This is a genomic window from Actinomadura roseirufa (assembly GCF_900659635.1).
Classification (GTDB): domain Bacteria; phylum Actinomycetota; class Actinomycetes; order Streptosporangiales; family Streptosporangiaceae; genus Spirillospora; species Spirillospora roseirufa.
Genome location: NZ_CAACVB010000046.1, coordinates 1 through 40,724 on the forward strand (window position 1 = coordinate 1; position 40,724 = coordinate 40,724).

Annotated in this window: 39 protein-coding genes, 2 tRNA genes and 3 pseudogenes; 22 read left to right on the top strand and 22 right to left on the bottom strand. The window is 70.0% G+C overall.

Going from position 1 to position 40,724, the window contains the following annotated elements; translation table 11 throughout:
• Positions 1–1,416 (top strand): annotated as a pseudogene (locus tag E1291_RS12960) (hypothetical protein); the annotation flags it as partial.
• 61 nt (positions 1,417–1,477) lie between these two features.
• Here E1291_RS12960 and E1291_RS12965 read toward each other — a convergent pair.
• On the bottom strand, positions 1,478–3,508 hold the full coding sequence (locus E1291_RS12965) for a phosphocholine-specific phospholipase C (RefSeq protein ID WP_131738022.1): 2,031 nt from the start codon (positions 3,506–3,508) through the stop codon (positions 1,478–1,480).
• Between the two features lie 236 nt (positions 3,509–3,744).
• Here E1291_RS12965 and E1291_RS12970 point away from each other — a divergent pair, with 236 nt between their 5' ends.
• On the top strand, positions 3,745–4,863 hold the full coding sequence (locus tag E1291_RS12970; protein ID WP_131738023.1) for a hypothetical protein: 1,119 nt from the start codon (positions 3,745–3,747) through the stop codon (positions 4,861–4,863).
• A 64-nt stretch (positions 4,864–4,927) separates the two neighbouring features.
• Here the strand turns inward: E1291_RS12970 and E1291_RS12975 are convergent, their stop codons facing one another.
• Positions 4,928–5,224: a hypothetical protein gene (locus E1291_RS12975; RefSeq protein WP_131738024.1), complete on the bottom strand. Its 297-nt coding sequence runs from the start codon at positions 5,222–5,224 to the stop codon at positions 4,928–4,930.
• 248 nt (positions 5,225–5,472) lie between these two features.
• Between E1291_RS12975 and E1291_RS12980 the strand changes: the two genes are divergently transcribed.
• Both E1291_RS12980 and E1291_RS12985 read left to right on the top strand, forming a co-directional pair.
• Complete coding sequence (locus E1291_RS12980) at positions 5,473–6,732, top strand: alpha/beta hydrolase family protein (protein WP_207400710.1); 1,260 nt, start codon at positions 5,473–5,475, stop codon at positions 6,730–6,732.
• Between the two features lie 115 nt (positions 6,733–6,847).
• Positions 6,848–7,717, top strand: a complete 870-nt coding sequence (locus E1291_RS12985) for a class II glutamine amidotransferase (protein ID WP_131738025.1) — start codon at positions 6,848–6,850, stop codon at positions 7,715–7,717.
• A gap of 4 nt (positions 7,718–7,721) precedes the next feature.
• Here E1291_RS12985 and E1291_RS12990 read toward each other — a convergent pair whose 3' ends face one another.
• The 3 genes from E1291_RS12990 to E1291_RS13000 form a co-directional block, all read right to left on the bottom strand.
• Positions 7,722–8,348, bottom strand: coding sequence for a hypothetical protein (locus E1291_RS12990; protein WP_131738026.1), 627 nt, complete (start codon positions 8,346–8,348; stop codon positions 7,722–7,724).
• A gap of 90 nt (positions 8,349–8,438) precedes the next feature.
• Positions 8,439–9,224, bottom strand: coding sequence for a S1 RNA-binding domain-containing protein (locus E1291_RS12995; RefSeq protein ID WP_131738027.1), 786 nt, complete (start codon positions 9,222–9,224; stop codon positions 8,439–8,441).
• A gap of 57 nt (positions 9,225–9,281) precedes the next feature.
• Positions 9,282–9,782: a GNAT family N-acetyltransferase gene (locus E1291_RS13000; protein ID WP_131738028.1), complete on the bottom strand. Its 501-nt coding sequence runs from the start codon at positions 9,780–9,782 to the stop codon at positions 9,282–9,284.
• A 408-nt stretch (positions 9,783–10,190) separates the two neighbouring features.
• On the opposite strand from E1291_RS13000, the gene E1291_RS13005 reads away from it, so the two are divergent.
• The 6 genes from E1291_RS13005 to E1291_RS13030 all read left to right on the top strand — a co-directional run bounded on the left by E1291_RS13005 (position 10,191) and on the right by E1291_RS13030 (position 16,980).
• The gene (locus E1291_RS13005; RefSeq protein WP_165495093.1) at positions 10,191–11,480 is read left to right on the top strand and encodes an MFS transporter; all 1,290 of its coding nucleotides are present in this window, start codon (positions 10,191–10,193) and stop codon (positions 11,478–11,480) included.
• A gap of 56 nt (positions 11,481–11,536) precedes the next feature.
• Positions 11,537–12,112 (top strand): DUF4254 domain-containing protein, encoded by a 576-nt coding sequence (locus E1291_RS13010; protein WP_131738030.1) that lies wholly within the window; start codon positions 11,537–11,539, stop codon positions 12,110–12,112.
• A 32-nt stretch (positions 12,113–12,144) separates the two neighbouring features.
• Complete coding sequence (locus tag E1291_RS13015) at positions 12,145–12,993, top strand: sugar phosphate isomerase/epimerase family protein (protein WP_131738031.1); 849 nt, start codon at positions 12,145–12,147, stop codon at positions 12,991–12,993.
• A gap of 93 nt (positions 12,994–13,086) precedes the next feature.
• The gene (locus E1291_RS13020; protein WP_131738032.1) at positions 13,087–14,214 is read left to right on the top strand and encodes a glycosyltransferase family 9 protein; all 1,128 of its coding nucleotides are present in this window, start codon (positions 13,087–13,089) and stop codon (positions 14,212–14,214) included.
• 28 nt (positions 14,215–14,242) lie between these two features.
• The gene (locus E1291_RS13025; RefSeq protein ID WP_131738033.1) at positions 14,243–15,493 is read left to right on the top strand and encodes a DegT/DnrJ/EryC1/StrS family aminotransferase; all 1,251 of its coding nucleotides are present in this window, start codon (positions 14,243–14,245) and stop codon (positions 15,491–15,493) included.
• On the top strand, positions 15,490–16,980 hold the full coding sequence (locus tag E1291_RS13030; protein ID WP_131738034.1) for an FAD-binding protein: 1,491 nt from the start codon (positions 15,490–15,492) through the stop codon (positions 16,978–16,980). Before E1291_RS13025 ends, E1291_RS13030 begins: the two co-directional genes overlap by 4 nt.
• Positions 16,981–17,021: 41 nt before the next feature.
• Here the strand turns inward: E1291_RS13030 and E1291_RS13035 are convergent, their stop codons facing one another.
• Positions 17,022–17,984: a methyltransferase gene (locus tag E1291_RS13035; RefSeq protein WP_131738035.1), complete on the bottom strand. Its 963-nt coding sequence runs from the start codon at positions 17,982–17,984 to the stop codon at positions 17,022–17,024.
• A gap of 178 nt (positions 17,985–18,162) precedes the next feature.
• Here E1291_RS13035 and E1291_RS13040 point away from each other — a divergent pair, with 178 nt between their 5' ends.
• Genes E1291_RS13040 through E1291_RS13065 form a run of 6 tightly spaced genes read left to right on the top strand, consistent with a single transcriptional unit; the run spans position 18,163 to position 23,358 of the window.
• Positions 18,163–19,296: a Gfo/Idh/MocA family protein gene (locus E1291_RS13040; RefSeq protein WP_131738036.1), complete on the top strand. Its 1,134-nt coding sequence runs from the start codon at positions 18,163–18,165 to the stop codon at positions 19,294–19,296.
• Positions 19,293–20,030, top strand: coding sequence for a creatininase family protein (locus tag E1291_RS13045; protein ID WP_131738037.1), 738 nt, complete (start codon positions 19,293–19,295; stop codon positions 20,028–20,030). The genes E1291_RS13040 and E1291_RS13045 overlap by 4 nt, the downstream gene beginning before the upstream one ends.
• Positions 20,031–21,377 carry a PLP-dependent aminotransferase family protein gene (locus E1291_RS13050; protein ID WP_131738038.1) on the top strand — a complete coding sequence of 449 codons (1,347 nt, stop codon included), beginning with the start codon at positions 20,031–20,033 and terminating at the stop codon, positions 21,375–21,377.
• Positions 21,361–22,362 (top strand): GNAT family N-acetyltransferase, encoded by a 1,002-nt coding sequence (locus E1291_RS13055; RefSeq protein ID WP_131738039.1) that lies wholly within the window; start codon positions 21,361–21,363, stop codon positions 22,360–22,362. Before E1291_RS13050 ends, E1291_RS13055 begins: the two co-directional genes overlap by 17 nt.
• A 38-nt stretch (positions 22,363–22,400) precedes the next feature.
• Positions 22,401–22,817, top strand: coding sequence for a VOC family protein (locus tag E1291_RS13060; protein WP_131738040.1), 417 nt, complete (start codon positions 22,401–22,403; stop codon positions 22,815–22,817).
• A 4-nt stretch (positions 22,818–22,821) separates the two neighbouring features.
• Entirely contained in the window at positions 22,822–23,358 is a 537-nt protein-coding gene (locus E1291_RS13065) for an LOG family protein (RefSeq protein ID WP_131738041.1), read from the top strand.
• Between the two features lie 62 nt (positions 23,359–23,420).
• On the opposite strand, the gene E1291_RS13070 is transcribed toward E1291_RS13065, so the two are convergent.
• The 3 genes from E1291_RS13070 to E1291_RS13080 form a co-directional block, all read right to left on the bottom strand.
• Complete coding sequence (locus tag E1291_RS13070) at positions 23,421–24,065, bottom strand: helix-turn-helix transcriptional regulator (RefSeq protein ID WP_242614118.1); 645 nt, start codon at positions 24,063–24,065, stop codon at positions 23,421–23,423.
• Between the two features lie 1,389 nt (positions 24,066–25,454).
• On the bottom strand, positions 25,455–25,835 hold the full coding sequence (locus E1291_RS13075) for a VOC family protein (protein WP_131738042.1): 381 nt from the start codon (positions 25,833–25,835) through the stop codon (positions 25,455–25,457).
• 271 nt (positions 25,836–26,106) lie between these two features.
• Positions 26,107–26,421: a hypothetical protein gene (locus E1291_RS13080; protein ID WP_242614119.1), complete on the bottom strand. Its 315-nt coding sequence runs from the start codon at positions 26,419–26,421 to the stop codon at positions 26,107–26,109.
• A 629-nt stretch (positions 26,422–27,050) separates the two neighbouring features.
• Between E1291_RS13080 and E1291_RS13085 the strand changes: the two genes are divergently transcribed.
• A complete protein-coding gene (locus E1291_RS13085; RefSeq protein ID WP_131738044.1) occupies positions 27,051–27,698 on the top strand; it encodes a hypothetical protein in 648 nt (215 codons plus the stop codon).
• A gap of 125 nt (positions 27,699–27,823) precedes the next feature.
• Here the strand turns inward: E1291_RS13085 and E1291_RS13090 are convergent, their stop codons facing one another.
• The 4 genes and pseudogenes from E1291_RS13090 to E1291_RS13100 all read right to left on the bottom strand — a co-directional run.
• Positions 27,824–29,032, bottom strand: coding sequence for an McrC family protein (locus tag E1291_RS13090; protein WP_131738045.1), 1,209 nt, complete (start codon positions 29,030–29,032; stop codon positions 27,824–27,826).
• Complete coding sequence (locus tag E1291_RS13095; RefSeq protein ID WP_242614120.1) at positions 29,029–30,408, bottom strand: McrB family protein; 1,380 nt, start codon at positions 30,406–30,408, stop codon at positions 29,029–29,031. Before E1291_RS13095 ends, E1291_RS13090 begins: the two co-directional genes overlap by 4 nt.
• A gap of 96 nt (positions 30,409–30,504) precedes the next feature.
• Positions 30,505–30,852: pseudogene (locus E1291_RS45080) on the bottom strand (DUF4357 domain-containing protein); the annotation flags it as partial.
• Between the two features lie 119 nt (positions 30,853–30,971).
• Positions 30,972–31,151: pseudogene (locus E1291_RS13100) on the bottom strand (transposase); the annotation flags it as partial.
• Positions 31,152–31,241: 90 nt separating this feature from the next.
• Here E1291_RS13100 and E1291_RS13105 point away from each other — a divergent pair.
• Positions 31,242–31,553 (top strand): hypothetical protein, encoded by a 312-nt coding sequence (locus E1291_RS13105; RefSeq protein WP_131738047.1) that lies wholly within the window; start codon positions 31,242–31,244, stop codon positions 31,551–31,553.
• A gap of 359 nt (positions 31,554–31,912) precedes the next feature.
• Here E1291_RS13105 and E1291_RS13110 read toward each other — a convergent pair whose 3' ends face one another.
• The 3 genes from E1291_RS13110 to E1291_RS13120 all read right to left on the bottom strand — a co-directional run bounded on the left by E1291_RS13110 (position 31,913) and on the right by E1291_RS13120 (position 33,442).
• Positions 31,913–32,506 carry an ASCH domain-containing protein gene (locus E1291_RS13110; protein ID WP_131738048.1) on the bottom strand — a complete coding sequence of 198 codons (594 nt, stop codon included), beginning with the start codon at positions 32,504–32,506 and terminating at the stop codon, positions 31,913–31,915.
• 283 nt (positions 32,507–32,789) lie between these two features.
• Positions 32,790–32,882: transfer RNA gene (locus E1291_RS13115), tRNA-Ser, on the bottom strand.
• 128 nt (positions 32,883–33,010) lie between these two features.
• Positions 33,011–33,442, bottom strand: coding sequence for a hypothetical protein (locus tag E1291_RS13120; protein ID WP_131738049.1), 432 nt, complete (start codon positions 33,440–33,442; stop codon positions 33,011–33,013).
• Positions 33,443–33,637: 195 nt separating this feature from the next.
• On the opposite strand from E1291_RS13120, the gene E1291_RS13125 reads away from it, so the two are divergent.
• A tRNA-Arg gene (locus E1291_RS13125) sits at positions 33,638–33,710 on the top strand.
• Positions 33,711–33,889: 179 nt separating this feature from the next.
• Here the strand turns inward: E1291_RS13125 and E1291_RS13130 are convergent.
• From E1291_RS13130 to E1291_RS13150, 5 genes are all read right to left on the bottom strand, one after another.
• Positions 33,890–34,849, bottom strand: a complete 960-nt coding sequence (locus E1291_RS13130; RefSeq protein ID WP_278045255.1) for an SAM-dependent methyltransferase — start codon at positions 34,847–34,849, stop codon at positions 33,890–33,892.
• A 55-nt stretch (positions 34,850–34,904) separates the two neighbouring features.
• On the bottom strand, positions 34,905–35,360 hold the full coding sequence (locus tag E1291_RS13135; protein WP_131738051.1) for a VOC family protein: 456 nt from the start codon (positions 35,358–35,360) through the stop codon (positions 34,905–34,907).
• Positions 35,361–35,490: 130 nt separating this feature from the next.
• Positions 35,491–35,745 carry an SAM-dependent methyltransferase gene (locus E1291_RS13140; RefSeq protein ID WP_131738059.1) on the bottom strand — a complete coding sequence of 85 codons (255 nt, stop codon included), beginning with the start codon at positions 35,743–35,745 and terminating at the stop codon, positions 35,491–35,493.
• Positions 35,745–36,092 (bottom strand): hypothetical protein, encoded by a 348-nt coding sequence (locus tag E1291_RS13145; protein WP_131738052.1) that lies wholly within the window; start codon positions 36,090–36,092, stop codon positions 35,745–35,747. Before E1291_RS13145 ends, E1291_RS13140 begins: the two co-directional genes overlap by 1 nt.
• Positions 36,092–36,310, bottom strand: a complete 219-nt coding sequence (locus tag E1291_RS13150) for a hypothetical protein (protein WP_131738053.1) — start codon at positions 36,308–36,310, stop codon at positions 36,092–36,094. The genes E1291_RS13145 and E1291_RS13150 overlap by 1 nt, the downstream gene beginning before the upstream one ends.
• A 438-nt stretch (positions 36,311–36,748) precedes the next feature.
• Here E1291_RS13150 and E1291_RS13155 point away from each other — a divergent pair, with 438 nt between their 5' ends.
• Together E1291_RS13155 and E1291_RS13160 are read left to right on the top strand one after the other, a co-directional pair.
• On the top strand, positions 36,749–38,218 hold the full coding sequence (locus E1291_RS13155) for an XRE family transcriptional regulator (protein ID WP_242614121.1): 1,470 nt from the start codon (positions 36,749–36,751) through the stop codon (positions 38,216–38,218).
• On the top strand, positions 38,215–38,781 hold the full coding sequence (locus E1291_RS13160) for a flavoprotein (protein ID WP_131738054.1): 567 nt from the start codon (positions 38,215–38,217) through the stop codon (positions 38,779–38,781). The genes E1291_RS13155 and E1291_RS13160 overlap by 4 nt, the downstream gene beginning before the upstream one ends.
• 621 nt (positions 38,782–39,402) lie before the next feature.
• Here the strand turns inward: E1291_RS13160 and E1291_RS13165 are convergent.
• Positions 39,403–39,777, bottom strand: coding sequence for a hypothetical protein (locus E1291_RS13165; RefSeq protein ID WP_131738055.1), 375 nt, complete (start codon positions 39,775–39,777; stop codon positions 39,403–39,405).
• A gap of 529 nt (positions 39,778–40,306) precedes the next feature.
• Between E1291_RS13165 and E1291_RS41940 the strand changes: the two genes are divergently transcribed.
• On the top strand, positions 40,307–40,570 hold the full coding sequence (locus tag E1291_RS41940) for a GNAT family N-acetyltransferase (protein ID WP_278045256.1): 264 nt from the start codon (positions 40,307–40,309) through the stop codon (positions 40,568–40,570).
• Positions 40,571–40,724 lie beyond the last annotated feature (154 nt).

Sequence of the window (40,724 nt, forward strand, 5' to 3'; positions counted from 1 at the left end):
TTCGCCAACATCCGGCTGCGCAACCAGCTCCTGGACGACGTGGAGGGCGGCTTCACCCGCGACTTCACCCAGGACGGCGCCGCTCCCGGGGACGGGGCCGATCCGACGCCCGTGGCCGTCCTCGCCGCCCGCGACCCGGGCGCCCCGGCGGCCTCGCCCAGCGGTCCCGCCCGGACCCTCCGCGCCTCGGCGGAAGCGGATGCGCCGAACCCGGAGGAACCGCCCGCCGACGAGGCCCAGGAGGGCGGTGAGGGGGAGGCCAGGCCCGCCTGGGGCTCGCCGGAGGACGCCGGTGACTCCGAGGAGCCCCTGGGAGACGGCGGGTACGGAGAAGGCGGGCACGGGGGCGTGGAGCCGCCGGCCTCGGGCATCCGGCCGCCGGGACGGGGCGGACGGCACCTGAGCGAGGAGGGCGCTCCCGCGCCGGGCGGCACGGGCCCCTCGCGGAGGGCCGCCGGGCGCGCCGACGGCCGGAGAGGGCCGCTCTCCGGCGCGCTGTGGAAGACCCTGCACCGCAGGGACGGGGACGCGCACGCCACGGCCGACGAACGGGAGCTCGACCGGCACCGCATCGGCTGTGCGGAGTGCCGCGAACGCGGCCGGGTGCGCGCCGCGGCCCTGCTGAGGACGGCGCCCGCGCCGGTGCTGCCCGCCGCGCTCCGCCACCGGGTCATGCACACGGCCACGGATCCGGAACTGGCCGGATATCGCGCCGACATCGCCGCGCGGGGCGGCACGCTCACGCCGGAGGGCCTGCCGAGCCAGCCGGACGTCCCGTCCCCCTTCACGCGCCGGTGGCTGCTCACGGGCGGCGGCATGGCGGGCGCGCTGGTCGTCGCGCTGGTGGCCGTCCTCGTGATGGGCCCCGGCCTCGGCGGCAACTCGCTGTCGTGGCCGCCGTTCCGCACGCATCCGCAGCCGTCGGTCACCCGCCAGTCCCCGGGCGCCAGTCCGGGGCACGGCGGCCACGGGGGCTCGGCGGGGTCCGGACCGGGCGCTCCGGGGCACCCGGGCGGGCCGGTCGTCCGGCCCCAGAAGGACGAGCGGGGCGCCAAGTCCCCTTCGCCGTCGCATCCGTCGCAGCAGCAGACGCCGCAGCCCTCCACGTCGCCTTCCCCGGAGGACCCCGGCGTCCTCACCGTGAACCCGGGGCGGATCGAGCTGCGCACCTCCAGGAGCGCTCAGATCCGGCTCTCCGCCGGGGGCGGCCCCGTCACCTGGACCGCGGCGTCCTCGTCGAGCCGCCTCGTCCTGTCGCGGATGCAGGGCGGCATCGCCAAGGGCGCCACGGACCAGGTGACGGTCACGCTGCGGACCGTCCTGATCGGCCTTCCCGGAGAGGGGATACTGACCTTCAGCGACGCTCAGGGCACCGCACACAGCGTCACGGTGGTGTGGAGCGCCACGATCCTCTAGCGCCGGTGACCGGACCCGGGCCCCGGGTCCGGTCACCGTCAGGTCGTGCGGAGGGGCGCGCTCAGCGCTTGTTGACCGCGGGGTCGGTCGTGCTGGGACGCCCGGTCTCGACGTGGCCCGCCACGCGGCGGACGAAGGTCTCGTCGTTCACGGACGTCACGGTGAGGTCGTACCAGGAGTTGGCCCGGCCGAGCCCGGCGGTGTGGACGGCCTGGTCGCCCGGACGGATCGTGTAGGTCGTGGAGTGGTCGCGGTAGGCGTCCTTGACCGTGACCCGGTGAGCGGATCGGCCGTTGTTGGTCAGGATGAGCTGCAGGGCGCCCCCATGGTGACGGACGCTCACTTCGGGGCCCACACCGTTCCCCGCGAAGGTGCGCAGGAAGCCGTTGGGACCGGACACGGTGAAGTCGTAGGCGCCGCTGACGTCCCAGCTCTCGGTCAGCTTCTTACGGTCGTGGACGGTGTAGGACCACGGGCCGCCCTGCTGGGTCGTGGAGGTCACCGTGTAGCAGATCCCCGTGTTGTTGCCGGTACCGAACTCGATGGTGAACTTCCCGCGTCCGGCCTTGGCGTCGACCTTGGGCTCGTAAGGCAGCGGACGTGCGAGACGGAGGCCGGGCTCCTGCAGCGGGAGGGCGGGGCTGGCCGGTGGGGTGGGCACGTAGTCGTTGTGCCGCTGGTGGTCCTTGGGGGTGTAGGCGCCGGTGTCGGGGAGGGACGCCGCGCGTTCGTTCGGGCGGACGAAGTCCAGCGCGGAGGTGAGGTCCCCGCAGACGGCGCGGCGCCAGGGGGAGATGTTCGGCTCGCGCACCCCGAAGCGTCGTTCCATCAGCTGGATGATGGAGGTGTGGTCGAAGACCTGGGAGCAGGCCCAGCCGCCCTTGCTCCAAGGGGAGACGACGAACATGGGCACGCGCTGGCCCAGCCCGTAGGGGCCCTTCACGTAGCTCGCGGAGCCGGGGTACACCTCGTTGGTGGGATCGGCGGTGGACCGTCCCTGCGCGGGTGACAGCGGCGGGGAGGGTGGCACGACGTGGTCGTAGAAACCGTCGTTCTCGTCGTAGGTGACGAGGAGGACGGTCTTGCTCCACACCTCGGGGTTGGCGGTCAGCGCGTCCAGGACCTTGGAGATGTACCAGGCGCCGTAATTCACGGGCCAGTTCGGGTGCTCGCTGTACGCCTCGGGGGCGGCGATCCAGGAGATCTGAGGGAGATTTCCGCTTTTCACGTCCGCCTTGAGGATGCGGAACAGGTCATCGCCCGCCTTGGCGTTCGTTCCGGTGCGCGCCTTGTCGTAGAGCGGGTCGCCGGGCTTGGCGTTGCGGTACTTGTTGAAGTACAGCAGGGAGTTGTCGCCGTAGTTGCCGATGAAGGCGTCGTTGGTCCAGCCCCAGCTTCCGGCGGCGTCCAGCCCGTCACCGATGTCCTGGTAGATCTTCCAGGAGACACCGGCCTTCTCCAGCCGTTCCGGATAGGTGGTCCAGTCGTAGCCGCGCTCGTCGTTGGCGAGGACGGGACCTCCCCCGCTGCCGTCGTTGCCGGTGTAGCCCGTCCACATGTAGTAGCGGTTCGGGTCGGTGTTGCCGACGAATGAGCAGTGGTAGGCGTCGCACAAGGTGAAGGCGTCGGCGAGCGCGTAGTGGAAGGGGATGTCCTTACGCGTCAGGTAGGCCATCGTCGTCGCCGTCTTGGCGGGGATCCACTGGTCGTACCTGCCGTTGTTCCAGGCCTTGTGGCCGCCATTCCAGTCGTGGTTCAGGCCCTGGAGGAACTGCATTCCGAGGTCGTCCGCGTCCGGGTGGAAGGGCAGGACGTCCTTGTCTCCGTCCGGCTGGTGCCAGACGGTCTTGCCATTGGGAAGGATCGCCGGGCGGGGGTCGCCGAAGCCGCGGATGCCCCGAAGGGAACCGAAGTAGTGGTCGAAGGAGCGGTTCTCCTGCATGAGCACGACGATGTGCTCGACATCGCGGATCGTGCCGGTGCGGTGGTGCGCCGGGATCGCCGCCGCCTTGGCGATGCTCGCGGGCAGTGCGGTGAGGGCGGCTGCTCCGCCCGCCACCTGGAGAAAGCGCCGCCGGTTGACTTCCGTCATGGCTGGAGTGCCTTCCTGCTGGGCCTTGCGATGGGGGAGGGACCAGGCCAGCAGAGGTCAGGGAATTCTCCGCGACCGGTACGCGACGCCGCTCGTAACGCCGAACGAAGGCGGCGTCCGCCCGGCGTCAAGGTGACGATCAGGGGGCGGCCGGGCCCTAAAAGGCTCTACCGCCGGCTGTCATGACACGTCCCGTTCTTCGGAGTCAACTACTCTCAGTGAAGAAGGGAACACCTATGAAACGCCAGTCGTCCGGCGGCGCGGCGGCCGCGGCGTCCCTGCCCGGCATCGCGGTGCTGGAGTCCTTCGCCGGAGCAACCTGGGAAGCCAGATGGGCCGCCGCGCTCTCCTACGCGGCCGCGCAGACCTACAAGCCGACGATCGTGCTGCCCAACGGCGAGATCACGCTGGGCGGCGGGCCCTACCGCCTCTTCGACGGCCTGCGGGTCAGCGGCCCGGTCGGCGCCGGCGAACGGGAGTTCACCACCCGCGGGCCGTCCTGCGTCGTCACCGTGACCGGCAAGCCGCTGTTCGCCATGCCCGGGGGCGACGTGTCGAACCTGTGGTTCAAAGGCGTCCAGTTCCGCGCCAAGACGCGTCTCGACTGGATGGTGCGCACCACCGACTTCGGCGGCGGCCCCATCATGAAGGACGCCGACTTCCACTCCCTCGGCTGGGTCGGGTTCTCCTCGGTCATGCACGCCCGGCACCTGCGGGTCTCCATCCAGGACATGTACTGCAACAACGGAAGCGACGTGCAGTTCCGCCTGGCCGGTTCCGACAACTTCTACTGGACGCAGGGGCGCAACTATCTGAGCGGGAGCGTCCCGCCCACGGCGGCCGCCTACGTGTACTTCACGTCCATGTCCCGCACCCGGGTCGGTGCCCTGTACGTCACGCCGCAGGGAGCGTCGGCCTTCCGGATCGACGGAGGCTACGGCGGCCTCAGCTTCGAGGGGACGCTGCTCGACTCCACCGGCAGGACGAAGGACACCGCGTGCCAGGGAGCCGCACTCTACATCCACTCCGGCGAGGGCCACACCTTCACCAACCTCTGGTTCTTCAACAACTGCACGAATCCCGGGGCCACCGGGCGGGCCGGCGAGAAGGGGCAGGTGTTCATCGGCGGCGGCGCGGACGAGATCGTCTTCTCCGGCTGCCAGTGGTCCGGCGGCGCGAAGCAGCCCGTGGCCACCCCGCGCGGCACGCCGGCGATCTACGCCCAGTCCGGCGTGGCCAACGTCCGGGTCACCGACCCGCTGGCGCCCAACGGCGGCGAGAAGCGTCTCCAGCAGGCCGCCGCGGGCACCTTCAGCTGCAACGACCCCGAATGGAAGATCGTCACCGGCGGCTGACCCGCCCGGCATGCCCGAGCCCGGCGCCCCGGCCACTCCGGGCCGCCGCCACTCCGGGCCGCCGCTACAGCGGCTCGCTCACCCACCGCCAGCCATCGGTGCCGAGGGAGGCGTGGACGACCCGGGCGCCGCTGGAGTCCTCAAGCTGGCTCACCGTTCGTATCAGCTGCCGGTGGAAGTCCGCGGGCGGGCGCCGCAGGGCCGTCCCCTCCAGGAGGGCCACGCTGACCTGCGGCTGGTCGTGGAGCTGCGCGGTCAGCCGCCCGGTCTCGTCGAACCGGAGCATCACGATAGCGTCGGCGCGGATGAGGTCACGTCCCTCATGGGCGGCGATCCACACCTCGGTGCGCGTTCCACTCATCTGCGCCATCTCCTCGTCTCAGGTTCTGGATCGCGCTCATTACCATTGCAACACAGCCTCCGGCCCATAGCGCCGGGCCCGTACGGCCACCCTGCCCCTGGAACACGGGCCGGGATGTACCCGGGCCCGTGACTCCGGGATCTCCCCGATCTCCCCCTGAGATCGCGTCCGGGGTGCTGCTCACCGCGCCGCCGGGTTGCGATCATCGGCGCATGATCCCCCTGCCGGCAACGCCGAAGATGCCCCCGGTGACCACGATCCGCCACGGCCTGACCCGCCGAGCCGCCCTTACCGCGGCCGGGACGGTGGGCCTGCTTCTCGCCGTCACCGGGACGGCCGCGGCCGGCCACGTCCCCGCCGTCGAGACCGTGCGAGACGGTGACGCGCGCTCACCAGAAGGGCAGGTGAACCTGACGCTGCCGCCGCCGACCGGCGCGCACGCGATCGGAACGACGTCGCTGCACCTCGTCGACCATGCGCGTCAGGACCCGTGGACCTCGTCCACGCGCGAACTGATGATCAGTGTGTGGTACCCGTCCCGGAGCGGCGAAGGACACCGGCGAGCCCCGTGGCTGCCGCCCGCGGCGTCGAGGCTGTACAAGCAGCAGGTCGGCGAGCAGTTGCGGACGTCCCTGGACGAGGTCGCACTCCCGGCGACCCACGCGGGCTGGAACGCCCCGGTCGCGGCGGGCCGCCGCCATCCGGTCGTGCTCTTCTCCCCGGGCTACAACTCCATACGCGCGCTCAACACCGCGCTGGTCGAGGATCTCGCCAGCCGGGGATATGTGGTCGTCACCATCGACCACACCCACGAGGCCCCGATCGTGGAGTTTCCCCACGGCAGGCTGGAACTGGGCCGTGCACCACGCGATCCCGAGGAGGACATCGCCAGGATCATGCGGGTGCGCCGGGACGACACCCGGTTCGTCCTGGACGAGATCACGGCGCTGAACACCGGCGGGAATCCGGACGCCGGCCACCGCCGCTTGCCCCGCGGGCTCGGCGGGTCCCTCGATCTGTCCAGGATCGGCATGTTCGGTCACTCGCTCGGCGGTGCCACGGCCGCGGAGGTGATGGCGCGCGATCCCCGCGTCCTCGCGGGCGCCGACCTGGACGGCTCCATTCCGGGCCCGGTCGCCTCGACCGGCCTGGATCGTCCCTTCCTGCTGATGAGCAACGCCACCCATGGGCGCGACAACGACCCCACCTGGGAGGAGTTCTGGGGTCATCTGCGGGGCTGGCGCCGTGAGCTGCGCCTGCGCGACTCCGGGCACCAGACCTACACCGACGACGCTCCGCTGGCACGGCAGCTGATCGAGGCGCTCCCGCTGTCGCCCCCGGTGGTCGCCCAGCTGACCGAGAGGATCGGGACGATCGACGCCGGCCGGGCCGTCGCCGCCGAACGCGCCTACCTGGGCTCCTTCTTCGATCTTCACCTGCGTCACCGCGATGACCACCTGCTGTCCGGGCCATCCCCGCGCTACCCGGAGATCACGTTCGTGCCCTGACGCTGTCCGCCTTGGTGCACTCATCACCGTCTCCGAGACGAAATTGACGAATCCGAGAGGGAGCGGGGCGGATCCGACGGTAGGTAGCAAGAACACGCTCCCTTCAGGAGGACGCATGTGCCGGTTGTTCGGGCTGTCGGCCGCGCCGCACCGGGTGCACGCCACGTTCTGGTTGCTGGAGGCGCGCGACAGCCTCGCCCAGCAGAGCCGCCGGGAACCCGACGGGACGGGGCTCGGCGTGTTCGGGGCCGACGGCGCTCCGCAGGTCGACAAGCAACCGGAGGCCGCCTACCTGGATCGGACGTTCGCCAGGGAGGCCAAGGAACGCCGTTCCACCACGTTCCTCGCCCACGTCCGCTTCGCCTCCACCGGCGGCCTCGACCCGCGCAACACGCACCCGTTCGAGCAGCGGGGCCGGCTGTTCGCGCACAACGGCGTCGTCCACGACCTGCCCGCGCTGGACGCCGAGCTCGGTGCCGACCGGGACCTCGTCGCGGGCGACACCGACTCCGAGCGGTTCTTCGCCCTGATCACCAAGCGGGCCGACGCCAACGGCGGCGACGTGGGCGCGGCGATCGCCGACGCCGCGCGGTGGATCGCCGCGAACCTGCCGATCTACGCCCTCAACCTGATCCTCACAACACCGACCGACCTGTGGGCCCTGCGCTACCCGGACACGCACCGCCTGTTCGTGCTGCGGCGCGCCGCGGGCGGGGCCCACGGCGGGCGCCATCTGGAGCACGCGAGCGCCTCCGGGCGCATCCGTGCCCGCGTCGGCGCGTTGTCGGCCCACCCGTCCGTCGCGGTCGCCAGCGAGCGGATGGACGAGGATCCCGGATGGCGCGCCCTGCGGTCCGGGGAGCTCGTGCACGTCGACGACCGGCTCGACGTCACCAGCGAGATCGTCGTCGACGGGCCGCCGCGCCACCTGCTGACCCTGGACGAGCTGGGCGACCACGCCGCCGCCTCCCAGAGCGGTGCCTGACCGGTCAGGGGGACTGCAGCCAGAGCAGATTCAGGTCGTAGAAGACGGCGTCCTCGTCGAAGTACCTCATCTGCTCGTCGCGCCAGGACTGGTACTCCGGCGGCATCCGCGTCTGCTCGCCCTTGCGGGCCGCCTCCCTGGAGGTGAAGTACGCCACGCCGAGGCAGAACCCGTCGGGCCGGATGCAGAACAGGCCGCCGATCATGTCGGGCCGCCGCCGGTTCAGGATCCGCTGCGCCCCGTCGGGGATGAACGGCCGTACCGCCTCCCGGTCGCGGACCCTGGTCTGCAGGATCTGGACGAACCCCGCGTCGTCGGAGCCGCCCCGTCCGAACGTCTCCACGTCGGTGTACATCTCGACGGTGACGTCGCCCTCGAACAGGTCACGGGTCTCGGCCCACCAGCGCGCCTGCGCGCGCCGCCGGTCGTTGCGGTGGGCCGCTCGCGGGGACGCGAAACGCGTCACGCCGATGTGCAGACCGTCGTCGGTCACCCCGCCGGTGGTGCCCAGCCATCCCTTGGCTCCGGGCGCCACGTCCCGGTACCAGCGCTCGGCGGCCTCCCGGAGGCGCTCCGCGTCGCGCGTCCGGCCCTTGACGATCTGGACACAGGGCTGGCGCTGGCCGAACAACGCTCACCTCCTCCCTCCGACGCTACCCAGCACGGGGCAAACCGGGCGTCATGCCCCGTTGAAGATGCCGCCGCCGGGCGCCCGGCGCACTCAGTCCGGTCGGGCCAGGGTGAGCCGGCGCCGGTCCAGGTCGATCTCGGTGACGACGACGTCCACGTCGTCGCCGACCTGAAGGCCGCGCAGGGGCTCGTCCCGGTGGACCAGTCCCTCGACGCCGTCGGCGACGCGGACAAAGAACCCGAACGGGACCAGCGCGGTGACGGTGCCGGAGAGCGCGCGCCCCACCCGGACGTCGAGGGCGAACCGGCGGAAGGGGTCGGGCCGCAGCGCCTTCAGCGAGAGCCTGACCTCACCGTTGTAGACATCCGGCCCGAGCACCTCGGCGGTGAGTCTCTGGCCGGACCGCACCACCTCGCCGAGATCGTCGAAGCGCCGCCACGACACCTCGACGGGCGAGATGAAACCGACGCCGGGGAAGACGGGGTGCCGGGGCCCGTCGTCCAGGTCCACGAACACCCCGAACCGCTCCACCGCGGCGACCGTCCCCGAACACCGGTCGCCCCGCCGCACGCCGCGCAGGAACGCCCACAGCTCCCGGTCGCCGTCCGCGATCAGCGCCAGCCCGATCAGCCCGCACCGCCGGTCCACCGCGACCACCTCGCCGGTGACGCGCCGTCCCACGCCGGCGTCCTCGACGCGGGCGCGCCCGAACCTGTGCCGCGTCAGGTTGGACGAGCTGATCCGCCCGAGCGGCCGGTCCGCGAAACCGTCGACGGTCACCGTCACGTCGCCGACGGCGGTGACCCCCGCGACCACTCCCGAACAGAGGTCGCCGACCTGGACCGCGTCCACAAAGGCCCGAGCGGCCCGCTCCACGTCCACATCGGTAACCCTGGCACAGACTCGGGGCGCGGACACCGGGGGCCGCGGATGTCAGGACGCCTCGGCCCTGACGCGTTCGACGAGTGACCGCATGTCCCCTCGATAGCGGACGGAGACCTCCCGCACGTACTCGATGCCGAGGCGCTTCGCCATGCCCTCGTACAGCCGCTGCGCGTTGACGTTGTCGGTGTCGGTCTCGCCTTCGACGAACTCGTATCCGCGCCGCGCCGCCTCGTCGAAGGCCGTGGAGATCAGCCTGATGCCCACGCCCCCCATGACGCGGTCCGACTCGGTCACGTAGGCGTCGTGCATGTAGGCGGCCCGTGCCGCGCGCTGGGTGGACTGCTGGGTGTCCACCATGACGAAGCCCACGGCCGCCTCGTGCCGGCTGGCCACCACCAGGAAACACGTCTCGCTGCCCACGAAGTCCTCAAGGAACGCACGGGTTCGGGACGGGTCGATCTCGCGCCCGCAGTAGCGCTGCTGCTCGGCGAGCAGCGGAAGCAGCGACTCGATGCTGTCCTTGTTCATCACCGCGGTTTGGACACCCACCGGACTTTCTCCTTGTAATTGAGTCCGGCCGTCGCCGGAATTTTGGTCGGAGCCGTTCTGGGAAAGACGGCCACCGGCGATGGTAAGTCGCGTTCTGACGTCCGGTCAAGCATGGTCAAGCGCCCGAAACGCCGATTGTGGATGCGCCCGATAATGGTCTTTCCGCTGATCAGGCTGGGTGCGGTGCCGCATTCTCCGGAATGCGGCGGTAGATCTGCCCGAAAGGGCGGCGGGCGTTGACCTGAAGGGGCAGGTGCCATGTGCGATTAGGCAAACAGCGCTGCGCCGATGGCGTCTTGGGCGGCGATGCGCGTACGCTGCCGATAACTCGGTCACCTCGTGAAGCAAGGCGATCTCAAATGGCACGGAATCGGTCGATGAGTTCGGTGGGAAAGTCAGGTGATGGCGGTGGCGGAGGCGCGTGCCGTGCCCGGGCCGGCTCTCGTCGAACCCGTCGTCCCGGTCTCCGGTGGCTGGATCGCCGCCAATACTCTGGCCAATCTCGGAATGGCGATGGCGGTGGTGACGCCGCCGCAGTTCCAGCTCGCGGACCAGGCGGCCGCCTTCGGCTCCGGGGGGCGGTTCCTCGTCCTCGGCCTGGTCAACGCGGCGGGCAGCCTGGCCGGGATCGTCTCGACGCCGCTGATCGGCGCCCTGTCCGACCGGACCTCCCGCGGGTCCGTTCCGATCCTCGGGTCCGGGCACGGGCGGCGTCACCCCTGGACGCTGGTCACGGCGATCGCCGGCGCGCTCTGCCTGGTCCTGCTCGGGTACCAGGACACGGCGCCCGGCATCATCGGCTGCTGGTTCGGGTTCAACTTCTTCCAGGGCGGCATGTTCGCCTCCCTCAGCGCCTCGGTACCGGATCTGGTGCCGCCGCAGCAGCGCGCGACCGTGTCCGGCTGGGTCGGCATGCCGCAGGCGCTCGGCCTGGTCGCGGGCGGCCTGCTGGTGACGCGGCTGACGTCCGGCGTCGCCGGCGCCTACCTCCTGCTCGCCGCGGGCATGGTGACGCTGGCCCTGCCGTTCGTCCTGCTCACCAGGGACCCGGTCCTCGAACCGTGGCACCGGCCGCCCTTCTCGGCCGCCGCCCTCGTGCGGTCGTTCGGCTTCGACCCGCGCCGGCACCCCGACTTCGGCTGGGCGTGGCTCGCGCGGCTGCTGATGATGACGGCCCACGCCGTCGGCACGCTCTACCTTCCGTACTTCCTGGAGGGCGCGGTGGACGGGCACGCGGGCGGGGCGCACCGGGCCGAGTCGCGGCTGCTCGTGCTGGTCACCGTCTTCTCACTGGTCGCGGTCGTCGCGGCGGTGGCCGCCGGGATCACGTCCGACCGGCTGGCACGGCGCAGGCCGCTGGTCGCCGCCGCGGGCCTCACGATGGCGGCCGCCGCGCTTTCCCTCGCCTTTTTCCAGAGCTGGTCCGCGGTGCTCGCCGCCGCGGTCGTCTTCGGGCTCGGTTTCGGTGCCTACATCGCGGTGAGCCAGGCGCTGATAACCGAGGTGCTCCCCGCCGCCGAGAACAGGGCGAAAGATCTCGGTGTCGTCCATATCGCGAATCTGGGCTCCTATGTCATCGGAGGGGTCGTGGCGGTTCCGGTGGTGGCACTCGGTGGATATTCCGCTCTCTATGTTCTCGTTTCCATCACCGCACTGATCGGCTCGCTGGTGATTTTCCGGGTCCGCGGGGTGCGCTGACCGTCCCTCGATGGAGCCGATAGAGAAGTTCTGCGATTTCTCCCACGGAGGAAAAGATGTCGCAAGCACAGCACGCCCGGCGGGTAACCGAATCCGCGTCCGCCCCCGCTGTCGTCGACGCCCTGCTCGACGCGATCGGGTCGCTGGGAGATCCACCGGGTGACCCCGAGCACGAACCAGATCACGAGGAGCTCGTCTTAGCGGTGCGCGGGCTGCACGAATGCAACGCCCGGCTGTGGGACAGGGAGGACGACGCGCGGCGGGCGCACGCCACGGACGCGGAGATCGGCGCGATCAAGCGCGTGATCGACGTGCTCAACCTCCGTCGGCACGGCTACATCGAGGCGGTGGACGACGCCCTGCTGACCGCGCTGCCGCAGAGCGAAGACGGCGTCTCGCACACCGAGACGCCGGGCCTGATCGTCGACCGGCTGTCCGTCCTGACGCTGCGCGTGCATCACACCACCGCGCGCGCGAAGGAGAAGGGGACGGACGAGGAGCACCGGCTGGAGGCGATTCGAGGGCAGCTGACCGACCTGCGGGAGGCGCTGCGCGTCCTGCTGCACCAGTCGGCCGAGGGCCGGATCCGCTTCCGGACCTACCGCGCGCACAAGGTCTACGGGAAGAACTGAGCCGATCACCGATCCGCAAGGGAGTGGAGAACATGTTCAGCGTGGGACTGATGGAGATCATCGGCAGGCGGCGCGTGCTCTCGATGTACGAGGAGGTCGGCCGGATCGCCGCGCTCGGGTTCGACACCTTCGAAATGTGGGCGCCATGGAACGTGACCGCCGGGGACGCGGAGGAGGTGCGCGCGAGATTGGCCGGCGACGGCCTCAAGGTGGGATGCGTGGCCGCGCCCGCGGAGCTCTACGGCGACAACGGCAGGAGCGCGCGGCTGCTGGCGGAGGCCATCGGCGTCGCCCACGCGCTCGGCGCACCGCTGGTCAACACCTACTTCGGGCACGGCGAGCGCGATGACGCCGATGCCATCGACCGGTACGCCGAGGCCGTCCGGCCGCTGCTGGACCTGGCCGAGCAGGCCGGGGTGACGCTGGTGCTGGAGAACGAGTTCGACCTCTTCGGCTTCGATCCGGACCATTCCGATATCACGCGCCGTCCCGATTCACTGCGCACGCTGGTGGAAAAGGTCGGACACGATTCCTTCCGTCTCAACCTGGACCCGGGGAACTACCAGTGCTCCGGCACCGATGTGAAGGAAGCCCTTGAGGCGATCGGCCAGTACGTGGCCTACGTCCACGTCAAGGACATCCTTCCGTTCGATGGCCCGGAGAACGAGTACGCCGACGGCTGGAAGATCTTCACCGATGCCGGCCGGCGCTATGTGGTGACCAATCTGGGTGAGGGCAGCGTCCCCTGGGACATGGTTCTCGAAGAACTGCGGAGGATCGGTTACTCCGGGAACTTCAACCTGGAGCCGCACTGTGCCCGGGACGCTCTCGATGAGGCGCTCGTGCGGTCGCGCGAACTGATCACGGCGCGGTTCGGCTGACCGGCCGGAACGTGAACGCGCCGAGGTGCCGCCGGGCCCGGCCCGGACACGGCCGGTCACCGCACGAGGACTCCACGGGATGGTGGATCGACAATGCGACCGTTTTCTGAGCCGGATCCCGGCACCGCAGCCGCTGCGGACGGGCGGGCCGCCCCGCGCAGGCGCGCCCTGGTCGTGCTGAACAGCGGGCTGGGCAACAGCGTGATGTCGGCGCCGCTGCTGGCGGTGCTGGGCGAGCGGCTGAACATCGACTGCACCGTCCTCGGCCTGCCCCTGCCGGGGGACCTGCTGCCGTCGCTGAACCCGGCGCGGCCGGTCGCGGGAGAGCCGGGGCTGCCGCCGCTGTGGCGCCGGTTCCGGCCCCGGGACTGGGACGACATCCTCGCCTTCCTGCACGGCCGGGGCATCGACCTGGTCATCAACCTGCGCAAGCACGACCCGGCCAAGGACGGCGCCTACTTCGCCTTCCGGGACCGGGCGGCGCGCGAGCAGATCACCTGCTGGGACCTGCACGCCCCGCCCGGGGGCGGCGGCGGCCCCCAGCCGTTCGCCCGCGAGGCGATGGGGCTGTTCCGCCGGCACGCCGGCGACCTGCCGGACGGGGACTGGCGGTGGCTCGCCGGCACGCGCCGTCCCCCCGAACAGCCGGTGGCCGGGCTGTTCCTGGGCGCCAGCACGTCCCTGAAACGGTGGACGGTCCGTTCCTGGGCCGGTCTCGTCGGCCAGCTGCGCGCCGCGCGTCCGTCGCTGCGGATCTCGGTGTCCACCGGAGCGGGCGAGGAGGAGATCGCGCTGCTCGACGAGCTGGTCGCGCGATGCGCGCCCGGCGCGTTCGAGGTGCGTCACCTCGCCGGGGTGGACGAGCTGGTCCGCTGGGTCGGCTCGCTGTCGGTGCTGGTGACCGGGGACACGGCGACCGTCCACATCGCCGCCGCGCAGGGGGTGCCCGGCGTCGGCCTGTACTTCAGCACGCTCGCCTCCATCTGGGGGCCGGGCGCCGCGGCGCCCGGGTTCACGCTGCTGCAGAGCCCGATCGGCCGGCTGTGCCCGGGGATGCAGGTCAACGGCACGTGCACCCGCATGTACACCGGCTGCCCGGCGCCGTGCCGGCTCGGCATCGGGGTCCGCTCGGTCCGGTCGGCCACGCTGGAGCGGCTGGAGCGGGCCGGCGCGGGCGTCCCCGCCCGGAGCTGCGCCGCGGGCCGGGTGACCACACGCTGACAACACCGACTGAGGGAGGTGGCGGTCGATGCCGGGTCCCGGTTTCCGCCATGTGGGTTCGGAAGAACGCGAGAACGTCCTGGAGGCCCTGTCCGCGGGGACGATGACGCGGTACGCCTACGAGCGCGCGGGCCGCACGTCCTGCGTCTACCGTTTCGAACGCCGGGTGGAGGAGCTGTTCGGCGTCCCCCACTGCGTCGCGGTCAACAGCGGGACGTCCGCGCTGCTCGCGGGACTGGCGGCGCTCGGGGTCGGGCCCGGCGACGAGGTGATCGTGCCGGGCTACACCTTCATCGCCTCGATCGCGAGCGTCGTCACGGCCGGCGCGGTCCCCGTGCTCGCCGAGATCGACGAGACGCTCGGCCTCGACCCGCACGACGTCGAAGCCAAGATCACGCCGCGCACGAAGGCGATCATGGCGGTGCACATGCTCGGCTCCCCCGCCGACGTGCCGGTGCTGCGCGAGATCGCCGACCGGTACGGGATCGCGCTGATCGAGGACGTGGCGCAGGCCTGCGGAGGCTCGGTCGGCGGCCGCAGGCTGGGCGCGTTCGGCGACGTCGGGGCGTTCTCGCTGAACTACTTCAAGGTGATCACCTCGGGTGAGGGCGGGTTCGTGCTGACGTCCTCGCGGGAGCGCTACCACCGCGCCTACGCCTTCCACGACCACGGGTTCCTGCCGGACCGGGCCGGGGTCGCCCCGGGCGACTCGATCTTCGGGCTGAACCTGCGGATGACCGACCTGGCCGGGGGCGTCGCGCTCGCGCAGATCGGCAAGCTGGACCGGATCCTGGCCCGGACCCGCGCGCTGCGCGACACCCTCTCGGCCGAGATCGGCACGCTGCCGTCCGCGCGGCGGCGCAGGCTGGTCGACCCGGGCGGCGACTGCGCCTCGGCGCTGGTCTACCTGTTCGACACCCCGGGGCTCGCGGCGGAGGTCGCGCGGAGCCTGGGGACGATCCGGCTGATCGAGTCCGGCAAGCACTACTACGGCGACATGCCGCAGCTTCGGCGGCTGGCCGCGCGCACCGTCCGCGCGTCGCCCTTCCAGAACTGGTCGGGGCCGGGCGAGGAGTCCTACCGCGTCGGCGCCCTGCCGCGGACCGACGACATCCTCGCGCGGTCGGTGGCGCTCTCGGTCGGCATGTCCGACCACTACACCGGGACCGGGTTCGGGATCTCCACCGACAGCACCGACGAGGACGTCGCGCGGGTGGCCGCCCGGTTCAGGGACGTCGCAGGGTCGGTCCGCGGCGTGCCGCTGGGAGGCGTCTCATGACCGGAACGCCCGGCGTGGCCGACGCGCTGCGCGACGAGCCGCCCGGCTCGGCCGGCGTCCTCGTGGTGGGCGGCGGGCTCGCGGGCCTGACGGTCGCCTCGTCGCTGGCCCGGCGCGGCGTCACGGACATCGTGGTGCTGGAGTCCGGTCCGGCGGCGGGCACGACCCACTACCGGTGGGACCAGACCGTCCCGCAGGCTCAGCGGACCTGGCTGGAGCCGGAGTCCGACCGCCACCACTGGCGGCCCTGGACGTCGACGCACGGCAACTACTCCGGGGTGGCGAGCCTGCGCCGGCGCGTGGGCGGCCGCTCGCTGTACTGGCACGGCGTCACGCTCCCGGTGGAGCCCTGGGCGCTGCGCGCGCCCGACTGGCCCGCGCCGGTGGTGCGCGACCTCACGACCGCCTGGGACGGCGGCGCCCCCCTGTACGCCCGGGTGACCGACGAGCTCACGCGGTGGACGGGCGGTGAGTCGCTGCGGGCCGGCGGCGAGTTGAAGCTCGGCGACCGGGTGCTGCGCGGCACGCCGCTCGCGGTACGGCGGGGGACGGCCCCGGGCCGGTACCGCGCGTTCACGCCCTTGCATTACTGGGAGGACGCGGACGTCCGGCGCGCGGCGTCGATCGTGCCGTCCTGCCATGTGGTGGAGGTCCTGACCGGGGCCGGCGGCACGACCGGCGCGCGGGTCGTGCACGGCGGGACGCCGCGCACCGTCCGGTCCGGGACCGTCGTGCTCGCCGGGGGCACGGTGGAGAACAGCCGCCTCGCGATCCAGGCGATGCGTCCGGCCGGGCTGCTGGACGCGCCGCGGCTGCCCGGCCTCGTCGACAAGATCGCGCACGGGTTCACCGCGGTGCTGGACCCGGCGCGGCTCGACCCCGAGATCGCCGGGCACGCGCGCGCGGGCGCCTTCCTGACCGCCCCGGGCCCGCCGTCGCTGCGCTCGAACCTCTTCCTGAGCCTGCGGACGAACGCCCGGGACGCCGCGGTGCTGGACGTCTGGCTGATGGGCGAGCAGACCCCGGCCATGGCGAGCGGGGTGCGGTGCCGGGCCGACGGCGCCGTGCCGTGGCCCACGGTGATCGACGCGGTCCTGAGCCCGCCCGACCGGGACCTGATCCGGCTCCAGCAGGACGAGCTCCAGCTCATCTGGCGCGACTTCCGCGCGCGGAACGCGCTGACCGGCGCGCCGCTGGAGTTCGATCCCGGCTACGGCGGCGGCGACCTGGCCCGCACGCTGCTGGACGCCGACACGACGCCCGCGGGCTCGCCCCCCGTCACCTACTCGTTCCCGCTCGGGTCCGAGCAGCACGAGGCGTCCACGATCCCGCTCGGATCGGTGCTCGACGAGCGGCACGAGTTCGCCGGGCTGCCGGGGCTGTTCGCCGCGGGCCCGTCCACCTTCCCGCGGACCGGCGCCGCGAACCCGTCGCTGACGACCTTCGCGCTGGCGCACCGGCTCGCCGCGCTGCTGGCCGACGGCTAGGGGGACGAATGGGCAGGTGGAAGGCGGCCGTGCGAGCGGTCTCAGCGTGCGGTCTCGAACACGACGTGGCTGGGCCCGGGATGCGTCCTCAGCGCGCCGAGCGGCGCGAGATGCGCGGCGTACCGGCGTTCCAGGCTCGCGTGCACCACGGCGAGGAGCCGGCCCGCGCGGCCGCGCGCGACCAGGCTCGCCATGAACGCCCTGGTCTCGTCCGCGTCGAGGTGGGTCGGCACGTTGCAGACCGTCAGCGGGGTCGGTTCGGCGTCGGCGGGCTCGGCGCTGAGCAGCGGCGTCAGCTCGACCCCGGCGCGGCGGGCGTTCTCGCGGGCGAGCCAGAGGGCGATGGCGTCCACGTCCGTGCCGACCGCGGACCCGGCCACGCCGTTGGCGACCAGCCCGACGGCCAGCGCCCCGTACCCGACCCCGATGTCGGCGAGCCGCGACACCGGCGGGCCGTCGAGGGCGACCTGGAGCAGCAGGTCCGTGCCGTCGTCGACGCGCTCCGGCGAGAAGACCCCGTAGTCGGCGGAGAACGTCAGCTCGCGTGCGCCGACCCGGGCCGCGAACGACCGCGGCACGGGCGCGCCTTCGTCCTCGGCGTCCTCGGGACCGGTGCCGCGCAGGCGCACCAGACCGCCGCCGCCGCGTTCCTTCTCCAGCCGCCAGCCGGACTCGGCGAGCATCCGCTGGATCGAGGCGGGTCCCTGCCGCTTGGTCATCCACCAGGAGATCTCGGCGCCCGGTTCGGCGAGCCGGTGCACGGCGAGCCAGCCGAGCAGGCGCACCAGCGCCTTGCCCCGGTAGACGGGCAGCGTGATCTCGACCCGCGGCGCGCGCCGCGCGACCCCGTCGAGCGCGTCGAAGAGCGGGACCACCGGGCCGTCCTGAGCCCGCTCCCCGGCCGCCAGCGCGACGACGCCGGTGTTCCGCCCGGCGCCCTCCGGTGCCCGGCCGACGTGCCAGCAGTCGAGTTCCGCCACGGCGGGGTCCTTCCTCTCGGGCACCGCGATGGATGGGAGCACCGCCCGCGGCGGGGCCCCGGCCGCGACGGCGACCTGAAGTTTACGACGCCGCGGCGTCCCCGGACCGCCGGAGCCGCGAGGCCCCCGGGACGCGCCGGGACGTCCGCTCCGGACATGACCCGGTCCCATCAGTGACAACGACGCAAGGCAGGAGAAGAGGATGCTCTCAAGCGCATTGACCTACCAGCACGAGTTCGACAGGCGGGCGCGCGTGGCCTTGGCGGGCTGCGGCGGCCAGGCGTTCCGCAACATCTTGCCCAGCTTCCGCTACGCCCCCCTCGACCTGGTGGCGACCTGCGACCCCGTGCCCGGCCGCGCCGCCGACTACGCCAAGCTGTACGGCGCCGCCGACAGCTTCGACGACCTGGGAAAGATGCTCGCCTCGGTCGAGATCGACGCGGTGTTCCTGGCGACCGGGTACGACGAGAACTCCGCGCCCCGCCACCCCGACCAGGCGATCCAGGTCATGGAGTCCGGCCGGGACGTGTGGATGGAGAAGCCCGCCGCCGCCACCGCCCGCGACGTCGAGCGCATGCACGAGACCAGCGAGCGCACCGGCAGGCTCGCCGGGGTCGGCCTGATGAAGATGTTCTCCCCCGCCGTCACCCGGGTGCACGAGATCATCCAGAGGCCGGAGTTCGGCCGTCCGAGCAGCTTCTTCATCCGCGACCCCGAGGCGCTCCCCGCGCCCGGAAGCCGCGACGACGCCACGATGATGTGGCTGCTCGACCACCTGCCGCATCCCGCCTCGGTCGTCCACCGCCTGATGGGGCCGATCAGCCGGATCTCGGTGGAGCGCGCGCACAACGGCGCCGCGTTCCTGGTGATGAGCTTCACCTCCGGCGCGTCCGGGGTGTGGCACATGGCATGGGGCCAGTCCGAGCTGTCCAACATGGAGCGGATCGAGGTCGTCGGCGAGGGCGCCAACGTCGTCGTGGACAACAACTCGCGCGTCACCTACTACCGGCCGGGCCACCACGGCGACGGCAGCGGCGGGTACGGGCGGATCGGCGACTACACCTCGCCGCTGGACGAGGCGCCGCTGCACTGGGAGGTCAACCAGTACTCGGGGCAGCCCTACAACGCCAACGTCTTCGTCCAGGGCTACGCCCAGGAGATCAACTACTTCGCGCAGCGGCTCCTGGACCGCGCGCCGGTCCGGATCGGCGGGCTCGCCGACGCCTGGCACGTCGCGCGGCTGTTCGAGGCGGTCCGCGCCATCGGCGACGAGGCCGTCGACCTCCCCGAGGCGCCCGCCTGGGCCGCCGCGACCACGGCGGGAGCCGCGTCATGACCGCCGCCTCCTTCGGCGAGCTGTCCTGGAGCGACCTGGAGGCCCGGCTCGCCGTCGACTGCAGGGTCGTCCTGCCACTGGGCGCCACCGAGGAGCACGGCGAGCTGAGCCTCACCGCCGACACGAACTTCGTCGACCGGCTCACCGAGACCGCCTGCGAGCGCGCCGGCGTCGTCCGCGCGCCGGTCATGCCGTTCGGGTGCTCGGCCTTCGCCATCACCTTCCCCGGGACGATCTCGATGCGCACGGTGACGATGTCGCTGGTCATCACCGACATGATCGACAGCCTCTACCGGCAGGGCTTCCGGCGGCTGGTGTTCGTGACCGGCCACGGCGGCAACGAGGTCATCACCGGCATCCTGTCCGAGGCGGCCATCGACCGGCCCGGCCTCGCCACCTACTACGTCAACGGCTGGCGGGGCATGGCGGCCGGCATCGCCGAGTTCGAGGCGGCGCTCGGCCTGCCCGGCGCCGAGCACGCCGCCTGGCACGAGGCGTTCGACTTCAACGTCGTGAAGCCGTTCTCCGGCGAGGTCCACCAGCCGAGCGACAGCCCCGACTTCCCGCAGTTCCCGGTCAACCCGCGGACGGCCCGGCGGTACATGCCGTCGGGCGTGCAGGCCGGGCTGTCCCGCCACGACGACCCGACGATGATGAGCAAGCTGTTCGACGCCTGCGTCACCGACCTCGTGTCGACCCTGAACTCGCTGCCCGCCGCGCCTCCGGAGGACTAGGTGTCCGCTGCCATCCCCGACATCCACGACCTGTTCGCGACGCTGGCGGAGCACGAGGGCAAGTTCAACCGGTCGTTCAGCCTGGTGCCCAGCGAGAACCTGATCTCCCCGCTGACCCGGGCCGCCTTCCTCTCCGACTCCTTCAGCCGGTACTTCTTCGACGAGCACGAGGTGTTCGGCCGCTGGAACTTCCAGGGCGGGAGCATCGTCGGCCGGATCCAGAAGGAGATCGTGACGCCGCTGCTGCGCGACCTCGGGCGGGCGGCCCACGTGAACCTGCACGCCATCTCCGGGCTGAGCGGGATGACGCTCGCGCTCGCCGCGTACGGCGGCGACCCGGGAAACCGGGTCGTGACCGTGGCGGTCGCCAACGGTGGCCACCCCGACACCTCCTACGTCGCGCAGAAGCTCGGCTACGTCCCGCTGGACCTCCCCTTCGGCGACTACGACGAGATCGACCTCGACGCCCTCGCCGAACTGGTCCGCACGCGGCGGCCGAGCCTGGTCTACATCGACCACGCGACCGCCCTGCGCCCGCTGCCCCTGCACGACCTGGTGACGACCGTCCGCGAAGCCCAGACCGAGCCGGTGCACGTCCACATCGACTCCAGCCACGTCAACGGGCTGGTCTGGGGCGGCCAGCTGACCAACCCGCTCGCGGCCGGCGCGGACACCTACGGAGGCTCCACCCACAAGACGTTCCCCGGCCCGCACAAGGCCGTGCTGTTCACCGACTCCGAGGACACCGCCCTGCGGCTCACGCTCACCGGCGTGAACATGATCAGCCACCACCACCCGGCCTCCGTGGTGGCGCTCGGGATCAGCCTGCTGGAGTTCGCGCACCGCGGCGGCCGGGAGTACGCCGCGCGGACGATCGCGAACGCGCGGGCGTTCGCGGCGGCGCTCGCCGCGCGCGGCCTCGCCGTCCAGGGACGGCCGGACGAGGGCTATACCCGCACCCACCAGGTGTGGGTGAAGGCGCCCCCGGAGGTGAACCCCTACGAGGTCTGCGAGCGGCTGTTCGCGGCCGGGCTGATCGTCAACCCCTACAACCTGTTGCCGAGCCTCGGCGGGCCGGGCATCCGGATGGGCGTCAACGAGGCGACCAAGCTCGGCCTCGTCGAGGACGACATGGAGCGGCTCGCCGAGACGTTCGCCGCCGTGGTGCTGCGCGGCGAGCCGCCCGAGGCCCTGGCGGGCGAGGTCGCCGAGTTCCGCGCGGGCTTCACGCCCTCGTTCTGCTACCGGGACGACGAGATGCGGGTGGCGTGGAAGCGGTTCGCCGACACCCTGTCCGACGACAGGTCGCAGTACGTGGGGGGATCGGTGCATGACGCTCGATCATGAGGTGATCGGCGACGTGGCCGGGCTGCGCTCGGCCGGCCCGGCCTGGATCCGGCTGGCCGAGCGCCACGCCGTCACGCCCTTCCAGACCTACCAGTGGAACCTCGCGTGGTGGCGGTTCGTCGGCCGCCACCGTCCCGACCACCGGCCGCGGGTCCTGGTCTTCCGGCGCGACGGCGTGGTCTGCGCCGTCGCGCCGCTGATGGTGCGCGGCGGCGCGGGGGAGACCGAGCTGTGCATGCTGAGCGACCCCTACGCCGACTACCCCGACGTCCTGATCGACCCGGCGCGCGCGTCCCCGGCCGAGGTGTCCGGGCGCGTGCTGCGCTACGCGCGGGAGGGCCTCGGCCGCGAGTGGGACCGGGTGGCCCTGGCCGAACTGCCGTCCTGGCCGGGGCTCAGTGCCGCGCTGACGGCCGGCCGGCCCTGGACGACGACCACCGCGAGCCCCTGCTACCGGCTGGACCTGCGCGACCGCGACGCGGTCGCGAGAATCGAGCACGCCCGCCAGTACACCTACCGGCAGCGCCGCCTCGACCGGCTCGGCACGAGCGCCTTCCACCTGCACGTCGACGCGGCGGAGATCGCCGCCCGGATGCCCACGCTGATCGCGCTGCACCTGAGGCAGTGGGTGCACCGGGAGGACAGCGAGATCACCTTCGACGACGCCGACATGGTCCGGTTCTACACCGGCGCGGTGTCCTGGCTCGCCGACGCCGGGCTGCTCATGCTCGCCGACCTGACCCTGGACGGACGCTCGATCGCCTTCCACCTCGGCTTCACCTACCGCGACACCTTCTGGGCCTACCGGACGACGTACGACGCGGAGTTCCGCAGGCTCTCGCCGGGACACCTGATGAACCGGCGGCTCATCATCGGCCTGCGCGCCGCGGGGTTCCACACGCTCGATCTCATGCGCGGGGAGACGCCCTACAAGCTCGACTACGCGACGCACAAGGCGGAGAACACGACGATCAGCCTCCCCTGAGTTCTGAGCATCCGCGCGCCCCACGAAAGGTGACCGACATGCGCATCGTCAAGTTCATGCACGCGAAGCTGGACGTGAAGGACCTGCCGGCGTCCGAGGAGTTCTACCGCGACAGGCTGGGGCTGCGCGAGATCGCGCGCTACCCGCTCCAGCGCGGCGCCATCGTCCAGTACGCCCCGGAGGGCAGCACGGCCGGGGTGGAACTGTGGTTCGAGTCGGGGCGGCGCCTCGCCCCGCCGACGGAGCTCCACTTCGCCTTCCAGGTGGACGACGTCGACGCCTGGGTGGACGCGCTGCGGGCCCAGGGCGTGGCCATCGACCGCGAGCCGTTCGAGGAGCCCGGCGAGCGGATCGCCTTCGTCCGCGACCCCGACGGCTACCTCATCGAGCTGAACCAGCCGCTCGTCCCGTCCCCGCTCGTCCCCTCAACGGCGCGCGACGCGCGGGGACGGTAGGACCATGGCGGCGATCGGTGTCTTCTGCGGCGCGTCACGCACGCTGGACGGCGCATGGCTGGAACTCGCCCGGGACTTCGGCACCGAGCTGGCCAAGCGGGGACACGTCCTCGTGACGGGCGGCGGCAGGGTCGGCCTCATGGGCACCGTGGCCCAGGGCGCGCGGGCGGCGGGCGGGCACACGGTCGGCGTGATCCCCCGCGGGCTCGTCGACCTGGAGGTCGCCGACCACGACTCCGACGAACTCAGGATCACCCGGGGAATGGCCGAGCGGAAGACCGCCATCATCGACCGATCCGACGCGTTCGTCATTCTCCCCGGCGGGCTGGGAACCCTTGACGAGCTGTTCGAGATCTGGACGACCGGCTCGCTCGGAATGCATGGAAAGCCCATCGTGATCGTCGATGTCGACGGTTTCTACACGGGCCTGATCGAATGGATCCGGGGACTCACCGGGCCCGGCTTCGTCCGTCCGGAGGCCGCCGGCATCGTCACCGTGGTCGGCTCGGGCCGGGAGGCCCTGGACGTGCTGGAGCGGTGACCGGGACGCCGTGGCACCCCTCCGGTCGGAGAGGAGGGCCGCGGCGGCGTGCCGGACACCGATCATATGTAGCCCTCGCGCAGCGCGTAGGCCACGGCGTGCGCGCGGTTCCGCAGGTGCAGCCGGGTGGTGATCCCGTGCAGCACGCTCTTGACGGTCCGCTCGGAGTACGACACCGTCTTGGCGATCTCACTGGTGTTCAGTCCCTCGGCCACCAGCCGCAGCACGGCGACCTCGCGCGGCGCGAGGCGCGGGAACGCGGCGCGCGGCGGCGCGCCCTGCCGCAGGCCGATGTGCTGGATCAGCCGGCCCAGCAGGTCGGGGGGCATGTCCCCGTCCCCGCGCGAGGCGGCCAGGACGGCCTGGAGCAGCCGTCCCTCGGTGGCCTCGTGGCGCCAGACGATGGCCACGACACCGGACTCGATCACCTCCGCGAGCTCGGCCTCGCGCAGGGCGTCCACGACGAGCACGACGTGCACGTCCCCCGCCCTGGTGAACTGGCGGACCTGCGGGAGCACGGGATCGTCCAGGGTCCCGGCCACGACGACCACGACCGCGGGGGGCGCGCTGTTCGCCGCGTTGACGATCTCCACTTCGGGCAGCCGGCGCAGCTGGCTCATCGCCCCGGCCATGGAGATCGGGTCCGAGGCGTGCACATGGACTCTGACGGGTGCCGTGTTCTGTGCGGAGTAATAGGACGTCGACAACTTTTCATCCTGCCTTTTTCGTCGGTGAGCGAAGGCCCACCGGGCGCGAACATCGGAAGCCTGGCAGCGAAAGGGCTACGCCACGACGGTGGCGGGAAGCCGATGAGAACACACGTGAGCACACACTCTGATCGGCAGGCTGAGAAGCGGCCGGAGCGCCATCCTGATCGCTTCCGTATCGCCGAGTCCCCTCAACTCGCCGATTCCCAAGAATTCCCTATAAGAGAGTTGCCATTGGCCGCCCAGGGGGCTCGTCGCGAGAATTCTCCCGCCCGATGTCGCGGGCGGGACCGCGCTGGACCGATCCAGCGCGGCGTCCGGTCACATGCCGTCCGGGCTCGCGGTCGGCTCGATCCGGTGCCCTGGCATCACGACATCGGCGGCCCTGGTGCCGGCGCGGCGCACCGGCCGCCGGGCGGGCACGGCGGCGCGCGGCCGCGACGGACATGGCCACCGCCGCGCGGCCGGGACCGGTCGGCCGACGGTGTGCGCGCGTCCTGCCGTCACCGTATGAGCGACAAGGCGGGTTGGTCACGGGGCTCCCCAAGCCGTGTATCACGATGCCGTTTATCACTTGACCGATCACTTGGCATGATCGTGGGTTTGTTCGTTTTCTTCTGTGCTTACGTTGGATTGTGTCCAACGTCAAGACATGGCCGGTTTTGGCTGAGCGATAAGAGGGTTTTGGTCTAAAAGGAGAAGTGCTGCGGCACGGGTCCGCCGGAGGACGACGCACGCGGGCGGGCGAGTCCAAGGGATGAAAGAGAAGTCCAGGTCAATGCGCCCAAGGCCCGATCCGCACGGGGCGGCCCCGCAGATCACCCCTCCTCGGCGCCCCCGCTTCTCGTTCGCTCTCAATGGGTGGTTTGTGTCAGAAAGGCGGGATAACACCGGCTTTCACTACAAAACCGACCGACCATGTCGGATAAGGATGAAAGCTGCCCACGGCGCGCGGGCGAATATGTGGGTTCCTGTGTATTACCGGCAAAGTCCAGCAGAAGCCCGGTAGTTGTCCCGGTCACGAGCTCATGGTCGGCACCGACCACCTCGGCCACTTCGCCCTGCCCGCCTCCGGACCGCCACCCACGCCCTCAGTGACCGAAAACCCGACCCCCCACGCCGATAACCGCAGATCGGAAGACCTCGGCGTGCCCACCGACCATGCGTCCGGATCCGGCCTGTTCCTGGAGACAGCGGTCATTCGGACGTCTGAGAGAGCGTCCGATCACCGAGACGGCCGAACTGCTGAGACGGCTCCGCGGCGAGCGCGGGAGATGATGCGCCGGCACGAGGGACGCCGACGGGACGCGCGACCTCCCGGTCGTGGGCGGGTGCTGACGGCCGCTGACGCGTGCCACACCGGACTTCGCGCGGTGCGACCGATGTGCGTCAGAGTGGGGCGAGGCGGGCCTTGAGCAGGCAGAACTCGTTGCCTTCGGGGTCGGCCAGGACATGCCACTGCTCGTCGCCCGTCTGGCCGATGTCGGCGAAGCGAGCACCGAGCGCGAGAAGGCGTTCGAGCTCGGCGGCCTGATCGCGGTCGGTGGGGTTGACGTCGATGTGGAGCCGTGATTTCCCCTTCTCCGGCTCCTCCCTGCTGCTGAGAATGATCGTCGGCTGCGCCCCGCCGAACCCTTCGCGCGGCCCGATCTCCACCGTGCCGTCGTCCTCGCGAGCGAGCACGACGAAGTCCAGGACCTCGCACCAGAACCGCGACAGCACCTCAGGGTCGCGACAACCCAGCACGAGCTCACTGATACGACATGCCATTGACGAAACCCACTCTCAGCCTGGGAGCCGCAGGGGGGAGACAACACGCGAACCTCATGCCCCCAGCTGCGAAAACAGTTCACAACCTTACTGGATGGGGCCATCCCGCCGAGCCTTGCCCGACAGGCCTCCGGAAGGCGGAACCTCACCGAAGAAGCCCCAAGGGCCCGTGGCGGGTCACCGGGGAGCGCCCGGCCACGGGCCCATCCATTCCCATGGATTGCGAGCCGCCTATCAGTGATCGCGGCGCGACCCATGCCGCAGAAGCGGATCAGGCACGACGACGACGCCCCCGCTGATAAGCCCGGGGGATGAACTTGGCGCCGATCGGACGCCGTAGCGGAAGGGCGTATCCGACCCGGCGCCGCCTCTCGCTCCAGCCGACCCTCTGCGGGATGAGCCGCTCTGGACGCAGCGGCACCGGGGCCTCGAAGGCGACCTCCACCCGGACCGGCCAATCATCGCCCGACAACGCCGACGACGCGTCCAGCCGCCAGGCCGCCCCCTTCCTGACCAGCGTGAAGTGGCTGCGCCGAGCGAGCGGCCCGAACGCCACCGGTTCCGACTCGCCACCGCCCGACTTCACTGGCGGCACCCCGCTCCGGCGAACGGCCCAGGGCAGCACGGTATGAGGTTGTGAAGACATGATCCCTCTTTGCCTGACACGAGGCCGATCGCGCGGCCTCGAACGCTGTACGACCGGGGCCGAAGACGGGCAGCCCGGCAGAGCCGACAGGACGTCGGCTCAGAGATGAGCGGAAGAAGTGTCAGAACCGAAGAGCAGGCGGGATCACGGTTTCTCCTCTGTCTTCACTGCGACGGACCACGGCCAACCTACCGAAACACGAAACAAGGCCTCAACAGATTTCCGCACTGGGAACGGTCGGCGGACACCTAGAGCCAGAACCAAACCGATGCCCGCCCCACCAGGCCGAAGACCCCCGGCGCAACTCCACGAGCACCCCGCCCACGCCGCATCGTCCGCGCACCCTCTCGTCCCCACCACCCATCGACGAACGACAGCAGGGAGTTCGGCAAGGCGGACGTACACAAGCCTACGCGTGCCCACTAGAGCACCAGCGATCCACTGAGGAGTGCGCCCGCAAAAATAACATCGCAGATATGGGGAAGCGCTCGCCTCCGCCAGCCGGATACAAGTTACGTAAGGCAAAACAAAACCCCTCAAGGCGCGCTCTGCGGGCTACTCTTAACGAGATGACAGACAAGACGCGAGCGGAACTGGCCCAGAGCCTTCAGAAGCGGATCGACTGGCTGCTCGACCCCCAGTCGGCCGCTCAACGCAACGACGCCGACGTCATGCGAGCAGTTCTGCACGTCTACGCGGGGCTGGCCCGCTGGGGTGCCGCCGACGTCACCACAGGGCAGGCGCTTCGCGAGCAGATGCGCGGGGCGGCGATCGGTGAGTTCCTGCGAGGAGACCGCGCACAGGCCGTCCTGTCAGCCTATGCGGGCGAGGGCGAGAACTATGCCCAGCGGGGCCGCCTTGATGGCTATCTCAATGCATGCCAACACAGGACGGCTATTCAGGCACTACAAGACGACTTCGCTGCGGTTCTCGCTATCTCGGCCCCCCTCGCACTCGAATCCGTAGGTGACTTCGATGACCTGCTATGCGAGGTCGCGGACGATGCCACACCAGTTCACCGCGGCCAGATTCCCTCGTGGGCTCCCAGTACTCACTGGTGGTGGTGGAAGCCGGACAACATCACGGTAAGTATGCGAGAATATCGTGCACGCCTCTACGTTGGAGAACTCGAAGAATACGAAGGTTCCCAACCCGGTTCCGCCGACTGGCTGAGATGCGAAGACAACAAATGCTGGTGCTTCACCGCACCGCCCTAAACCCTCTCCGCAGGAGGCAGCCCTTCAAAGCAAAATCCGTCTGATCCTGCCTTGGCCGACGCTCGTCACGCCATGTCGGTGCGTTGGCCCGGTCACCCATCCCCGGAGAGGACGGGGTGTGGGCTCTAGGCCGGCCGAGACGCTTGTGGCAGCAGAAGCCCGGCGAGGGCGCGCACGTCGGAGAGCAGGTCTGCCGGCGGCTGGTCCAGGTCGAGGGTGTGCTGGTGGATGGCGATGCCGGTGTGCCGGACGCGGTGGACGGCGTGCGGTGCGCTCCCTTTCGCGTAGATGAGGTGGCCGTCCGAGAGGCGGAGGGCGGTGCAGTAGGCGAGCATCTGGTACAGGTCCGCGTCGGGGAAGCCCTCGGGTTTCTCGGCCTTGTACTTGGCGTCGGCTACAGCGTGCGGGGTGCCGTCATCGGTGTAGTGAACGAAGTCGGGCACGATTCGGATCGCGTGGGACTCGTCCAGGTGGTGGGTGGCTTGGAGCACGCAGTGGCCGCTGCTCGCGCTGAGCGCCTCGCGTAGGGCGACCGTGATGAAGTCCTCGAAGACGCGCGCCATGTCGAACAGGAAGCCGCTGACGGTGGTGTCTCCGGGCCGATGTTCGACGGAGGCGCCGCGCAGGACGAGCTCGGCGAGGCGCACCGCAGGCTGATACCGGGCGTTCAAGCGCGTGGGCGACCACACCGGCGTTTCCTGGCCCCGTCCGAGCGCGGTGACGTCGGCCAGCCGGACACGCAGCCTCAACAGGCCGCCGCGCAGGTCCCTCGAAATCCCCGGCAGACGGAGGAGCCGTTCGGTGGCCGTCCGCAGGAGCCGATTCTCTGCGATGTCCGTCGTGTACTCGTCGTGGACGATCTCGACGGCGGGGAACTCACCGTGATGCCGCCGGATCTGGTCGGCCTCTCGCAGCCGCCCGCGCATGACCAGGGACGTCTCCTCGGTCGTGCGATACCCCTGAAGAAGCCCTTGGCGCAGAGCCCGGTCAGCTTGCCGCTCGAAAAGACGCGCGAGTGCGGGCAGGATTTCGTGTTCCGAGCCGAGCGCCACATCGTCGTCCCGCCAGCCCTTGGCGTCGAGTGCATAGCCGAGCAAGAAGAGCAGGCGGCGGATCGGTACTTTCGGTGTGATCCGGATGGTGAGCGTCTCGCCGCCGGATGCTGTCACGGCCACGACACCGACCTTGCCCGCGGCCCTCAGCCGCCACAGTCCGGGAACGTCCGGTTCGGGCGTGGCCTCGACCACGCGGGAGGCGGCCAGGGCTCGGCCGAGCGTTCCGGACAAGGGCAGCGACCGCGCCGCCCCATATTCGGTGAGCGTGACGTCCGTCATGCCGGAGGCGGCGCGATCGCGTCGCGCAGGGACGCCAGGCCGTACCGCTGCTCGACCTTCACGTCCTCGCCGTAGTGGTACTCCTCCAGCAAAGGAAGGATCTTGGTGCGCCAGGTGCGCTCCATCCCGCCGTCGCGGTACACGCCCGCTTTCATCAGGTAGGACGGCCCGACCTGGAAGTCGGGGTCGGAGATCCGGCGGTTCAGCTCGTCCAGCAGGTCGGCGGGCTCGGTGCCGCGCTCCTCGGCGGCGAGCCAGCGGCGCAGCAACCCTCGGGTCGGTTCGGTGCGCGGGGACAGTTCGACGAACGCGAACCGGCGGCGCATCGCGGCGTCCACGAGGGCGATGGACCGGTCGGCGGTGTTCATGGTGCCGATGACGAACAGGTTGGGCGGCAGCGCGAAGTCGTCGCCGGAGTAGGTCAGCCGCACCGACCGGTTGCGGTACTCCAGCAGGAAGTACAACTCGCCGAACACCTTCGCCAGATTGGCCCGGTTGATCTCGTCGATGATCAAGAAATGCGGGATGTGCCGGTTGCCCTCGCTGGAAGCGAGGTCGGCGAGTTCCCGCAGTGGGCCGGCCGTCAGCCGGAACGCGACCTGCCGGGTCTCCGGATCCTCCTGCGGCCGGAATCCCTCGAAGAAGTCCTCGTAGGCGTAGGACGGGTGGAACTGCACCAGCTTGACCCGCTCAGGCCCGCCGCCGAGGAACTCCGCCAGCTCCTGCGCGAGATAGGTCTTGCCGGTGCCGGGCGGCCCATAGAAGATGAGCTGCCGTTCGTCCGCCAGCAAATCGCGCACCTCGCGCAACCATGCCGCGTCGTGAACGAGCAATTCCTGCGCGAATTCTTCGCTCGGCTCCGGGAGTTCCACTTTCCGGCGGGCGGTGATCACGGCGATCTCGTCGCTCGTACCGCCGGAGGTGTCGCCTGCTTCGTCGGCGAGCTCCTCATCGCTGCGGCCCAGCCCATCGACGAGTGCCTGGACGGTGGTGAGGTCGGCGACGTCATGCTGGACCGAGAGCTTCTGCTGAAGCCCCTCGGGAAGGTCGTCGTACGGGTAGCCGGTAGCCTGCCAGTCCACCGGCCGCCGCAGAATCGACCGGCCGTCTTCCAGGACTTCCCGCTCTGCCACCCCGGTGATCTCACCGACGTACAGCTTGCCGCCGGACGGGGCGCAGACACCGTCGCCCGGCTTCATGATGGACAAGAAGGCGTTGAGGTCCTCCACCAGCCCCTTCCGCTGGCTGTAGGACGCAGTCGACTCGTAGTCCTCCTCCACGATTCGCCGTAGAGCATCCTTGCTCATCTCCGGTCGGACGCCGTCGCGCCGCAGCCGTGTCGCCGCCAGGCTCACCAGCCCTTCCGGCAGCCACATCGTCTGGACGAGATCAGCTCCCGCTGCGTTCGACCCCCGGACCAGCCATGTGCGCGGTGCCCCCCACGCCGGCTGAGGGATGAAGTCCCCGAGCGGATGGCCATCCTGGGTCTTCCAGGACCTGTATCCACTGGCGTTGTCGCCTATGACGATCGAGGCGGCGGCCGACGGGGAATTGCAGACAATGTCCTCAACCGCCTCCAGCCAGCCCGGCCACTGCTCCGATGGGACGAGCACGCCCTCGCCGATCCACTGCTCACGGAGTACATAGGAGGATGGCTTACGCGCGGCGAACGACGGCACGCAGTCGGCGCGGGCGAGAGAACCGGCGAGCACCATGAATTTCTGTGCACCGTTCGTCCCCCGCTCAGTCAAGAGCCGCCCACGCGCCAATGGACCGCCGTTCGGCAAACGGAGTTGGAACTCGGGATACTCATCGGCCATCGGCTTCCCTCGTCTTACGCGCAGGCAGTGGACAGGCGCCGCCAACCTAACACCGGCCACCGACGTAAACGCGGCATTTGCTTTAAGAGGTCGTCACAGAATCAGCGGACGAGGCGTCGCCGGCAGATGATGCTCCGTGCCCACAGCAGGCGACGGCATTTGTCATGGTCATAGCCGCGGTCGGCCAGCAGGCACGCCGGTCTTCGGCGCGGTCGTCCCACCCGGCCTCGGATGGGCGGCACCTGATCCAGCAGCGGAACGAGTTGAGTGACGTCATTGCGGTTCCCGCCGGTCAGCGTGCTTCGTGGCCGGTGGCCTGCTGGTCGGCCCGGCCGGGCAGGCTTCGATGTAGCTTGGGTCCAAGGCTGGATGACGAGTCGCAAGGCGGGATGGCGATGCCGCGCATGCGGAATGTCGTGCGCAACCGCAGGCGCCTGGAGGCATTCGTGGTCGGTGGCGCCGCTGTTGGGTTGTCGGCGATCGCGGCAGCGGTCGTCTCGCTGGCTATCGGGCAGGGCCATTCCAAGGTCTGGACGGCTCTCGTGGTGCTGGTCACGGTACCGGTCACTGTTGTCGTCGCGCTGATCGTCTTCGTTCGGCTGGTATTGGATCGACCTCAGAGCAAGCATTATGACGTCGACCGTGAAGAGGTCGTGCGATTCTGGACAGAGGAGCGACAGCGCCGTGCTTGGCCAATGTGACATAGGACGTATCGGCCGGACATCACTTGCTGCCTTTTACCTACGTTTTCTGCCACAGGAGTCGATGAGCGGCCTCCGGTGCCGACGCACGAGCCACCAGGCAAAAGGGGGGGCGTTCCTGGATATGGCGCCGACCGCGCCGCCTGGTCGCCGGAGAACTGGCCGACGGTCGGATGCGGGGCACGGGAACATACCGGGTCGTGCTCCCAGACGGGCAAGGACTCCCCAGCGGCGCGCTTGTCATCGGACGCGGGTCTGACCTGCACGTCCTCACCGACGGGGATTGGTATCGGCTCGAACTCGGCGACGTCCCGGCCGAATCATGACGTCGTCCGATGGGACGAGCAACCATGGACGGGTCATTCGGTCGAGGACCGTAGGTAGGACATGAGGGACTTGCCGCGTGGGGAGAGGCAGTAACCGGTCTCCAGGCTTTCGGTGAGGCCGAGGGCCTTGAGGCGGCGGACGTCGGCCTTGAATGGGAGCTTGTCGCGGTTGAGGCGTTCGGCCAGGTCCAGGGCGCGCAGGCCGGGGTGTTCCTCGATGAGGCGGAGGACCTCGCGGGTCCACGGGGCGCGGCGGCTGCGGGTGTCGATGGCGTCCAGGGCGGTTTTGAGTTCGGCCAGTTCCTTCTCGGTCAGGTCGGCGTTCCCGGCGAGTTCCGATCGGGGGTCGGGGCCGCCCAGGTGGAGCATGACGCGGTGGTAGCCGCCCTCCTTGGTGCTCTTGGACAGGGCGGTGAGCAGAGCCGCGCGGTCTTTGAAACCCGCACGGAGGGCGTCCTCCTCGGTGATCTCTTCAGGGGTGACGGCCGTGACCGAGTCGATGACGATGATTCCCGCCCAGGTGCGCTGGGTGCTCCCCGCATGGACCCGGGGCTCGGCCCACACCCGGAACACCCGGTCGATCCGCCCGCCCGCGATCCCTTCCAGGACCTCTCGCCTGAACAGCATCGTTCCTCCCGGGTGCTACGCCTCTCCTTCTGCACCTTCATGCAGGGCATTCACATGCTAGGCGAGTCGCAGAAGGCCGCCCGAACAGGAACGACAACCCGGACGACTACCTCGACCGGTCGGTCGACGAACTCCACGACGGGGGCACAGCGCCGCCAAGGACTACCCACGGAACGCAGACGTGACGCCGCCACGGCACCTCGTGCTATCCGGGCCAACAAAACGGACGTCTGGAACGCGACAGGGACTTCGTCCGAGATCTTGGACGAAGTCCCTGGTCGAGTGGCGGAGGATCGGGGATTTGAACCCCGGATGGGCGGTAAACCCAAACCGCATTAGCAGTGCGGCGCCATAGACCGGACTAGGCGAATCCTCCAGGAGCCATCGGGCTCAGGACAGGTTACCGGTTCGGCGCGCCAACCGGCAAAGCCTGACCCGGGACCTTGAGCATAGTCGCAATCGGCGGCGTCCGCTCCCGGGGCCGCGGGAGCGCTCACCGGAGGATCAGCCGCCCAGCCGGAAGCCGGTGTACCCGCAGGCCTTGCCGAGCTCGTTGCCGTGCTGCTGCATCTGGGTGAAGTTGGGCGTGCCGCCGGACAGGTTGCCGGTGCTCAGCCGGCGCAGCGTGGACGCGGTGTCGTCCAGGTCGCCCGCGAACTTGGTCGCCGCCGTCTCGACGTCGCCGCCCGCGCTCTGACCCTCACTACGGATCTTGGACGCCGCGTCCGAGAACTTCTGCGCGTTCGCCGCCGCACCGCCGCCCGGCGTCACCGCGGCACCACCGGACGCGATGTTGCGCAGCTCGGACTCGATGTTCTTGCAGGCGGTCTTCTTCTTCCCTCCGGTGATGGAGTCGAGCGGCCCGCAGGCCGTGGAAGCGAGCATCACGCCACCGATGGCGAGGACGCCGACCAGCTTGGTGGCAGACATGCGCATGGGGGTTTCTCCTTCAGGGGGGTTTTGGGACGTCGGACGGGGTAGACCGCACTGGTCACTTCCGTCTCGATGACCCCTTTGACCCCACCCGTACACGAACGGTTCCGTGACCCAGGTCACACTTCCGTTTGAGCGCCCGGCGCGATCGATTCGCGGTGAGGTCCCGGGAGCCGGTACAGTGTTCCCCGGCAGCAGGCACCCGTAGCTCAACGGATAGAGCATCTGACTACGGATCAGAAGGTTAGGGGTTCGAATCCCTTCGGGTGCACACCAGTTCAAAGGCCCCTTCCAATCATGGAAGGGGCCTTTTGATATTGGCCATGGGAGCCACGTTGGGAGCCACGGTCACTGATCACGCTCTGAAGAGCGCCCCGCTCATGGCCTCCGCCGCCGCTCGCTTGTCGTCCACGAGCAGGACACCCCCGCTCCAGCCACCAGGGGCCGGCTTCAGCCCCGGATGCTGCGTCGGGGGTCACGCACCAGACCCGCCGCTTCCAGTGCGGCCGTGATCTCGGCGGCGCGAAGCCCGCCGATTTGGCGGACCTCTCCGAGCCGTCCCGCCTTGACCAGGTCGGCCAGATCCCCGACGGTCGGAGCGCGATTGAGTCCGCGCCAATGGTTCAGCAGCGGCCGGAGCGCGTGTTGCGACAGGCCGAGATCCTCGATCGGGCTGTCGAGGGTCACCGCGTGTCCGCCGTGCCATTGACCTTTGCCGCTCACTCGCACATCGGCCCCTCCGACACCGTGGAGGGGGACGGGTGAACCTCGGGGACGCGTCCGATCCCGCCCAGCACCGGGACGGAGGGGAGCGGCCCCCGTTGCACCGGCCAATGCCGCACCGGCACCACCCCAGGAGCAACCGGCTCCAGCCGCCCGAACAGTCATGATCTGCTCGTGGGTGCGCAGCACCACCGGTGCGCCCGCACGCCCAGACACCGCCTCCACCTGCGCCACCGTGTCAGCGTCCGCACCTGTCCGGGACAGATGCGACAGGGCCACCACCGAGCCCGGCGCCATCCGTTCGGTGAAGGCCGCCACGACACCGGCCGGGTTGTCGGCGTCGCCGAGCAGATGCAGCACCGCGACCAGGAGCACCGCGACGGGCTTGTCCCAGTCGACCCGCCGGCTTAGAGCACCGATCAGCTCATCCACCCGCCGCACATCACCCTCAACGATCGGCATCCCGCCCAGCCACGCATGGTCGTGAGCCAGGACCACCGGATCGATGTCGACACCCACTACCCGCGCCCCAGGGTGGATCTGCCGCGCGAGCCGATGCGCAGTCGGCTCGGTCGGGATGCCCGTGCCGAGGTCCACGAACTGTGTGATCCCCGCAGTCGCCGCCCAGGCCACCGCCCGATGCATGAACGCACGGCTCTCCCTAGTGCGCTGACCACGAACGTTCACCGGGTGAGTGGGTAGCCCTCCGTTGTGAGTCGTGGTGGTTCGTTCTGGGTGTGGGTCAGGCGAACCAGCTGTTGTGGGCGGCGCTCAAGCTGTCTGGCGGCGGGTCTGGGAGCAGATGGAAGAACTTCCATGCGTACCCGTAGGGATCGAGGCATTCGAGGTACCGCTCGCCCCACGGTGCATCGACTGGGTCGGTGGTGACCTTGCATCCGGCCGAGCGGCAATACTCTGCTGTCGCGTCGACGTTGTCCACCTCGATGCCAATGACGACGCCGAGGCCCCGCGGACCCGTTTTCGTCATGCGTTCGCGGTCGCTGTCAGGAAACGGCATGCCGACCAGAGCGTCGATCAGCAGTTGAAGGCCGCCGTGCCTGAGGATCGCCATGACAGGCCAGCCGTCGGGATTGGATATCAATCCTGTCTGCTCAAATCCGAGTCCCCGGTAGAACGTGGCCGCCTCGGTCACATCCAGGACGCGAAGTCCTAGCCGGAAGGAAGCCTCATCGGTCATCGTGCCTCCGTTCGGGTGCCGCCTCGCCCGGACAGGATGCATCAGTGCGGGGAGCGGTGGCCAGTGCGGGGTCGGACTGCCGCAGCCGCTGACCTTCGTGATCACTCCGCCGCCGCGCCCCGAACCGGCTCTATCGAGACTGAGGCCGACAAGCCCCGCCATCACGGACGCCGACCGGCGTGTCACCAACCCGGCGAACGCATGTGGTCACCGCACTAGCCGCCTGCGGAATCGACGGCGCAGCCTCCCGCACCCCCACCGCAGCCAGCCGGTCAACCACACGGTTGTCCGTGCCACCCAGGAAGAAGTCATACACACGAGCAGGCGAAGGCCTGTACGGTCCCGCGCTGTCCGGGATCGGTCCACCGTCTAGAGCAGACGCCATCACGCCCCGCCCTCCGGCACGAGCAGCGTGGCCAGCCTCAACGCCGCTCGCTCCGGATCCTCCACCCGCGCCAGCACGGACCCGCCCGGAGCCAGACGGAACCACCACTCACCATTGATCCGCTCGCACTCCACATCCACCGACCGCACCGGCTTGGACTCCGTCACCACGTTCAGCACCAACGGCCCGCCACCACGCGACACCAGCCCGCACGCCAACCCCCGCACCCGATGCGCGATCACCGCATCCAACGCCGTCAGATGCAACTGCGCACCCGCCACGCGCCCGAGCCCGGCACCCAGGACGCCATCAACCGAGTTCGGGCTGGTGCCCGCCGTGTCGGTCATCACCGGTCACCCGCCCACGCCACACTGGCCGAGGAGCCGCCGGCCGCGCCGCGCGAGCGCCACAGATGAGCCCCGGCCGCATCCATCAGCCGCAGCAACTCCTCAGCCGACGCCGCGTCCAGCACCACCGGAGCCGACGCCGAGAACGCACAGAACGCCGTCAACGTCCGCCGCCACGGCGACCACATCACCACCCACCCCGGCCGCGCCACCTCCACCCGCCGCGCCACCTCGGCGCAACGACGATCGGACGCATGCACCGGGGATGGACGCGGGGTCGGTGATGCGGGGACATGACCAGTAACCATCCCGCCCGCTCTGGCCGGGGGAACCAGCCGGGCATCGGCCACCCACACCACACCACCGACCCCGCCGATCACGCCGCCCGCCCCGCCCGCTCAGGCGAGCAACCCGCACACGGCACACGCCGAGGCCCCGGCACCACCGCACCCGGCACACCCACCAACAACGCTCGGCGCGCATGGACGAACTTCCAGCCCCAACCACCGCAGAACCGGTAGGGGAGCTGGTCAGAAGCCTGCTGCTGAGTCATGTCGTCCAAGATCTGCCAGATCAGGCCGCAGTTCCATTCCCAGGCGATATCCCGTCACGGGATATACGCTCAGCGATGACGTCCGAACGCGGAGGGAGACGCGATGCCGGGACGGGCCTCAGACCCGATCGTCATCCCGGATTCCCTGTGGCAGCGCCCGCAGATGATCGAAGCCTTAGGCGCACGAGACATTCGCTCGGTCTTCCACCTGCTGCACCAGTACGCCGGGGCCAGTCAGACCCAGATCGGTATCGCATGCGGCATGGCGCAGGGCAAGGTCAGCGAGACCATGAAGGACGGGGGACGCAAGGTCGTCACCCTGGAGGTCTTCGAGCGCATCGCCGACGGCCTCCAGATGCCCGACACCGCCCGGATGAACCTCGGTCTAGCCCCCCGGACACTGCCGCCACCTGCGGTCAACGCCACTGCCATCACATCAAGGGATGAGCCCGCGGGCTTGGTTCCCTCCGCTCTCGTGGGTTCCCTGGACGTAGATCCCGACGTCCAGGAAGGGGACCCCTTGCGCCGCAGGACGTTCCACAAGCTCGCCGGGGCGAGTGTGTTCAGCGCCATCCTCGCCGATCTCCCCACCGACGGCGCACCACTCGAAGGCGTCGAGGCATTCGCCGCCGCACTCTCCGGGTACCCCGGCATCGGCACCCAGCCCAGCCCCACCGCCCTCAGCATGACCCGGCTGAGCACCGCAGTAGCCACGGCCAAGCGGACCTACCAAGACTGCCAGTACTCCACCGTCATCAACTCTCTGCCGCAACTGCTGGCCGACCTGCGCAACGCATGCAGCACCCACGAAGCGGACTCCCGGCGCCACGCCGAAGCCCTGTCCGCCGAGGCTCACCACGTCGCCGCGAGCATCCTGCTCAAACTCGGCCAAGAAGGTCTGGCCTGGGTCGCCGCCGACCGCAGCATGCAGGCAGCACACAACAGCCAGGACCTCACCATCATCGGCTCCAGCGCCCGCATCATCACCCACGCGCTGATGAACGACGGACACCACGGCGCAGCCACCCAGACAGCCACCACCTACGCCGAACGCATCGACCGCGACGTCGATCAGCGGACACCCGAGTACCTCTCGGTCTACGGCGCGCTGCTCCTACGCGGCGCAGTGGCCGCCGGCCAACGCACCGACCGCCACACCGCCGCCACCCTCTTGGACGAAGCCCAGAACGCTGGCCACGAGCTAGGCGGCGACTTCAACCACCGATGGACCGCGTTCGGCCCCACCAACGTCCAACTCCACCGCGTCAACATCGCCCTTCAACTCGGCGACGCCGGAACCGCCATCCAGCAAGCCCGCGGCATCGACCTCAACGCCATCCCCTTGACCGAGCGCAGGGCAACGTTCCTCCTGGACACCTCCCGCGCGCTTACCCAATGGGGCAAGCACGACAAGGCATACGACGTCCTCCGCGTCGCCCACCAGTTGGCCCCCGAAGAGATCTCGGCCCGCCCCGCCGTTCACGCGATGCTCCGCGACCTGATGGCCACAGCACCGCCCAGCATCAAGCGGCAGCTCAGGGAGTTCACGACCGAGATCGGAGTGCGCCTGTGACCGAACCCGACCATCGCCGCGTCCTCTACGCCATCGTCTGCGCAGCAGGCCCCGCCGCCCAGGTCGGGAAACTCGTCACCCTCGCCCACCAGCGGGACTGGGACGTCCAGATCATCGCCACGCCCTCAGCCCTGGACTTCATCGACGTCCAAGCCCTCGAAGACCAGACCGGCCGCCCCGTCCGCAGCCAGTACCGCAAGCCAAGCGAGCCCCGCTCCCCGAGAGCAGACGCCATCATCGTCGCCCCGGCCACCTACAACACCCTCAACAAATGGGCCGCTGGCATCAGCGACACCTACGCCCTCGGCATCCTCGCCGAAGCCCCAGGACTGGGCATCCCGATCGTCGCCCTCCCCTTCATCAACACCGCCCTAGCAGCCCGAACCGCCCTCCAACACAGCATCGACACCCTCCGCGCAGAAGGCGTCCGCGTCCTCTACGGCCCAGGTGAGTTCGAACCCCACCCCCCAGGCACCGGCGGCACCCGCCTGGACACCTATCCCTGGCCACTGACTCTCGACAAGATCGACCAACTCACGAGACAAGCCCACCGACCCCAGTAAGAACCCCCTACTGCTGTGCCTGCTGTCGAGATCGGTCGTGATCGTTTCAGTGACACGCCGGGGTCTCGTGCACCACCGGGGGCTCGCTGCAATCGCACTCCATGTACGCTCGCCCACAAGGCATCCAGCCAGGGGCTTTACCCTGGGGTCCTCATCTCCCCTAAGAGGGTTCGCAACGATCAGGGGTCATCGGCCCGGCCCTCCGAGTAGCCTGTCCTCATCTCCCCTAAGAGGGTTCGCAACCCGGCGATCACGCCGAGCCCGTGCCGTGTGGGCGTCCAGTCCTCATCTCCCCTACGAGGGTTCGCAACACGCGACAGGCGATGTCTTCCTCACGCGGGTACTAACGGCGGACTTGGACGAGAGCGGACTCCAGGGACGCACGGCAGGACTCCCTATCAACGAGCGGACGAGTCTGGATCTTGCTCGGGAGGCGCATAAACAGAGACTCGGCGTTGCCGAATTGGGCTGTTTTGGATCAAGGGGCGGCGGCGCTCAGGCCGCTGCGGGCCCTGCGCCTGGCCGCCCGGAGCGTGCGGCGTGGGCGCCGGTGACCGGGCGGCCGCGCCGGGCCGCGCATCATGCCGCGTCCGCCAGCCCGCTGCGGGTGCCGCGCCGCCGCTATCTCGGCCAGTAATTCCCATGGAAGTGGGCGGTCCCGTGCTCGTACGTCCAGGCTGCGCTACGCCTTTGGTCCTTCCAGATCTCTGACGCCTCGTGCGCGCCGACGACCCAGGCACGCAGTACGGGTAGCGCCTCCGCTCGAAGGAGCGACCGTGCTTCGGCGCGTTCGACTGCGGTCACGACCAGGTCTACGTCGATCGATATCCCCTTGTACTCGGGTCGCACGTTTGGACCGGCAGGCGTCCACTCGGCCAGGATGCGGCCGCCGGACCGATTGGGCTGTGCGGGGAGGTAGAACTCAGTCTCTCGCACAAGCCTGTAGTCCTCACCCAGCGTTTCCTTGATGTCGGAAAGCGTCACCGACCAGGACATGCCGCGAGGAAGACGACGATTGCGGGAGGGCATGCAAGCATGATCTCTCTTGGCAGGTGAACGTTCTAGCGGTTATCCAAGCGGCGCCAAGGAGTCGAAAGCCGTCCATCGACGAACACCGGGCCATGGCCGCTGCCAAGCGCAGCCGTCAGGGTTGATGCGGAGCATCGGTTGAGCGTGCGCTACTGGGGAGCCCCGTGGTTCTCCAGACCCCTCCTGGTCCCGGAGGGCACTTCCGCGCGAATCCGTCTGTCACGGGTTGCGCGCCGTTCGCCCGGAAGCACCCTCCGACTCGGTCCGTTCGCTGGTTGCGGAGTGCAGCAGGACCGCGGATGGGAAGCGGAGATATGCCTGTAACCGTTGCCGAGGTGTGGCAAATGGGTTGGGCAAAGAACAGCCACCCCGCAGGATGAGGCCCATGCGGATTCGACAGGCAGTGCAAGGGGACGCGCCAGCGATCGCGAGTATCTACGTGGAGTCCTGGCAGGCCGCTTTCGCCGACGTCATCCCACCGGGGTACCTCGCTGCCATGGACCCCCGCAGCGAAGAACCAGGGTGGCGCGCCATGTTCACCAACGCGCGATGGCCGACAAGCGGAGCACTTATCGCCGAGACTGATCGCGCCCCCGTCGCTTTCGCCGGCTTCGGTCCTGCTGATGATGCCCCGAAGGTTGCGGAGGTGGCCACCTTCTACGCCCTGCCCGAGGTATGGGGTAAGGGCGTTGGCAGGCGATTGATGGACGCCTTGTTGCAAACGCTCGAAGGGGGCGTGGGCGTTGGAAGGTCGGGGTGAACCGCCGCTGCGGCTTCCTGGGTGTCCAGGTCGGCTGACTAATCAGGGTTAATTAGTGTTGGCGGGGGTGGTGTTGAGGGTGAGGCCGGTGGTGGTCAGGCAACCGTCGATCACGTCGGGGTGGTGCTGGATCACCTTGAGGCGGTGCTTGATC

Coding starts and splice junctions, on each gene's coding strand:
- E1291_RS12965 (WP_131738022.1), bottom strand. CDS start 3,508: ATGACGGAAGTCAACCGGCGGCGCTTTCTCCAGGTGGCGGGCGGAGCA.
- E1291_RS12970 (WP_131738023.1), top strand. CDS start 3,745: ATGAAACGCCAGTCGTCCGGCGGCGCGGCGGCCGCGGCGTCCCTGCCC.
- E1291_RS12975 (WP_131738024.1), bottom strand. CDS start 5,224: ATGAGTGGAACGCGCACCGAGGTGTGGATCGCCGCCCATGAGGGACGT.
- E1291_RS12985 (WP_131738025.1), top strand. CDS start 6,848: ATGTGCCGGTTGTTCGGGCTGTCGGCCGCGCCGCACCGGGTGCACGCC.
- E1291_RS13010 (WP_131738030.1), top strand. CDS start 11,537: ATGTCGCAAGCACAGCACGCCCGGCGGGTAACCGAATCCGCGTCCGCC.
- E1291_RS13015 (WP_131738031.1), top strand. CDS start 12,145: ATGTTCAGCGTGGGACTGATGGAGATCATCGGCAGGCGGCGCGTGCTC.
- E1291_RS13020 (WP_131738032.1), top strand. CDS start 13,087: ATGCGACCGTTTTCTGAGCCGGATCCCGGCACCGCAGCCGCTGCGGAC.
- E1291_RS13025 (WP_131738033.1), top strand. CDS start 14,243: ATGCCGGGTCCCGGTTTCCGCCATGTGGGTTCGGAAGAACGCGAGAAC.
- E1291_RS13030 (WP_131738034.1), top strand. CDS start 15,490: ATGACCGGAACGCCCGGCGTGGCCGACGCGCTGCGCGACGAGCCGCCC.
- E1291_RS13040 (WP_131738036.1), top strand. CDS start 18,163: ATGCTCTCAAGCGCATTGACCTACCAGCACGAGTTCGACAGGCGGGCG.
- E1291_RS13045 (WP_131738037.1), top strand. CDS start 19,293: ATGACCGCCGCCTCCTTCGGCGAGCTGTCCTGGAGCGACCTGGAGGCC.
- E1291_RS13055 (WP_131738039.1), top strand. CDS start 21,361: ATGACGCTCGATCATGAGGTGATCGGCGACGTGGCCGGGCTGCGCTCG.
- E1291_RS13060 (WP_131738040.1), top strand. CDS start 22,401: ATGCGCATCGTCAAGTTCATGCACGCGAAGCTGGACGTGAAGGACCTG.
- E1291_RS13065 (WP_131738041.1), top strand. CDS start 22,822: ATGGCGGCGATCGGTGTCTTCTGCGGCGCGTCACGCACGCTGGACGGC.
- E1291_RS13075 (WP_131738042.1), bottom strand. CDS start 25,835: ATGGCATGTCGTATCAGTGAGCTCGTGCTGGGTTGTCGCGACCCTGAG.
- E1291_RS13085 (WP_131738044.1), top strand. CDS start 27,051: ATGACAGACAAGACGCGAGCGGAACTGGCCCAGAGCCTTCAGAAGCGG.
- E1291_RS13090 (WP_131738045.1), bottom strand. CDS start 29,032: ATGACGGACGTCACGCTCACCGAATATGGGGCGGCGCGGTCGCTGCCC.
- E1291_RS13095 (WP_242614120.1), bottom strand. CDS start 30,408: ATGTGGCTGCCGGAAGGGCTGGTGAGCCTGGCGGCGACACGGCTGCGG.
- E1291_RS13105 (WP_131738047.1), top strand. CDS start 31,242: ATGGCGATGCCGCGCATGCGGAATGTCGTGCGCAACCGCAGGCGCCTG.
- E1291_RS13110 (WP_131738048.1), bottom strand. CDS start 32,506: ATGCTGTTCAGGCGAGAGGTCCTGGAAGGGATCGCGGGCGGGCGGATC.
- E1291_RS13120 (WP_131738049.1), bottom strand. CDS start 33,442: ATGCGCATGTCTGCCACCAAGCTGGTCGGCGTCCTCGCCATCGGTGGC.
- E1291_RS13135 (WP_131738051.1), bottom strand. CDS start 35,360: ATGACCGATGAGGCTTCCTTCCGGCTAGGACTTCGCGTCCTGGATGTG.
- E1291_RS13140 (WP_131738059.1), bottom strand. CDS start 35,745: ATGGCGTCTGCTCTAGACGGTGGACCGATCCCGGACAGCGCGGGACCG.
- E1291_RS13145 (WP_131738052.1), bottom strand. CDS start 36,092: ATGACCGACACGGCGGGCACCAGCCCGAACTCGGTTGATGGCGTCCTG.
- E1291_RS13155 (WP_242614121.1), top strand. CDS start 36,749: ATGCCGGGACGGGCCTCAGACCCGATCGTCATCCCGGATTCCCTGTGG.
- E1291_RS13165 (WP_131738055.1), bottom strand. CDS start 39,777: ATGTCCTGGTCGGTGACGCTTTCCGACATCAAGGAAACGCTGGGTGAG.
- E1291_RS41940 (WP_278045256.1), top strand. CDS start 40,307: ATGGACCCCCGCAGCGAAGAACCAGGGTGGCGCGCCATGTTCACCAAC.